The organism is Collinsella sp. LCP21S3_D3 (assembly GCF_052118305.1).
Lineage (GTDB): Bacteria > Actinomycetota > Coriobacteriia > Coriobacteriales > Coriobacteriaceae > Collinsella.
Map to the genome: position 1 here is coordinate 1 of NZ_JBQKHK010000012.1, position 56277 is coordinate 56277.

54 protein-coding genes, 1 tRNA gene and 1 pseudogene (1 of these 56 only partly in view) are annotated in these 56277 nt (G+C 61.2%); 43 read left to right on the forward strand and 13 right to left on the reverse strand.

All coding sequences use genetic code 11. The annotated features are described in order from the left end of the window. The 3 genes and pseudogenes from ACTQ1S_RS06555 to hisE form a co-directional block, all read left to right on the forward strand. A pseudogene (locus ACTQ1S_RS06555) lies at positions 1-183 on the forward strand (SIS domain-containing protein); the annotation flags it as partial. Between the two features lie 262 nt (positions 184-445). Further along, positions 446-1318: an ATP phosphoribosyltransferase regulatory subunit gene (locus tag ACTQ1S_RS06560; protein WP_441547329.1), complete on the forward strand. Its 873-nt coding sequence runs from the start codon at positions 446-448 to the stop codon at positions 1316-1318. Positions 1319-1321: 3 nt separating this feature from the next. Further along, complete coding sequence (gene hisE / locus ACTQ1S_RS06565) at positions 1322-1639, forward strand: phosphoribosyl-ATP diphosphatase (RefSeq protein WP_006235893.1); 318 nt, start codon at positions 1322-1324, stop codon at positions 1637-1639. A gap of 110 nt (positions 1640-1749) precedes the next feature. Here hisE and ACTQ1S_RS06570 read toward each other — a convergent pair whose 3' ends face one another. Next, complete coding sequence (locus ACTQ1S_RS06570) at positions 1750-2661, reverse strand: PHP domain-containing protein (RefSeq protein WP_441547330.1); 912 nt, start codon at positions 2659-2661, stop codon at positions 1750-1752. A 338-nt stretch (positions 2662-2999) separates the two neighbouring features. On the opposite strand from ACTQ1S_RS06570, the gene larC reads away from it, so the two are divergent. From larC to ACTQ1S_RS06595, 5 genes are all read left to right on the forward strand, one after another. Then, complete coding sequence (gene larC, locus ACTQ1S_RS06575; RefSeq protein ID WP_441547331.1) at positions 3000-3485, forward strand: nickel insertion protein; 486 nt, start codon at positions 3000-3002, stop codon at positions 3483-3485. A gap of 59 nt (positions 3486-3544) precedes the next feature. Further along, on the forward strand, positions 3545-4093 hold the full coding sequence (gene yfcE, locus ACTQ1S_RS06580) for a phosphodiesterase (protein ID WP_441547332.1): 549 nt from the start codon (positions 3545-3547) through the stop codon (positions 4091-4093). A 2-nt stretch (positions 4094-4095) separates the two neighbouring features. Beyond that, positions 4096-4956, forward strand: coding sequence for a nucleoside triphosphate pyrophosphohydrolase (gene mazG / locus ACTQ1S_RS06585; RefSeq protein WP_441547333.1), 861 nt, complete (start codon positions 4096-4098; stop codon positions 4954-4956). 168 nt (positions 4957-5124) lie between these two features. Then, positions 5125-5886 carry a hypothetical protein gene (locus tag ACTQ1S_RS06590; RefSeq protein ID WP_441545384.1) on the forward strand — a complete coding sequence of 254 codons (762 nt, stop codon included), beginning with the start codon at positions 5125-5127 and terminating at the stop codon, positions 5884-5886. Positions 5887-5905: 19 nt separating this feature from the next. Next, positions 5906-6907 (forward strand): Ppx/GppA phosphatase family protein, encoded by a 1002-nt coding sequence (locus tag ACTQ1S_RS06595; protein ID WP_441547334.1) that lies wholly within the window; start codon positions 5906-5908, stop codon positions 6905-6907. Positions 6908-7056: 149 nt separating this feature from the next. On the opposite strand, the gene ACTQ1S_RS06600 is transcribed toward ACTQ1S_RS06595, so the two are convergent. Then, positions 7057-7141 (reverse strand) — tRNA-Leu (locus ACTQ1S_RS06600). Between the two features lie 31 nt (positions 7142-7172). Beyond that, on the reverse strand, positions 7173-7796 hold the full coding sequence (locus ACTQ1S_RS06605; protein WP_441547335.1) for a hypothetical protein: 624 nt from the start codon (positions 7794-7796) through the stop codon (positions 7173-7175). A gap of 163 nt (positions 7797-7959) precedes the next feature. Between ACTQ1S_RS06605 and ACTQ1S_RS06610 the strand changes: the two genes are divergently transcribed. Together ACTQ1S_RS06610 and ACTQ1S_RS06615 are read left to right on the forward strand one after the other, a co-directional pair. Next, complete coding sequence (locus tag ACTQ1S_RS06610; RefSeq protein WP_055252380.1) at positions 7960-8247, forward strand: PTS sugar transporter subunit IIB; 288 nt, start codon at positions 7960-7962, stop codon at positions 8245-8247. Between the two features lie 11 nt (positions 8248-8258). Then, positions 8259-8633, forward strand: a complete 375-nt coding sequence (locus ACTQ1S_RS06615; RefSeq protein WP_427718886.1) for a VOC family protein — start codon at positions 8259-8261, stop codon at positions 8631-8633. Between the two features lie 294 nt (positions 8634-8927). Here ACTQ1S_RS06615 and ACTQ1S_RS06620 read toward each other — a convergent pair whose 3' ends face one another. The 3 genes from ACTQ1S_RS06620 to ACTQ1S_RS06630 are packed head-to-tail and all read right to left on the reverse strand — an operon-like array spanning position 8928 to position 11553. After that, positions 8928-10223 (reverse strand): sensor histidine kinase, encoded by a 1296-nt coding sequence (locus ACTQ1S_RS06620; RefSeq protein ID WP_441547336.1) that lies wholly within the window; start codon positions 10221-10223, stop codon positions 8928-8930. Continuing rightward, positions 10207-10992, reverse strand: a complete 786-nt coding sequence (locus tag ACTQ1S_RS06625) for a response regulator transcription factor (RefSeq protein ID WP_441547337.1) — start codon at positions 10990-10992, stop codon at positions 10207-10209. Before ACTQ1S_RS06625 ends, ACTQ1S_RS06620 begins: the two co-directional genes overlap by 17 nt. 18 nt (positions 10993-11010) lie before the next feature. Next, entirely contained in the window at positions 11011-11553 is a 543-nt protein-coding gene (locus ACTQ1S_RS06630) for a DUF4342 domain-containing protein (protein WP_441547338.1), read from the reverse strand. A 554-nt stretch (positions 11554-12107) separates the two neighbouring features. Between ACTQ1S_RS06630 and ACTQ1S_RS06635 the strand changes: the two genes are divergently transcribed. Both ACTQ1S_RS06635 and ACTQ1S_RS06640 read left to right on the forward strand, forming a co-directional pair. Then, on the forward strand, positions 12108-12347 hold the full coding sequence (locus ACTQ1S_RS06635) for a hypothetical protein (RefSeq protein WP_441547339.1): 240 nt from the start codon (positions 12108-12110) through the stop codon (positions 12345-12347). Positions 12348-12432: 85 nt separating this feature from the next. Further along, positions 12433-13158: a metallophosphoesterase gene (locus ACTQ1S_RS06640; RefSeq protein WP_154515068.1), complete on the forward strand. Its 726-nt coding sequence runs from the start codon at positions 12433-12435 to the stop codon at positions 13156-13158. Positions 13159-13173: 15 nt separating this feature from the next. Here ACTQ1S_RS06640 and gluQRS read toward each other — a convergent pair whose 3' ends face one another. Then, the gene (gene gluQRS / locus ACTQ1S_RS06645; protein WP_441547340.1) at positions 13174-14184 is read right to left on the reverse strand and encodes a tRNA glutamyl-Q(34) synthetase GluQRS; all 1011 of its coding nucleotides are present in this window, start codon (positions 14182-14184) and stop codon (positions 13174-13176) included. A 525-nt stretch (positions 14185-14709) separates the two neighbouring features. Between gluQRS and ACTQ1S_RS06650 the strand changes: the two genes are divergently transcribed. Continuing rightward, positions 14710-16653 (forward strand): DUF2207 family protein, encoded by a 1944-nt coding sequence (locus ACTQ1S_RS06650; RefSeq protein WP_441547341.1) that lies wholly within the window; start codon positions 14710-14712, stop codon positions 16651-16653. Between the two features lie 273 nt (positions 16654-16926). Here the strand turns inward: ACTQ1S_RS06650 and ACTQ1S_RS06655 are convergent, their stop codons facing one another. Beyond that, positions 16927-17568 carry a GNAT family N-acetyltransferase gene (locus ACTQ1S_RS06655; RefSeq protein ID WP_427728515.1) on the reverse strand — a complete coding sequence of 214 codons (642 nt, stop codon included), beginning with the start codon at positions 17566-17568 and terminating at the stop codon, positions 16927-16929. A 277-nt stretch (positions 17569-17845) separates the two neighbouring features. Between ACTQ1S_RS06655 and purH the strand changes: the two genes are divergently transcribed. The 4 genes from purH to ACTQ1S_RS06675 all read left to right on the forward strand — a co-directional run bounded on the left by purH (position 17846) and on the right by ACTQ1S_RS06675 (position 22341). After that, complete coding sequence (purH, locus tag ACTQ1S_RS06660; RefSeq protein ID WP_441547342.1) at positions 17846-19453, forward strand: bifunctional phosphoribosylaminoimidazolecarboxamide formyltransferase/IMP cyclohydrolase; 1608 nt, start codon at positions 17846-17848, stop codon at positions 19451-19453. Positions 19454-19731: 278 nt separating this feature from the next. Further along, positions 19732-20439 (forward strand): hypothetical protein, encoded by a 708-nt coding sequence (locus tag ACTQ1S_RS06665; RefSeq protein ID WP_441547343.1) that lies wholly within the window; start codon positions 19732-19734, stop codon positions 20437-20439. A gap of 177 nt (positions 20440-20616) precedes the next feature. After that, on the forward strand, positions 20617-21288 hold the full coding sequence (locus ACTQ1S_RS06670; RefSeq protein ID WP_427728526.1) for a response regulator transcription factor: 672 nt from the start codon (positions 20617-20619) through the stop codon (positions 21286-21288). A gap of 9 nt (positions 21289-21297) precedes the next feature. Then, a complete protein-coding gene (locus tag ACTQ1S_RS06675; protein WP_441547344.1) occupies positions 21298-22341 on the forward strand; it encodes a sensor histidine kinase in 1044 nt (347 codons plus the stop codon). 253 nt (positions 22342-22594) lie between these two features. Here ACTQ1S_RS06675 and ACTQ1S_RS06680 read toward each other — a convergent pair whose 3' ends face one another. Continuing rightward, positions 22595-23032, reverse strand: coding sequence for a universal stress protein (locus ACTQ1S_RS06680; RefSeq protein WP_154515052.1), 438 nt, complete (start codon positions 23030-23032; stop codon positions 22595-22597). Positions 23033-23274: 242 nt separating this feature from the next. Between ACTQ1S_RS06680 and ACTQ1S_RS06685 the strand changes: the two genes are divergently transcribed. From ACTQ1S_RS06685 to ACTQ1S_RS06700, 4 genes are all read left to right on the forward strand, one after another. Further along, positions 23275-24255, forward strand: coding sequence for an undecaprenyl-diphosphate phosphatase (locus ACTQ1S_RS06685; protein ID WP_441547345.1), 981 nt, complete (start codon positions 23275-23277; stop codon positions 24253-24255). Positions 24256-24401: 146 nt separating this feature from the next. Beyond that, positions 24402-27302: an ATP-dependent helicase gene (locus ACTQ1S_RS06690; RefSeq protein ID WP_441547346.1), complete on the forward strand. Its 2901-nt coding sequence runs from the start codon at positions 24402-24404 to the stop codon at positions 27300-27302. A 367-nt stretch (positions 27303-27669) separates the two neighbouring features. Beyond that, complete coding sequence (locus ACTQ1S_RS06695) at positions 27670-28692, forward strand: hypothetical protein (protein ID WP_441547347.1); 1023 nt, start codon at positions 27670-27672, stop codon at positions 28690-28692. After that, entirely contained in the window at positions 28680-29447 is a 768-nt protein-coding gene (locus tag ACTQ1S_RS06700) for a hypothetical protein (RefSeq protein ID WP_441083292.1), read from the forward strand. The genes ACTQ1S_RS06695 and ACTQ1S_RS06700 overlap by 13 nt, the downstream gene beginning before the upstream one ends. A 206-nt stretch (positions 29448-29653) precedes the next feature. Here ACTQ1S_RS06700 and ACTQ1S_RS06705 read toward each other — a convergent pair whose 3' ends face one another. Continuing rightward, complete coding sequence (locus ACTQ1S_RS06705) at positions 29654-30586, reverse strand: type I phosphomannose isomerase catalytic subunit (RefSeq protein ID WP_441547348.1); 933 nt, start codon at positions 30584-30586, stop codon at positions 29654-29656. A gap of 72 nt (positions 30587-30658) precedes the next feature. Further along, complete coding sequence (locus ACTQ1S_RS06710; protein ID WP_441547349.1) at positions 30659-31378, reverse strand: GntR family transcriptional regulator; 720 nt, start codon at positions 31376-31378, stop codon at positions 30659-30661. Between the two features lie 339 nt (positions 31379-31717). Between ACTQ1S_RS06710 and ACTQ1S_RS06715 the strand changes: the two genes are divergently transcribed. The 3 genes from ACTQ1S_RS06715 to nhaA all read left to right on the forward strand — a co-directional run bounded on the left by ACTQ1S_RS06715 (position 31718) and on the right by nhaA (position 35383). After that, positions 31718-32671 (forward strand): ROK family protein, encoded by a 954-nt coding sequence (locus tag ACTQ1S_RS06715; RefSeq protein WP_427728539.1) that lies wholly within the window; start codon positions 31718-31720, stop codon positions 32669-32671. 166 nt (positions 32672-32837) lie between these two features. Then, a complete protein-coding gene (locus tag ACTQ1S_RS06720) occupies positions 32838-33761 on the forward strand; it encodes a manganese-dependent inorganic pyrophosphatase (protein WP_154515040.1) in 924 nt (307 codons plus the stop codon). A 263-nt stretch (positions 33762-34024) separates the two neighbouring features. Next, on the forward strand, positions 34025-35383 hold the full coding sequence (gene nhaA, locus ACTQ1S_RS06725) for a Na+/H+ antiporter NhaA (protein ID WP_154515038.1): 1359 nt from the start codon (positions 34025-34027) through the stop codon (positions 35381-35383). Positions 35384-35483: 100 nt separating this feature from the next. Here nhaA and ACTQ1S_RS06730 read toward each other — a convergent pair whose 3' ends face one another. Further along, a complete protein-coding gene (locus tag ACTQ1S_RS06730) occupies positions 35484-35738 on the reverse strand; it encodes a hypothetical protein (RefSeq protein ID WP_441547350.1) in 255 nt (84 codons plus the stop codon). 158 nt (positions 35739-35896) lie between these two features. Between ACTQ1S_RS06730 and ACTQ1S_RS06735 the strand changes: the two genes are divergently transcribed. The 7 genes from ACTQ1S_RS06735 to ACTQ1S_RS06765 all read left to right on the forward strand — a co-directional run bounded on the left by ACTQ1S_RS06735 (position 35897) and on the right by ACTQ1S_RS06765 (position 42831). Beyond that, positions 35897-37201: an aminotransferase class I/II-fold pyridoxal phosphate-dependent enzyme gene (locus ACTQ1S_RS06735; protein ID WP_427718927.1), complete on the forward strand. Its 1305-nt coding sequence runs from the start codon at positions 35897-35899 to the stop codon at positions 37199-37201. Between the two features lie 66 nt (positions 37202-37267). Then, positions 37268-37582 (forward strand): STAS domain-containing protein, encoded by a 315-nt coding sequence (locus ACTQ1S_RS06740; RefSeq protein WP_441547351.1) that lies wholly within the window; start codon positions 37268-37270, stop codon positions 37580-37582. 153 nt (positions 37583-37735) lie between these two features. Further along, a complete protein-coding gene (locus tag ACTQ1S_RS06745; RefSeq protein ID WP_427718929.1) occupies positions 37736-38308 on the forward strand; it encodes a twin-arginine translocase TatA/TatE family subunit in 573 nt (190 codons plus the stop codon). Beyond that, complete coding sequence (tatC, locus tag ACTQ1S_RS06750; protein WP_193221504.1) at positions 38308-39102, forward strand: twin-arginine translocase subunit TatC; 795 nt, start codon at positions 38308-38310, stop codon at positions 39100-39102. The genes ACTQ1S_RS06745 and tatC overlap by 1 nt, the downstream gene beginning before the upstream one ends. 6 nt (positions 39103-39108) lie before the next feature. Beyond that, on the forward strand, positions 39109-39465 hold the full coding sequence (gene hypA / locus ACTQ1S_RS06755; RefSeq protein ID WP_152068469.1) for a hydrogenase maturation nickel metallochaperone HypA: 357 nt from the start codon (positions 39109-39111) through the stop codon (positions 39463-39465). Positions 39466-39519: 54 nt separating this feature from the next. Next, positions 39520-40203, forward strand: coding sequence for a hydrogenase nickel incorporation protein HypB (gene hypB / locus ACTQ1S_RS06760; protein WP_152068470.1), 684 nt, complete (start codon positions 39520-39522; stop codon positions 40201-40203). Between the two features lie 54 nt (positions 40204-40257). Then, positions 40258-42831 (forward strand): DNA topoisomerase I, encoded by a 2574-nt coding sequence (locus ACTQ1S_RS06765; protein WP_441031322.1) that lies wholly within the window; start codon positions 40258-40260, stop codon positions 42829-42831. Between the two features lie 144 nt (positions 42832-42975). Here the strand turns inward: ACTQ1S_RS06765 and ACTQ1S_RS06770 are convergent, their stop codons facing one another. Continuing rightward, a complete protein-coding gene (locus ACTQ1S_RS06770) occupies positions 42976-43962 on the reverse strand; it encodes a zinc-ribbon domain-containing protein (RefSeq protein ID WP_441547352.1) in 987 nt (328 codons plus the stop codon). A 306-nt stretch (positions 43963-44268) separates the two neighbouring features. Between ACTQ1S_RS06770 and tmk the strand changes: the two genes are divergently transcribed. The 12 genes from tmk to ACTQ1S_RS06830 form a co-directional block, all read left to right on the forward strand. Then, complete coding sequence (gene tmk / locus ACTQ1S_RS06775) at positions 44269-44952, forward strand: dTMP kinase (protein ID WP_441547353.1); 684 nt, start codon at positions 44269-44271, stop codon at positions 44950-44952. A 1-nt stretch (position 44953) separates the two neighbouring features. Then, complete coding sequence (locus ACTQ1S_RS06780; protein WP_427718943.1) at positions 44954-46081, forward strand: ATP-binding protein; 1128 nt, start codon at positions 44954-44956, stop codon at positions 46079-46081. Further along, positions 46072-47766, forward strand: coding sequence for a PSP1 domain-containing protein (locus ACTQ1S_RS06785; protein WP_441547354.1), 1695 nt, complete (start codon positions 46072-46074; stop codon positions 47764-47766). Before ACTQ1S_RS06780 ends, ACTQ1S_RS06785 begins: the two co-directional genes overlap by 10 nt. 150 nt (positions 47767-47916) lie before the next feature. Then, the gene (locus ACTQ1S_RS06790; RefSeq protein WP_441547355.1) at positions 47917-48675 is read left to right on the forward strand and encodes a ComF family protein; all 759 of its coding nucleotides are present in this window, start codon (positions 47917-47919) and stop codon (positions 48673-48675) included. A gap of 11 nt (positions 48676-48686) precedes the next feature. Further along, the gene (locus ACTQ1S_RS06795) at positions 48687-49796 is read left to right on the forward strand and encodes a hypothetical protein (protein ID WP_441036926.1); all 1110 of its coding nucleotides are present in this window, start codon (positions 48687-48689) and stop codon (positions 49794-49796) included. Positions 49797-50545: 749 nt separating this feature from the next. Further along, positions 50546-51538 (forward strand): substrate-binding periplasmic protein, encoded by a 993-nt coding sequence (locus tag ACTQ1S_RS06800; RefSeq protein WP_441547358.1) that lies wholly within the window; start codon positions 50546-50548, stop codon positions 51536-51538. A gap of 317 nt (positions 51539-51855) precedes the next feature. After that, complete coding sequence (gene hpf / locus ACTQ1S_RS06805) at positions 51856-52440, forward strand: ribosome hibernation-promoting factor, HPF/YfiA family (protein WP_055285508.1); 585 nt, start codon at positions 51856-51858, stop codon at positions 52438-52440. Between the two features lie 80 nt (positions 52441-52520). Continuing rightward, positions 52521-53474, forward strand: coding sequence for a DegV family protein (locus ACTQ1S_RS06810; protein ID WP_441547356.1), 954 nt, complete (start codon positions 52521-52523; stop codon positions 53472-53474). Between the two features lie 98 nt (positions 53475-53572). Beyond that, positions 53573-54652 carry an NAD(P)-binding domain-containing protein gene (locus ACTQ1S_RS06815; RefSeq protein ID WP_427718955.1) on the forward strand — a complete coding sequence of 360 codons (1080 nt, stop codon included), beginning with the start codon at positions 53573-53575 and terminating at the stop codon, positions 54650-54652. A gap of 5 nt (positions 54653-54657) precedes the next feature. Continuing rightward, positions 54658-55086 (forward strand): hypothetical protein, encoded by a 429-nt coding sequence (locus ACTQ1S_RS06820; protein ID WP_427728604.1) that lies wholly within the window; start codon positions 54658-54660, stop codon positions 55084-55086. A 15-nt stretch (positions 55087-55101) separates the two neighbouring features. Beyond that, positions 55102-55800 (forward strand): hypothetical protein, encoded by a 699-nt coding sequence (locus tag ACTQ1S_RS06825; protein ID WP_427718960.1) that lies wholly within the window; start codon positions 55102-55104, stop codon positions 55798-55800. A 6-nt stretch (positions 55801-55806) separates the two neighbouring features. Beyond that, positions 55807-56277: the start of an isocitrate/isopropylmalate dehydrogenase family protein gene (locus ACTQ1S_RS06830; protein ID WP_427728602.1), read on the forward strand. It continues 615 nt past the right edge of the window; only the first 471 of its 1086 coding nucleotides appear in the window; its start codon is at positions 55807-55809; its stop codon lies beyond the right edge, outside the window.

The window sequence follows — 56277 nt, forward strand, 5'->3', positions numbered from 1 at the left end:
GAGGACTACGTCATCATCGACACCGCCGAGTACGCGATCCCGGGCCTGGACGACGACTTCCGCGTCATCGTGTCGCCGTGGATCCTGTCCGTGCTGACCACCGACCGCCTCTCGCGCAACTACGAGCTGGTCACCAAGCACAACCTCAAGTACCGCCGCTACTACCACCAGTTCGACTACTAAGAGCTGGTCACGGGTCCGATATCTTGGCTGGTTGATATCTCAACCCTGCACAAGGGCGTCCGCAATTGCACGGGCGCCCTTTTTGCGTTGTAACAAGAGACCGCTGCTAATCGCTTGCCCTATGTTTCCAAATGAATACGCTGTGAGCCGAGGGCGACGGTTCTCCCCGCAAGCACTCTAGTATGCTAAAGTACCCAGAAGATCGGCGGAGCTATGCCGGTCTTTCGTTCTATATGAAACGCAGTATGAGGAGGCTCACCAGATGACGGCCACACCGTGGGGATTCCGGGACATATTGCCCGAGGAGGCTCAGGCACGCGAGGAGATCTCGTATACGGTGAAGGGCTGCTTAAGGGAGCATCATTACCTTCCGGTCGAGACGCCGCTGCTCGAGGACAAGGGTTCGCTCGAGGAGGGCGGCCGCATTGCGGACACGCCGTTTAAGCTCTTTGATGACGACGGCCGCCTGCTGGTGGTCCGTCCCGACAACACGCTGCCGATCGTGCGCCTGGTTTCGACCCGCATGCGTGCGGCCGATCTGCCCCTGCGCCTTCGCTACGAGGCGCCGGTGGTTCGCGAGTGCCAGCGCAATGCCGGTGGCTCGCGTCAGTTTACGCAGCTGGGCTTTGAGCTTATCGGTGCGGGCGATACCGCGGGCGATGTAGAGATTGTTTCGCTGGTGGCCGAGGCCGTGCGTAAGCTGGCGCTTCCCGATGCTCGTATTATCGCAGGTAGCGTGCGTCCTTTTAAGGAGCTGCTCGCGGCGTGCGAGGATCGCGAGCTGGCAGCCGAGGCCCTGCGCTGCGTGCATGCCAACGACTTTGTGGGCCTCGATGCCCGCGTGGCTGCCAGCACCGAGTCTGATGCCGTCAAGGCCGCCATTAGCGAGCTGCCGCGCCTGCACGGTGGTGCCGAGGTGCTCGACCGCGTGGACGCGCTGCTGGAGGCCGCCGGTATCGCCGCGCCGCCGACGCACGAGCTGCGTGCCCTGGTCGAGGGTTTGATAGCGACACGCTGCTGGTCAAGGTTGACTCGCCGGGTCCGGCCTGCCATACCGGCAACCGTACCTGTTTCTTTAAGAAACTCGCGTAGGGCGGGCGCTCGACCAGGCGCTTGGCCGACCAGAAAGGATTGAACCATGGGTGTGCGTACCGCAAATGTTCAGGATGGAAATATCGGCGAGACGCTAACGGGGCTGGCCGAGGTGATTCACGGTCGTCGCGATGCGTCGCCGCAGGAAAGCTATACCGCTCGACTGTTGACCGATGTGGAGGATGAGCTGCTCAAGAAGCTTGCCGAGGAGGCGAGCGAGGTGATCATGGCCTGCAAGGATAACGACCATGATCACATTCGCTACGAGGCTGGCGACCTGGTCTACCACCTGCTCGTGACGCTTGAGCGCTACGGCATTACCCTCGACGAGCTGGCCGGCGAACTCAACGCCCGCCGCCACTAGTCGTTAAAGAACGTCCCCGATGACCATAGAAGTTGCGGTGGAATAGTTCTTGTTTGACGGTCTTAGGGCTATAAATAGGAGCTATTTCACCGCAACTTATGAAGGGATGGCTAGGCGAGGGGTGTGGACTCCCATTCGCCGGTGGGGTGGGGGATGTCGAAGGTTCGATAGCCGCAGTCGTAGGCATGGGCTTGGGCCTCGCGGATATTCCAGCAAATATCACAGGCGCGGTGCGCATCCGAGCCAAAGGTAATCGGCACCTCGGCATGGGCAAAGCAGCGCAAAAGGCCGGTCGCGGGATAGTAGTCGTCGAGCCCCTTGCGCGGTGCGGCGGTCGAGACCTCAACGCGGCGGCCCGTATCGTGCGCACACTCGGCCATCTGCCGCCAAAACGGTGCGGGGTCAAAATCGGGCGCAAAGCCTTCCTTCGAAAAGCGCATGACCAGGTCGGGGTGAGCCATCACATCAAAGTTGAGCGAGCTTTCGCAGGCGCGGCACCATTCATCGACATAGCGCTCCCACACGCCGCGCACGCCCAGGTTTTCCCAAACGTGCAGGTTGGTGTCGTCGTCGATCCAGCCGCAGCGTGAGTCGGGCGTATCGGGGCGTGCGACGCCCTCTGTCCCCGTCGTGCCCGCAGCGCCTGCCATGATATTGCCCGGGTTACCAATCCAATGCACGCTGCCCAGGCGTACGACGGCGCCCCGGGACCAGCGCTCAACCAAAGGCTCGCAGCCTTCGTACCAATCGCACTCAAAGCCATAGACAAGCTCGAGCTCCGGCGCAATCTGCGCGGCAAGCTTGCGGGCATCCTCAAAAGCCAGACGATGCGCCGGCAGGTCGCCCTCGACAACCTGCACCTCGCAGGTGGCATCCATGCTGGCAGGCAGGGTAAGGTGATCGGTCGAGACCATGGTGCGGCAACCGGCCGCAGCAGCGGCGCGGACGTTGTCTTCAAACGAGGCGTGTCCGTCCGAAAACGAGGTGTGAGTATGGCAATCGACCAGCGGGCAAGCAGGCATGGCGGCTCCTTTACGTCAAGCGAATCTGCTCCATTGTAACGGCGCGGCCCCCAGTGCGATGTGCGCGCCGTGGGCCGAAATCGACTGGAAAGGACGGGCAGCGCATAAGGGCGGGCTCGCGACATCGGCCTTGCTTCGAATCATGTACCTCAGCCTCCAAAACTGACAAAAAATGACATGTTTGGAGGCTGATGTACATGTTTGGCCGAGGCGGTGGAGTGTCGGTTCTTGCAGACAAGGAAAATCGCGCTCATCGCGCGCCGCCACACTTGCGCCGCTCGCGATGTGCTAGCGTTTGGGTGAATAAAACGAGCCCGTGCGGAAAGGAGCCGGACCGTATGCAACGTGGAACTACATCTCCGCTGTCCCGCGAGACCGATGCGCCCGAAACCATCGTCAAGCTGGAGTGCGACATCGACGACGCTTCGCCCGAGGTGCTCGCCTACGCCGCCGACCGCCTGCGCGAGGCCGGCGCGCGCGAGGTGCACTGGCTGCCCCTCTATTGCAAGAAAGGCCGCCCTGGCTGGCAGTTGCAGGTAATCTGCACCCACGAGGATATCGAGCGCCTGCAGACGATCATCTTTTTGGAAACCACGACCAATGGCATCCGCCGCCAGGTTATGGAGCGCGTTTGCCTGCCGCGCTACTTTGAGCGCGTAACGACGCCGTGGGGCGAGGTGTCCGTCAAGGTGGCCACCTTGCCCGACGGCAGTGAGCGTGCGGCGCCCGAGTACGAAGACTGCGCCCGCCTTGCCCGTGAGCACAATGTGCCGCTCCAACGCGTGATGCAGTCGGCCCAGAGCGCGGCACTGCGATTTGAATAACGCGGCTGGTGGCGACATTCCGCGCTCGGCCACGTCAACCCCACCCCGAAAGGACCTCCATGAAATACCTCATCGCTTCTGACATCCACGGCTCGGCATATTGGACCGAGCGCCTCTGCGCCGCCATCGAAGCCGAGCAGCCCGACCGCATCGTCCTGCTGGGCGACCTGCTTTATCACGGTCCGCGCAACGACCTGCCGCGCGACTATGCTCCCAAGCGCGTGATTCCGTTGCTCAACGCCCTGGCCGACCGCATTATCGCGGTGCGCGGCAACTGCGACGCCGAGGTCGACCAGATGGTTCTCGACTTTCCCGTCATGGCGGACTACGCCACGCTGTTCGACGAGACCGGCCGCGAACTGTTCCTGACGCACGGCCACGTCTTTGGCGCCGGCATGCACAACAGCGTCGACCACGTGCCCGCGCTGCCCGAGGGCTCCGCGCTCGTCTACGGCCACACGCACGTCAAGGTCAACGAGGAAAGCACCGCGCACCCGGGTCTGTGGCTCTTCAATCCCGGCAGCGTGAGCATCCCCAAGGACGGCACGCACAGCTATGGTATCTACGAGGGCGGCGCGTTCCGCCATGTGATCATGGAGGAGGACTAACCATGGCCGAGCACATGGCTCAGCAAAATGCCGAAGGTTCGCGCGACCTGTCCACGCTGGTCGATGCATCGGCCGAGTTACAACATCTGGTACAGACTATCTGGCGCCTGCGTCAGCCCGACGGCTGCCCGTGGGACCGCGAGCAGACGCACCAGAGCATTGGCAAGAACATGATCGAGGAGGCCTACGAGGCGCTCGACTGCATCGAGGCGGATGACGCGGCCCATCTTCGCGAGGAGCTGGGCGATGTGCTCATGCAAGTCGTGCTGCATGCACAGATTGCGGCGGACGCCGGCGAGTTTACGCTGGCCGACGTGGCGCGCGATATCGACGCCAAGCTCATTCGCCGCCATCCGCACGTGTTTGGCGATGTGGACGCCGGCAGCTCCGACGAGGTGCTCAAGATTTGGGACGAGGTCAAACTTGCCGAGAAGGCCGCCAAGGACCAGGCCGTGGCGGCGGGCGATGCTGCGCCCGAGGGCCTGCTCGACGGCGTGCCCACGCATCTGCCGGCGCTGATGCAGGCTCAGAAGGTGTCGCGCAAGGCGGCTGCCGTGGGCTTTGAGTGGGATACGGTCCAGGATGTGTGGGACGAGGTCGCCGAGGAACGTGCCGAGTTTGAGGCCGAGGAGCCCGGAACACCCGAGCGCGAGATGGAGTTTGGCGACCTGCTCTTTGCCCTGGTCAACGTTGCGCGCAAGGAGGGCATCGACGCCGAGAGCGCCCTGCGCGCCAGCACGGCAAAGTTCCGCCGCCGTTGGGCCGCGATGGAGCAGATGGCGGCCGATGCCCATGTTGATCTTACCGAGCTTTCGACCCACGGGCTCAACGACCTGTGGGATGCCGCAAAGGCAGGGGAGTAGGACACGGTGTTGGTCGGCGGGGCGTAAGGGCGGCGCCCCGCCGACTTGTCCGTTGGCGACCACGCGCGCTCGAGTAATGGATTTGTCCTACGGCTCGTCCGGCTGGTCCGCCCGCGTGCTATAACTAAAGGACTTAGCGCAAACAAACCTCAACCGCACAAGGCGCACATGGATCAGATTTACGACAACAGGCACTATTCCGCCGGTTCGCGCGAACCGTCACCTCGCCGTGCGCATTCGGTGCAGCTTGGCGGGTCTGGTTATGCTGGCGCTGATCGCTCCAGGTATAGCTCGCCGGCGACTTCGCATCCCAATGCTCAGCCAAATAGTTCCTCGGACAGTCCGGTGCGCCCATCGCGTTCCAAGCATACGTCGCGCCCTTCGACCCAGGCGTCCGACAAGCCGCGCCGTCCCTCAAGCCGTCTTTCGGGTTCGGACTTTATGCACTACGCCAACGATAACGCGGTGGTCAAGGCAATCTATGATTTTACCCACGGTCCCCAGCGAGGGCTGTTTGTTGGCATTGTCGTCGCCCTGGCGCTCGTGAGCCTGTACTTCCCCGTGCGCGACTTGTATGTGGCAAAACGCTCGAGCGACATCTTGGCCAAGCAGGTCGAGATTCGCGAGCAATATAATGACGACCTGCAAAAAAGCGTCGACAAGCTGCTCTCGGAGGAGGGCATTAAGGACGCGGCGACCGAGGACCTGGGTCTGGTTATGCCCGGCGAGAAGAGGATTGAAGTGCAGGGCCTGGACGACGATTCCGATGCCTCGTCGAGCCAGAAGTCGTCGAACGCCAAGAAGGCCAGCGAAGTTGCCAAGGAAATCGAAGAGGTCGGCAAGGACGCGCCGTGGTACATCCAGACGCTCGACATGCTGTTTGGTTTTAACGGCGTCGAGGGCCAGACAGTCGTGTCCAATGGCGAGTAGCGCCCGGAGGGGGGCCGCAATGACGAATTGCAAACGATATAAGGTGGCGGCGATTGACCTGGGAACGGTGTCGTCGCGACTGGTGCTGGCCCAGGTCGAGGACGGGGCGATCGTGGAATCGTCCAAGCATACCGAGATTACCGACTTGGGCGAGGGCGTGGACGCAACGGGGCACTTTTGCGAGGCGGCCGTTGGGCGCGTGCTCGCTGCGTGCCGAATGTTTGTGGACGAGGCCCGTGCCTTTGGGGCCGCGTGCATCTGCACCACGTGCACGAGCGCCGCGCGCGATGCGTCCAATGCCGCGCTGCTGCTGGACGGCCTGCGCGAGCTGGGGCTCGAGCCGCAGGTGATTCCGGGCGAGGTCGAGGCGCGCCTGACGTTTTTTGGCGTGGCGCACGACTTTACCGGCGAGCGCATCATTGTTACCGATTCGGGTGGCGGATCCACGGAGCTCGCGACGGGCGTCTATGCGCCGGAGCGTGGGGTCTTTGCGCTGGAGGGAACGCGCTCGCTGGACATCGGCTGTCGCCGCGTGACGGAGCGGTTTTTCTCGGCGCTGCCGCCAACGGGCAGCGAGCTTGCCGCCGCTGGCGCGTGGGCAAACGAGCAGTTTGCAGGCTACTTTAAGAGCTTGCCGGTCGACTTTGAGCGAGCCGAGCGCCTGGTCGCGGTGGGTGGCACCGTCACCACGCTCGTTGCGCTCGTTCACGAGCTGGAGCCGTATGATTCGAGTTTTGTGCACCTGCGCGAGCTTTCGCTGGAGCAGGTTTCGGCCGCTATCGAGCGCATGTCCTCGCTGGATGTCGCGGGCATCGCCGCGTTGCCAGGCGTGCAACCCAAGCGTGCGGGCGTGATCCTGGCTGGTGCTGTGGTGATTCGCGAGCTCATGCGAGCCGGCGGCTACGACGCGCTCACTGTAAGCGAGAACAGTCTGCTCGCCGGAATGGCCGCCACCATCAACGAGGTTCTCGACGGCGCGACCCCCACCATCGCCTGGACCCCCAGCCTCAGCGTCCTTTAACTATCCCCTCATAAGTTGCGGTGAAATAGTTCCTAAATGGGCTGATAAACTGCCAAAACAGGAACTATTCCACCGCAACTTAGAGGCTTGACGGTGTCCAAAAGAAACGAGCCCGCATTCCAAAGGGACACGGGCTCGTAAACAATACGTGGTAGGGGCGGTGGGACTCGAACCCACAATCCTTGCGGCGAGAGATTTTAAGTCTCCTGCGTATGCCAATTCCGCCACGCCCCCGTAAGACTAGAAGTCTAGCACAAGCCGTTCGTTACGCGTTGACGGCCATCGAGTGTTGGCCCGACTTCTCGAGGAACTCTTGGAACTTTGCCTCGTCGCCCTTGTTTTGGTACTGCAGGGCCAGCAGGTACTCCAGTCGGCAGCGCTTGACCGGGTCGTTGCCGACATCCTCGAGCATGCGCTCCAGCTCGGGAATGTCGTTGTGGCGCTTGAGGATCATCGTGTCGTACATCAGCTGGCATTCGTGCGCGACTGCCTCGGCTTGGCCACCCTCAAAGCCCTTGATCTCGTGCAGCAGCTCCTTGGACTTTTTGCGGTCCTCCTGGCCAACGTAGTAGTTAAAGGCCTTGATCACTAGATCGACGCGCTGCATCTTGGGCAGGTTGAGCCCCAGCAGCAGGTCAAACATCTCGTCGGCGCGCTCGTGGTCCTCGCGCAGCAGATAGGAGTTCAGGCGCAGGTAGTCGCGGTTGTAGCGCGGGTACAGCATGCTGGTGAGTTTGCCGTCGAGCAAACGATCGAACTCGTCCCACTGTTTGGCGGCCATGAGCCGCTGCAGGCGGTTAAACGTGGTGCGTTTTTTGATGCTAAAGAGCAGCGACACGGCGATACAGATGACAACGACGACGGTCCAGAGTGTGCGGGAATCGGGCATATTGAGCTCCTCGGTCGCTCGTAAAACAAGCGGTATGACAAAACGTACTAGATGTATTATACGCAGCGTGCAAGCAAACTGGCACAAAAGTGCATCGAGGCCGAGCGCCATCGCTCGCTGCGGTACACTTACCTAAAGTAAACCATGAAGGGAGACATTACCTATGAAGAAGATCGTTTTGGCTTGCGGTGCTGGCGCTGCTACTTCCACGCTCGTTGCCCAGAAGGTCGCCACCATGCTCGACGCCAACGGTTACGCCGGCAAGTATGAGATCGTGCAGTGCGCCATTTCCGAGGCCAAGGACGCTTGCGACGAGGGCGCCGACCTGCTGATCGCCACCACCGTTGCCCCCGAGGGCCTCACCTGCCCGTACGTGAGCGGCGTGCCCTTTATGACCGGCATGAACCGCGTCGCTGCCGAGAAGGCCGTTCTCGACGTCATGGCTCAGTAGACGCTGCCTGTATGAACGAGCAGAACGCCAACCCGGTCGAGCTCTTTGGCATGCGCGTTGCCCATGTGGGCATTAACGCCACCGACCCGGCAGACGCCCTGGAGATCGCGGAGCTGTTCTCGACGATGATGGGCCTGCCCGTCAGCGAAACCCCGATTTCGTACTTTAACGACTCGCTGGTCGAGATCATGAAGCAGAACGGTCGTGGCGCCAAGGGCCACATAGGCTTTGCCGTCAACGACATCGATGCTGCCGAGAAGTGGTTTGCCGAGCACGGGCTCGAGGTCAACGAGGAGTCGCGCGTGCTGCTGCCCGACGGCGGCACCAAGCTTGTGTACTTTAAGCGCGAGTTCGCCGGCTTCGCCGTGCACCTGTGTCGCGAGTAGCGCGCAAGCTGCTATAACGAAAAAAGGGATAGGGCCGCATGGCCCTATCCCTTTTTTATGCCGAGGGGTCGACCTTTTGAGGGGACATGAAATCGGGGTCTAATACTTTTCCCGAGAAGTGAACGAGCAGAATTGGACCCCCGAAGCATCGACACTTTGAGGGTACCGTTTCCTGCGGTTTTGATGCTGGAATCCTGCGACTTTCCCGTCGAAAAATGTGGATGCTTCAGGGGTCCAAATACGCTCGTTCACTTCTCTGGAAAAGTATTAGACCTCGATTCACGAGGGGGCTTCCTACCGTGGCAGGCGAATCGTAAAGCGGCTACCGACGCCCTCGACCGAGGTCACGCCAATGGCGCCGCCATGGCTATCGACAATCCACTTAGCAATGGCAAGCCCCAGGCCCGAGCCCTGCGCGCCGGCATCGCGTGCGTTGTCGGCGCGGTAGAACCGTTCAAACGCGTGAGCTGCGGACTCCTGGTTCATGCCGATACCCTCGTCCTCAACACTTATGTCGATCGCGCCCGTGCCCGTATCGGGAGTTATGGCAAACGTGACGGTCGTTCCCGCGTTCGAATACTTGGCGGCGTTCTGCACGATCACGCGCAGAGCCTGCTTCACAAGCGCCACGTCGACAGGTGCGTCGCAGCGCGGATCGTTGGCAAATGCAGCGTCAAAAGCCAGCCGATACGTGTGCGCGGCGTCGATCATCTGCGATTCCTCGCACACCTCGCCGACCAGTGCGGCCAGGTTGGTATGCGCACGCCGCAGGACCGTGCGCCCGGCATCGCCGCGTGCCAAAAACAGCAGCTGCTCCACGAGCTCCTGCATATGCTCGCTTTCGGCCTTGAGGGACGCGATGGATTCCGCCAGCACGTCCGGGTCGTCTTTGCCCCAGCGGTCGAGCATGTTTACGTAGCCCTGAATCACCGCGATGGGCGTGCGCAGCTCGTGGCTTGCATCGTTGACAAAGCGCATCTGTTGCAGCTTGGCCTCTTGCATCTGGCGCAGCAGCCGGTTGAGCGCGACCTCGATGCTTGCCAGGTCGGCGTCGCCGGTGGTGACGCTCGGCGAGTCGACGCTTGCACGCTCGATGGCCTGTTCCAGCGTTTCCATTTTGCCGCCGGAGAGCTGCATGCGGCCGAGTTCGTCCACGCGCAGGGCCAAGTCGTTGAGCGGCGCCATGGTGCGACGCACGTGCCTCGCGCCGCCGAGCATGTTGAGCACGCTGATGACCTGCCAACCCACAACGACAAAGTAGAGAGGCCATAGCGCGACGAGGTCCTGCGCGAGAGGGAAAGTCTTGGTGGTACGCGCAAGCTCGACAGTATAGGTGAGCGTTGTCAGGTCCCAGCCGCGCGCGGGCGTCAGTGACATGCCTTGAACAGTGGCGCCGGGGATCCATCCTGCGGTAAACGCACCGTCGGGCAGCGTCTGGTTGTATCCATAGACGAGGATCGCCGCCGCAATCACCATCAGCAGCAGATCGAGCCAGACGTAGCTCATCAGGCGGCGCCATATATAGCTCCAGTTGATGGCGCGGGCGATGGAGGTGACACGCTTGGCCTCGGCGTTACGCACGGCAGACATAGCCCACCCCGCGCACGGTCTGGATGATGCGGGCGCCGCCGGCGTCCTCGATCTTGGCACGCAGGTGCGCGATGTGCACGTCGACGTTGTTGGTGTCGCCCACGTATTCGTAGCCCAGCGCCTCGTGCGCGATGCGCTCGCGTGTGAGCACGGTTTCGGCATGTGTCATAAGCAGGGCGAGAACGTCGAACTCGCGGGCCGTGAGCGCGATGGGCGAGCCGCCGATCGTGACTTCGCGGCGGTCGGGGTCGAGCACGACCGAGCCCACGGTGAGCGCGGCGGGGGAGGGCGCGACGGAAGCCTTGGTCGACTCACTGACCGGGGGCACCGCAGCGGCGTCGCCGCCCGCGCCGCCCGCTATGCCCGCCCCAGCGCCGGCGCCGCCAACGCCCGAAGCCGCCCGCACGGCCTCCGCGCGCTTCAGCGCAACGCGAATCCGTGCGAACAGCTCCTCAATCGCAAACGGCTTGGTCAGGTAATCGTCGGCACCGGCATCGAGCCCGGCCACCTTGTCCATCACGGCATCGCGTGCGGTGACCATAATCACCGGCACATCCTTGTGCTTGCGGACACGCCGCAAGACCTCCATGCCGTTGAGCTGCGGCAACAGCACATCGAGCAGAATCAGATCGTAGTCGCGCTCCAGCGCCAGGTCCACGGCGGTGCGGCCGTCGGCGGCGTGCTCCACCTGGTAGCCCTCGTGCTCCAGCTCGAGCGTCACAAAGCGGGCGATTTTCTCCTCGTCCTCTACGATCAGGATCCGTGCCATGCGTGCCCCCGTCTGCGATTACTTGTCGTCGTTCAGGTTTTGCTTGATGTCGTCCGCGGCGTCGGCGGCGTGATTCATAAGGTTGTTGATGCTGCCGGGCACGTCGCCGTCGCTATCGATGCGGTAGCGCATGCCAAAGAATAGGCCAATCAGCATGAGCCATATCGTGGCGCCCCAGGCAAACAGGGCGACGATGGGGATCAGGATGGGGATGTTGAGGATGATGGCGTCGCGGCGCGTGGCGATAAACTTGGTGTCCAGGCTCAGGCGGAAGAGCTTTTTGAGGTACTCCCACACGCTGTCCATCTTCTTGGAAAAGTCAGTCTTTTCGCTCGACTTCTCGTAGGCTGCCTGCGCGGCGACCATCTCGGCCGAGGGTTCATCGGCCGGCTCGGATTCGGTGGCGGCGTGCGCCGATGTGGTCTGGGTCTTGCCTTGCGACTCGAGCCAAATGATGGCGTCCAAAACGTTGCCGTCGGCGGCGTCGAGCGCGGCCTTGGCATCGGTGTAGCTCACGTTGCACTTGGTGCGGATGGTTTCAACTTTTTCGAGGTCGTCCATGACCTGTCCTTTCGTTCGATGGGCGCGACGTCGGGCGATCTGCCCGGGCGCGAGCGTTGCGTTCGCGATCTGCGTTGCGCGGCGCCGCCCCGCCCTTGGTCGAACTTTATAGTGCAGGTTATAGATTAAGCGATTCTTGAGCCAAGATTAATGTTGGATGAGTTTTTGGGTGGTGTGGGGAAGGAAGAGGTGCCCTTCTGGGTAGCTAGTAGCGAGGTCTAATACTTTTCCGAGAAGTGAACGAGCTAAAACGGACCCCCGAAACATCGACACTTTAGAGGTGCCGTTTCCTGGGGTTTCGGTGCTGGAATCCTGCGATTTTGCCGACGAAAAATGTGGATGCTTCAGGGGTCCTAAAACAGACGTTCACTTCGCGGAAAAGTATTAGACCTCGATAGCGGGGGATGGAGTGCCGGTGCAAAACGGCGTTAAGGGCTGGTCGAGCAGGCGGTTTCTCCATTGATGTCCGCACGGCATGTGACACTTACCCTGCCGCCCTGCTCTGCCGCGGCGGCATGTGCCCAAACAACGGCCCTCTAAGGAGTCCGATATTGATGAGTGATAACACCAAGCATCTCGCAAAGAAGTGCGTTAAGGACGCGGGGCCGTGCCTCGCGCTGTGCGTGGTCGGCGCAGCGGTCGCGCTGTTGGCTGTTCTGGGACCATTCGACGTGCTCCGAAGTGCCGGTTCTCTGCGCGTTTGCATGGCCCTTGCCGGCGCTATGATGACCGGCGGCGTGCTCGATCTGATTTTTTGGGTGCTTGATCCGTTTGGATGGAGGAACGAGGGGTAAGTCCTAAGGGATGGAAGGGCTGGAACGGTTGGCTTAGTGATCGTGCAGAATGTGGGCTAGCTACTTACGGGGAAGCGGTGATCCGATGACGGTCTATGTGACGGGCGATATTCACGGCGGCCTCGACATGCAAAAGCTGCGCGACTGGGATCTTGGGGATAGTCTGACGAGCGACGACCATCTGATTGTCGCGGGCGACTTTGGCTTTCCGTGGGATTTCTCCGCCGAGGAGTGCGCCGACATCGCTTGGCTGGAGTCGCGTCCCTATACCGTGCTGTTCGTCGACGGCAACCACGAGCGTTTCGATCACTGGGCGGAGCGTCCCATGGAGCTGTGGCACGGTGGGCTAACGCAACGCCTGTCGGATACCTCTCCCATACGGCGCCTGACGCGCGGCGAGGTTTTTGAGCTCGACGGCTCAACGATCTTTACCATGGGCGGCGCCACGAGCGTGGATAAGGAATACCGCATTCCCTATTCCAGCTGGTGGCCACAGGAGCTGCCGGACGAGCGCAACTTTGAGGAGGCGCGGACAAAGCTCGACAGCGTGGGCTGGAAGGTTGACTACGTGGTCACCCACACCTGCTCTACGCGCATGCTTTCGCCCACGCTCTATCCGGGGCCTGGCTGGAATTGCCCCGATGTCGACCGACTTACAGCATTTTTCGATGAGCTGGAAGACCGCTTGGATTACAAGCGTTGGTACTACGGGCATTTTCATCGGGATGCCAACCCTGCCGAGCGCCATACCGTGCTCTACGACTGCATCGTTCGCTTGGGCGACGAACTCCAGCCCTGGGACGTTGCGTAGGGGCGAGGTATTTGGCTACTCGGCCGTTACGGTGATGTTCTCGCGGTGCGCGCGGATGACATTCCAGCTAAAGTGCTCGACCAACTGCTCGGCAGAGCGCGACGTGGTGTCCGGCGCGATGCCCGTTTGCCCGGCGAGCCATCCCAGCAGTGCCTCGGGCGTGCCAAAGCGTGCGCGTAGCTCGCCCAGGTCCAGATCGCGGTCGCGCTTGGAAAGGCGGCGGCCGTCCGGCGACATGAGCAGCGGAATGTGCGCGTAATGCGGCGTGGGAAGTCCCAGCAGATGTTGCAGGTAGATTTGGCGGGGCGTGGAGCCCAGCAGGTCGCATCCGCGCACGACCTCGGTGACGCCCATGGCAGCGTCGTCGACCACCACGGCTAGCTGGTAGGCAAAAACGCCGTCGCTGCGGCGCACCAAAAAGTCGCCGCACTCGGTGGCGAGTGCCTCGCATTGGGCGCCGTACGTACGGTCCACGAATTCGATCACGTCGCCGGCGAGGTCATCGACGGTAGGCACGCGCAGACGCGTGGCCGGGGCGCGCAGAACGCTGCGGCGGGCGATCTCTTCGACAGAAAGGTTTCGACAGGCGCCGCGGTAGATGGGCGTGCCGTCGCTGGCATGCGGCGCGCTCGCGGCGTGGAGTTCGGCACGCGTACAAAAGCAGGGATAGGTGAGGTCGACGTCATTCAGCCGGCGCAAGGCGCTTTCGTACAGGTCCAGACGATCGTGCTGGTAGTAGGGGCCTTCGTCCCACTCAAGCCCTAGCCAGGCCAGATCGTCAATCAATTGAGCGGCAAGTTCCGGGCGCTTGCAGCGATCGTCCAGGTCCTCGATGCGCAACACGATGCTGCCGCCCTGGCTGCGGGCCGAAAGCCACGAGCACAGGCAGCTGAACACGTTGCCCAGGTGCATGCGGCCCGAGGGCGACGGGGCAAAACGGCCTACGACAGGTACGGGAACGGAGGCGGGCGGCGTTGTTGGCGCGTTCGCGGCGGGCGTTGCTATGTTGCGTGCGTTGATATCCATGCGGACGAGTATAGCGCGGGGCGCGATGGGGAGGCGTCACTGTGGTCCGCAAGTTGTCGAGGCCCCGCATTGCGTATGGTGGGCCGCAGGCTCGGTGCTTTGATTCCTGTCGATCAGCTCAGTACCTTAGACAACAGAAACCCCGGCAGCTCTTCGCAACTGCCGGGGTTTCCGCGGAAAAGGGGGACATGATCCTCGAGCGAACGGCAAAGGGGCAAACCAGTTTCGCTCAACTGCTTTATGCCCCTCGGCTGACGGCTCAATCAGCGCGTGCCGCGCCCACACAAAGCTGCTACACCTGTGACGGAGCTGTGAAGTGGTATCTATTGCTGGCGCGGGCCATGCCAAGGGTGTCCCTCATGACTAGTCATTTAAGAACGTCCCCAATGACTACCCAATGATTAGCTGCTGGCGGCAGGCATGACTTTCATCCCGTTTGGCGCTCCGGTCGCCTAGATGTTCGTCATGTGTACCCGCAAACGTGGGACAATGGCGCTGTTGGTTTTACAGACAAAGGATGTGCCTATGAACGCCCCCGTTGCCAATGCTTGTCGGCAGCGCTGCCCGTTTGCGCGATTTGCTTCCATTTGCGCACTCGTCGCGTGCGTGCTGCTGCTGTTGCCCGCCGTTGCACGTGCCGACGGGTATTCCATGACCCAAACCTATATCGGTGCCACGGTTGAAGCCGATGGGTCGCTGACCGTTGTCGAGGGACGCCAGTTTGATTTCGACGACGACATCAACGGCGTGTATTGGGATATCAATACGGGCACCAACCAGCAGGGTGGTACGGCGGGTGTCGACGTGCTGAGCGTCGAGGAAGATGATGCCGCGTTTAGCAGGGTTGACTATGCAAACAAAGGCGACAACGGCGTCTATACGGTTGAGCAGTCAGACGGCGGCGTAAAGATCAAGGTGTTCAGCCCCCACGAGAGCGGCGACAGCGCGATCTATTACGTGAGCTACACCATGACCGGTGCGGTTATGAACTGGTCCGATACCGCCGAGCTCTACTGGAAGTTTGTGGGCGACGGCTGGTCTGCGGACTCCGATGACGTCGAGATGGAAGTTTACTTCGCAAATGCCGCTGCCGGAACGGCGGCCGTCAAGGGCGATAACTTCCGTGCATGGGGCCACGGTCCGCTCACGGGCGACGTGTCGCTCGACGCGGACGAGCCCATGGTCACCTATACCATACCCTGCGTGCATCAGGGTGAATTCGCCGAGGCGCGCATCGCCTTCCCCAGCGATTGGGTGCCGCAGCTCGCCGCCTCGGGCAAGGAACGCATGTCGACAATTCTGAGCGAGGAGAAGGCGTGGGCCGAGGAGGCTAACGCCCGCCGCGCTCACGCCCGCATGATCGCCAATGCACTTGCCGTGGTTAGCGTTGTCGCGGCGGTGGCCTTTACCGGCACGATCGTCGTGCTCAAGTTGCGCAAGCGCAAGCCCAAACCGCTGTTCCAGGACGAATACTTCCGCGACGTGCCCTCGGCCGACCATCCCGCCGTGCTTTCGGCCCTCATGAGCTGGAACGAGGTGCCCGATCAGGCATATATCGCCACGCTCATGAAGCTCACCGACGATCGCGTGATCAAGTTAGAGGAGGCAATCGCGACCAAGGGCAAGAAGGGCCTGCTCCGTCGCGAAAAAGAGGAGCAGACGTATCGTGTGACGGTGAGCGATGCGGGCTGGAAGTCGGCCAAGGGCATTGACCGCATGGTGCTCAAGGTCTTCTTTGCCGGTGCTAAGCCCGACGAGAACGGCGATCGCTCGCGCACGTTTGACGAGCTGCAACACTATGTTAAGCAGCACGCTACGCCCGTGGGCGACAAGCTCAAGGACTATCAGAGCACCGTTAAGGGCAAACTGGCCGATAGCGAGTACGTTGCCTCGGACGGCATTGTCGCAATGGTGTTTTGCCTGGTTCTTGGTACTCTGATCGCCTTTGTTCCCGTGGGATCCATTTTCTTTACCGACGGCGCACAGGTGAACATTGTCGCCGCGGTTATCTCGGTGCCGATTGTGCTGGTGGGTATTGGCGTGGGCCTTACGTTCCGCCGCCTTACGCCGGAGGGCGCCGAGGTGGCGGCTCGCTGCAAGGCGCTCAAGCATTGGCTCGAGGACTTCACGCGTCTAAAGGAAGCCGTCCCCGGCGATCTGGTGCTGTGGAATAAACTTCTGGTGATGGGTGCGGCGCTGGGCGTTTCCAAGGAAGTTCTGCGTCAGCTTGCCGAGGCCGTGCCGCCCGAGGTGCGCGAGGCCGACGGCTTCTACGATAATTACCCCTGCTACTGGTGGTACTACCATCACTACGGAAACCAGTCTCCGCTCGATTCGTTCGATGGCGTGTATCACGAGAGCATCCGTGAGCTGGCTTCGAGTTCCGATAGCTCGAGCGGCGGCGGCGGTGGTGGCTTCTCGGGCGGCGGAGGCGGCGGCGTCGGCGGAGGCGGCGGCGGAACGTTCTAGCGGTCCTAAATTATGGGATGGGCTTTTCTCGGCAGCCGTCGGGGAAAGCCCATCCCCTTTTTATGCGCCAAAATGCGCCGATCTTTTACTTTTGCCCACCGCTATTTGCAGACTCCTCTATAGGGTGATGCCAGCGAGGGTTTCGGCGACTCTTTTGTTCAAGACTGTCCCCGGCGACTAGTCATTTAAGAACGTCCCCAACGACTGGGCGTGGTTGCTGCCAAGGAGTGTCCCGGGGTGCCGGCACAAAGGGGATGTCCCTAACTGCCGGTTTTAGGCTGTTAGGTCGAGTTCGTAGAGGAAGCTTTCGCGCGGCATGTCGTGGCGGCGCTCTTCGCGGTTGGCGCGGTGCGTGGCCGTGCGCTTAAAGCCATGCAGCTCGTAGAACTTCCACGAGCAGTTGGAGTCGGTATACAGGTGCGCTCTCGACGCTCCGCGCGAGGACAGGTGCGAGACCGCGGCATCGAGCAGAACCGAGCCAACGCCCAGGCCGTGGACATCGCGATCCACGGCAAGCAACGTGACCTCGTTGTCATGCGGCAGCGGGCTGCTCTCGAGCAGGCGGTTGTTGGTCCGAATGGTGGCGCGCACAAACGAGAGATACTCGGCACAGGCATCGGGCTCCAGCTCACGCATCTGCGACAGCAATGCGCGTTCGGTATCCATCCAATGCTCCTTAACGGTGGCGCCGCTGCTTTGCCCCGCACGTGCGAGTGCAATGCCGCGCGCCTGGCCGTCGATTACGGCGACCTGCGAAAACGTCGAGGAAGAAAGGCAATAGGCAAGATCGCACGCGGCCTCAAGGCGGTTGTACTCTTCGTTATCCGAATTGTTATGCCAAAGCTGCTGCAAGATCAGCGCGATGGCGTCGAAGTCTTCGGTATCAAACGGTCGGTAGAGAACCCGCGAGACCATAGTGCCTCTTTCTATTGCGGATGCATATCGAGCACAGTTCTACCATGCCATTGGCATCTAATTATGGTGCCCCTGTGTTCCATCAACTCACCGTGCCCAGTGGCGCTCCTGCAACCCCCGCTCGCAAGCTTTTTCTGCACATGCGCCCGTTACGGGGTGCATCGATGCGCTCGATGCGCTACATTGAATCAGTATTTTCAATGCCGCTGCGCGAGCGCTGCAGATCGACGTATCACCGACTCACAGAGCACGGCGGCGTACCAGACAGGAGGACTGCATGGGATCTGATGTGAAGATCGCACGCGCGTTGATCTCGGTTACCGATAAGACGGGCGTCGTCGATTTCGCACGGACGCTGGTTGACGACTTTGGCGTCGAGATCATCTCTACGGGCGGCACGGCTCGTGCCATCGAGGACGCGGGCGTTCCCGTAACCCCCATCGAGGAGTTCACGGGCTATCCCGAGATGATGGACGGCCGCGTCAAGACGCTGCACCCCAAGGTTCACGGCGCGCTGCTGGCTCGCCGCGATTCCGAGCAGCACATGCAGGAGGCAGCTCAGCACGGCATTAAGCTGATCAACCTGGTCGTCGTCAACCTGTACGAGTTCGAGAAGACCGTCGCCAACCCCGAGGTCACCTTCGCGGATGCCATCGAGCACATCGATATCGGTGGCCCCTCCATGCTTCGCTCTGCCGCCAAGAACGCCGCCAGCGTTACCGTCATCTCCGACCCGGCCGACTATGATGCCGTCCTGGCCGAGATGCGCGAGACCGGTGGCTGCACCACGCTTTCCACCCGTCGTCGCCTGCAGGTGAAGGTCTACCAGACCACCGCCGCCTACGACACGGCTATCTCCCGTTGGCTTGCTGCCCAGGCAAGCGACGTGGCGGACACCTCTGCCAAACTCGAGGTCTCGCTGGAGAAGGTCGACGACCTGCGCTATGGCGAGAACCCTCAGCAGAAGGCTACGGTCTACCGCTTTGCCGATGGCTGCGAGAACTCCGCGAGCTCGCAGTTCCCGCTCGTGGGCTCCGAGCAGATTCAGGGCAAGCCGCTCAGCTACAACAACTATTTGGACGCCGATGCCGCTTGGAACCTGGTTCGCGAGTTCGACGAGCCTGCCTGCGTGATCCTCAAGCATCAGAACCCCTGCGGCTCCGCCGTTGCCGAGGACATCACGGCTGCCTACGACCGCGCCTTTGCCTGCGATCCCAAGAGCGCTTTCGGCGGCATCATCGCCTGCAACCGCGAGGTTCCCTTTGAGCTGGTTGAGCACTTTGCCGATCAGAACAAGCAGTTCGTCGAGGTCATCATCGCCCCGAGCTACACCGCCGAGGCGCTCGAGCGCATGGCCAAGCGCCCCAACCTGCGCGTGCTGGCTACCGGCGGCGTGGATCACGGCGCCAAGGTGGAGCTGCGCTCCATCGACGGTGGCATGCTGGTGCAGGAGGTCGACCACGTGATCGAGGATCCCGCGACCTTTACGTTCCCCACCGACCGCAAGCCCACCGATGCCGAGATGGCCGAGCTTGAGTTTGCCTGGAAGGTCTGCAAGGGCGTCAAGTCCAACGCCATCCTGGTCTCCAAGGGTAAGGCCGGCATTGGCATGGGCCCGGGCCAGCCCAACCGCGTTGACTCCGCACTGCTTGCCTGCGAGCGCGCCGAGGACTTCTGCGAGCGCGAGGGCGTGGAGAAGGGCGGCTTTGCCTGCGCAAGCGACGCGTTCTTCCCGTTCCGCGACAACGTCGACGTGCTTGCTGAGCACGGCGTGACCTGCATCATCCAGCCCGGCGGCTCCAAGCGCGACGACGAGAGCATCCAGGCCTGCAACGAGCATGGCATCGCAATGGTCTTCACGGGCGCCCGCCACTTCCGCCACTAATGATCGTTACGCGGTTTTACCAAACCGCGTAACTGCTCGACGCTGCGCCGGCCCCAAGCACCTCATCTCGCCGCTCAAACCGTCGCTCGCGCACAGAAGTACGCGTCGCTCCTCTTTCGCGGCGACCTGAGGCACTTGGGTCCGGCTCGCTGGCTTATGCTCCACCAGCGGTATTGGCTCGCCCCGAACTAAAGCTATCTATTGCCGTCCGTGCCGGTTGGTGCGGGCGGCTTTTTTGGGTATAACGGTGCGGTGTATGTTTTTGAGAAAGGTTGGATATGGCCGTTGTGGATGATGCCGAGCTGTTTGGCAATGCCGAGGACCAGCGTGCGTACGAGGACTTTTGCGCCAATCAGGAGGCGGTCGAGAAGTTTACGCTCGACAAGCCCGCGCTTGTCTGCCGTTGGCGCATGTCCAACAAAAAGGTGCCCATGCTCAACCGTCACATTCGTGCGCTGTCCGAGCGCCTGGTGCAGGGCGAGCCGCTCACCCATAACATGCTCAGCTGGGCCAAGCAGCACGTTGAGTGGTCGCTTGCCGAGGGCGATTACACCGCGCGCGACGGCGTGCTCATGCTGGTGATCGACGTTAACGGCAATGCCGCCATGACGGTGGGGGAGTACGAGCCGCTGGCCGATACTTCGGCCAAGGCGCTGCGTGCCCGCTCCGCCGAGGCCCGCTCCGAGGCCGACGAAACCGGCGTGGCACCCGAGCTGCTCGCCGCCGTCAACAACGGCGAGCTGGCCTTTGTGGCACCGGCGGACGAGTGCCTGTGTGGCACGGCGACGCTTATCGAGCAGCTGGCCCAGACCAAGGGCATCCCGGTCACGCGCGTGGATATTCCCGCGCAGCTCAAGGGCGCGCTGTTCCTGGTGAGTGACGAGCACGGCGTGGTTCCTGCCGCCGAGACGGACGCCGTCGAGTCCGACGCCGCTACGGTTGCCTTCTTTGCCGAAGGCTACGAAAAGCTCCGTGCCTGCCGCTAAATGATTTTCCTGGGACGGGGATTTAATAATCATTTGATTCTCGCTCCCGTTGCGAGCGAGGGGCGAGCCAAACGCTTTCGTTCGCGAACAGTTCTGTCACCTTGGTGCCTCGCGAGGCACGCACCTGCGGCTCCGCGGTCATAATGGGGCAAGACAACCAAGAGGGGAGCGGAATCCATGGCGCTGATCTATGTCGTTGAGGACGATGAGCGCATTCGTCGTGAGCTTGTCGACATCCTTGCCCGCGCCGGGTTTGAAATCGAGGCCTGCGAATCGTTTGAGCATGTCTCGCGCGATATCCTTGCCGCCGCGCCCGACCTGGTGTTGCTCGACCTCACGCTTCCCGTCAAGGACGGCCAACATATCTGCCACGAGGTTCGCCGCGAATCCGAGGTTCCTATCATCGTCCTCACGTCGCGCACGACCGAGATCGACGAGGTCATGGCCATGACGCTTGGCGCGGACGACTTTGTTCCCAAGCCTTACAGCGCCCGTGTGCTCGTGGCGCACATCAATGCGTTGCTGCGCCGCACCGCGGCGGCGGGCGATCGCAGCACGCTCGTCCACAAGGGGCTGGAGCTCGACCTCGCCCGCTCCATGGTCACCAATACGGCAACCGGCGACAGTACCGAGCTCACCAAAAACGAGCTGCGTATCCTCTCGCTGCTCTTGGGCCGCGCGGGCAAGATTGTCTCGCGCTCGGCTATCATGCAGGACCTGTGGGACTCCGACGCCTTCGTGGACGACAATACGCTCACCGTCAATATCAACCGCCTGCGCACCACGCTCGAAAAAATCGGCATCAAGGGGTATTTGACGACGCATCGCGGCCAAGGCTATTCGGTCTAGGAGCCGGTTATGTCGTTTGCCAAGTTCTTTAAAGATGCACTGCTTCCCATTGCCGTGTGGACCTGCGGCGTGCTGCTGAGCTGTTTTGTACTGACGGTCGCCGGCGCCCCGGCATCCATCGTGGTCGTGGCGGTCGGTGTGTCCTTTATCTTTGGCATGCTGGGCATCGTGATCGAGTACGTGCGCCGTCGTCGTTTTCTGTGCCAGCTGGAGCGCGCGGCAGAGGAGCTGGGGAGCCCCGCTTGGGTGCAGGAGATGGTGCAATGCCCGACCTATGCCGAGGGCGAGCTCGAATATGAGGTCTTGCGCCGGGTGGGCAAAGCCGCTTGCGACGAGGTGGCGGAAGGCCGGCGCCAGACCGATGACTACCGCGACTATATCGAGAGCTGGGTCCACGAGGCCAAGCTGCCCCTGGCGGCGGCTCATCTGATTTTAGATAACCTGGACGGCAGCGAAGACGACCTGTCGCGCGTGGATGACCTGGGTCGCGAGCTGGCTCGCGTGGAGCGCTATATCGATCAGGCGCTGTACTATGCGCGCTCGGAAGTCGTAGAGCGCGACTACCTAATTCGCCGCTGGGGTCTCAAGAGCTTGGTGACGGGCGCGATTAAAGCCAACGCGCGCGAGCTCATTGCGGCGCACGTGGCTCCGGTGTGCGAGAACCTCGACTTTGAGGTGTTCACCGACGAGAAATGGCTCGAGTTTATTCTGGGGCAGCTCATTCAGAACAGCATTAAATATGCGCGTGAGGACGGCGCGAAGATTGTGTTTTCGGGTGCGTTGCTGGACGAGGGCCTGGCAAGCGAGCGCATCGAGCTTACCGTCGCGGACAACGGCTGCGGCGTGAGCGCGGCTGACCTGCCGCGCGTGTTCGAGAAGGGCTTTACCGGCGATAACGGCCGCACCACCAAGCGCGCAACGGGCATCGGCCTCTACCTGGTGGCGCGCCTGTGTTCCAAGATGGGCATCGACGTTGCCGCGGCATCCGACTCCGGCGAAGGCTTTGTCGTAACATTCGCTTTCTCGACCAACAAGTTCCAATACTTCGAGTAGTCGGGCCGTCTTGTGGTGCGGACGGCTATGTTCCCGAGCGTGAACATGGCTATGAGGCTCTAAAAAAATCACCCAAACAAAACGTGCCGCCCGACCAGGGCGGCACGCCATCTCTCTATTCAGCTAACTCGCTGAAGTACGGTGACGAAGGCGCAAGGCCGGGAGGGGTTATCTAAGCCGACATCCCGCAGCCGCGAAGCGGCGAGGACGTCGGCGTGATAACCCCGCAGGCCTTGCGCCGGCGGGAAGGAACCTACTTCACGACCAGAATGTCGCAGTCGGTGTTGCGCAGCAGGAATGTCGAAATCGAACCCAGGAGCGCATACTTGATCGAGGAAAGGCCACGAGCGCCGCAGAGCACCAGATCGGGCTTGACCACGTCGAGCATCTCGTCCTTGAGCGTCTCGCGAATACGGCCGGCGCGAATCATGACTTCGACCTCGGGAATGTTGGGATTAGCCTTGGCCTCTTCGAGCTGCTTGGCGATGGAGTTCTTAAAGGCCTCCTCCAGGCCGTTGACCAGATCGACCGGATAGGAACCGGCGCTCTCGAGCGCCGTGGAATCGATGACGTGACCGATGATCAGCTTGGCGCCATTGTTTGCGGCGACCTTGATAGCGCGTGTGAGCACAAAATCCTGCTGCTCAGTACCGTCGAGTGAAACAAATACCTTGGTATAGCCCTCGTTCATGGTTTCCTCCTTGGTCTATCGCACGGGCGCGGGGCTCGTGCATCGGACGACGTGTTGGCCGCCGGACACTTTAGCTTGTTGCAGTTATACCCAAGGATTTCGGTTTGACCGCTCGCAATTCTGTGAACGGGCGAGATTTTTGGTAAGGGTGGGCGCGGCCGCGGCCGAACGGTTGATAATGGGACATCGCCCGCAACCGTCCGCAGAACAACTATCGGCGGGTGAAAAACGAGGGGGTCCCTTTGGATATCATCGAGCTTCTAAAATCTGCCTTCATGGGCCTGGTCGAGGGCATCACCGAATGGCTGCCCGTTTCGTCGACGGGCCACATGATCTTGGTGGACGAGTTCGTCAAGATGAATGTGAGCGAGACATTCTGGAATATGTTCCTGGTCGTGATTCAGCTTGGCGCCATTTTGGCCGTTTGCGTTCTGTTCTTCTACGACTTAAATCCGTTCTCGCCCAGCAAGGGCAAGGAGGGTCGTCGCGACACCTGGGTGCTGTGGGGCAAGATTGTGCTTGGCTGTATTCCCGCCGCGGCGATCGGTCTGCCGCTCAACGACTGGATGGAGGAGCATTTCTATAACGCCCCCGTCGTGGCGCTGGCGCTCATCGTGTACGGCGTGTTGTTTATCGTGATTGAGAACTGGCGTGCGAGTAAGCGCGAGAACGCCGCTCTTGCCGATTCGTTTGGTTCGTGTGCTGTGGTGGCGGGCGGGCGTCCCGCCGGTGCACACTTCGCGGCTCCTGCGGCGGATATTACCGAAGACAATGACGATGACGAGGATTTGGACTTTGGATCCATCGCCACGCTCGAGGACCTGAGCTGGAAGACCGCATTGGGTATCGGTTGCTTCCAGGTGCTTTCGCTGATTCCGGGCACATCACGCTCCGGCTCTACCATTATCGGCGGCCTGCTGCTGGGCTGCACGCGCTCGGTGGCGTCCAAGTTCACGTTTTTCCTGGCCATTCCCGTTATGTTTGGCGCGAGCGCGCTCAAGCTGGTCAAGTACTTCGTTAAGGGCGGTACGTTTGGCACCAACGAGATTGCCATTCTGGGCGTGGGCTGCGTCGTGGCCTTTGTGGTTTCGCTTATTGCCATCAAGTGGCTCATGGGCTTCGTTCGCCGTCACGACTTTAAGTGCTTTGGCGTCTACCGCATTATTCTGGGCATCGTGGTGCTCGCGTACTTCTTTGTTCTGGAGCCTATGCTCGGTCTGTAACTTGGTTGACGCTGCGCGGCGGCCAGAGCGCGGCGCACGGAGTCGTGGTGTGATTTGCATCGGTGTCCCCGCGGCTCGGTATACTGGTACGGCTCAAACTATGGCGTCGCCCGCAGGCGCGCCGTCCGTCAGATGAGGAGTCGCCCATGACCCAGCCCTTGCCCTGGGAAAAGAACGCCGCGGTACCCGTGCCGCCCGCGCCGGAACCCGTGCCGCTCGATGCATACACCGCCCCCGCTGCGCCGGAGCCCGAGCTCGTTCCGCTCGACATCTACGACGCTCCCGCGCCGGCACCCAAGCCCGTCAAGCCGCTCGTCGACATCGACAGCCTTAATCCCGCCCAGCGCGAGGCCGTCCTGACCACCGAGGGCCCGTTGCTGGTCCTCGCCGGCGCAGGCTCGGGCAAGACCCGCGTCCTGACCTTCCGCATCGCGCATATGCTCGGCGACCTGGGTGTTAAGCCTTGGCAGGTTCTTGCCATCACGTTTACCAACAAAGCCGCGGCCGAGATGCGCGAGCGTCTGACGGCGCTCATTCCCAGCGGTACCCGCGGCATGTGGGTGTGCACCTTCCACGCCATGTGCGTGCGCATGCTGCGCGAGGACGCCGACCTGCTGGGTTACACCGGTCAGTTCACCATCTACGATGACGATGACTCAAAGCGCATGGTGCGTGACATTATGCAGGCGCTCGGCATCGAGCAAAAGCAGTTCCCCATCAACATGATTCGCAGCAAGATCAGTTCGGCCAAAAACGCCATGATCGGCCCCGAGGACATGCTCAAATCCGCCGATAGCCCCAACGACAAAAAGGCCGCGCAGGTCTACCTGGAGCTGGAGCGCCGCCTGCGCGCCGCCAACGCGATGGACTTCGACGATTTGCTCGTGCGCACACTCGAACTGCTGCGCACCCGCCCCGAGGTGCTCGACAAGTACCAGGAGCGCTTCCGCTACATTAGCGTCGACGAGTATCAGGACACCAACCACGTCCAGTACGAAATCGCCAACCTTCTGGCCGCCAAGTACCAAAACCTCATGGTTGTGGGCGACGATGACCAGTCCATTTACAGCTGGCGTGGCGCCGACATCACCAACATCTTGGACTTTGAGCAGGACTTTAAAAACTGCAAGACCGTTAAGCTCGAGCAGAACTACCGCTCTACGGGCCATATCCTAAACGCCGCCAACGCCGTGGTACGCCACAACTCGCAGCGCAAGGACAAGCGCCTGTTTACGGCCGAGGGCGATGGCGAGAAGATTCAGGCCTTCCAGGCGAGCGACGAGCGCGACGAGGGCCGCTGGATTGCCGGTGAGATCGAGAAACTGCATGCCAAAGGCACGAGCTACGACGACATCGCCGTGTTTTATCGCACCAACGCCCAGTCTCGTATTCTCGAAGATATGTTTCTGCGCGCGGGCGTGCCCTACAAGATCGTGGGCGGCACTCGATTCTTCGACCGTGCCGAGATTCGCGACGTCATGGCCTACCTCAAGATGATCGTGAACCCGGCCGACGAGATGAGCGTCAAACGCATCATCAACACACCGCGCCGCGGCATTGGCTCCACCTCAATCCAAAAGATCGAGCAGCTGGCACGCGACAACCGTTGCTCGTTCTTCCAGGCTTGCGAGATCGCGTGCGCCGAAACCGGCATGTTTAGCGCCAAGGTGCGCAACGGCCTGTCGAGCTTTGTCTCACTGGTGCGCGAGGGCCGCCGCATGGACGGCGAGCTCAAGGACGTTGTCGAGATGATCGTCGATAAGACGGGCCTGCTGCAGGCGTTTCGCGCCGAGGGCACCATGGAATCTGAGAGCCGCGCCGAGAACATCCAGGAATTTCTGGGCGTTGCGGCGGAATTTGAGGAGACGCACGAGGATATCGAGGGTACGCTCGAGAGCCTAGAAGAGCTGCGCGCAGCCGGTGTTGCCGACGTGCCTGCCGGCGCCGAGCCCGAGCCCGTCGTGGTGAGCGTGTCTGCGCCCGAACCGGGGCCATCTGTCCCGGCATCCTCGTTTGAGGCGCTCGTCGGCGCCCGTGACGCCGCGGGCTCCAATCCGCTCGATGGCTTGGCCGCTCCGGCGCTGTCTCCGCAGGATGCCCTGGCCGCCGCCATCGCAGGCAACGCGTATGCCGCGCCGACGGAGCTGCCGGCGGCTGCCGTGCATGCCGGCGAGATCGAGCGTACCTACGGTCCGCTCACCTGTAAGGCGCTGCCGGCACTCATGGAGTGGCTGGCCCTGCGCTCCGACTTGGATTCCCTGGCCGGCGAGACGCATGCCATTACCATGATGACCATCCACTCCGCCAAGGGCCTGGAGTTTCCGGCGGTGTTCGTGGCCGGCATGGAGGAGGGTATCTTTCCGCACGTGCACGACTTTGGCGGCAGCGATGATCCGGGCAAGCTCGAGGAGGAGCGTCGCCTGGCCTACGTCGCCATCACGCGTGCCCGCAAGCGCCTGTTCTTGACCTATGCGGCCACGCGTCGCACCTACGGTTCGACCTCCGCCAACCCGCGTTCGCGCTTTCTCAACGAGATTCCGTTTGAGGATATCGAGTTTAGCGGTATCGGTTCTGCCGGTTTTGAGGGCACGGGCTGGGAGAAACGCGGCGACCGTCGCGGCACCTTTGGCTCGGGCATGGGTTCGGATATGTATGGCGGCAAGGTGTTTGGTTCGCATACGCGCTCGACCGGAGGTTCCGGTTCGCGCGGCGGATCGAGCTTCGACGATTTCTTTGGCGGCAGCAGCTACGGGACCGAGCGCCATCGTGGGGTCTCGCCCGACGCCGGTCGCGTTGCCTCGACCTTTGGCTCGGGCGCACCGCGGGCCAAAAAGCCGTCGTCCAAGGTGTCCCCAACAGTGGAGCGCAAGGTCGATCGCGCCAGCGCGTCGCAGGACTTTGCCGCGGGCGATACCGTGAGTCATAAGACCTTTGGCACGGGTACCGTGATCTCGGTCGCTGGAGACATGATCGAGGTCCAATTCGAAAAGACCGGCCAGACCAAAAAGCTAATGAAAGGCTTCGCTCCGATTGTTAAGCTGTCGTAATCCCGGCGGACCTGTGCGGGCGTATGGGGAAACATCGCCTGCTCGGGCAGTCCTGCGCAAGACGGAGGCCACATTAAGTGGCCTCCTTTGCGTGCGGAACTCGCGATCGATGTTGCCCCATACGCCCGCCCAGGTCCTCGGGTAACGTTGCTGGACGAACCTCGCTCTGCTCGTTCGCTTTTTGATCTGGAGAGCCGGGTGGGCTGATAGATAGATACGAGTAGGGGCTCTTCCGTACATGGTCGGGAGAGCCCCTTATTACGTTTCGGATTGTTTCTTATGACTTTGGGGATTGAGCGTTTTATACGATTCAGTATAATTTTAGATAGATACTAAAATGTAACTGAAATGAAAATGGTGAGTGGACATGCTGCCAAATTGTCTCCCTAAAAGACTCTTCTCTTTAGAGCTCGCCATCGACCCGGAGCTAGTTGAGATACAGATTCCTCGCATGTATCTCGAGCGCTATTCGCTTCGCTTAGCACGGCTCGGCATGTCTGAGCAAGGCCGTTTTATTGTTGCGGAACCAAAAGAACCGCCCAGTGTCATTTCGGCGCGAAATCTCGCCAATGCAGTGCGCAAGATAGATGCTCGCCCGGTGGCAATTTGCTGGGACGCTATGGATTTAGGCTTTATGCACGCGCTTTCTTCGGAGGGGATCGCATATATCCGAGATGAGCGAAATGCGTTTTTGCCGTTTATCGGAGCCGTTATTTCCGGTGAGGTGCTGGGTGCTTCTCCCGCTGCTCCGCTTTCGCCCCAATCTCAACGAATCGTCCTAAATCTCATCGCGGGACGATGGGTTGACTGCTCCGCCGGCGACCTAGCGCGTCTGTGTGGCAAAAGCGCGGCAAGCGTCAGCGGCTATCTTTCGGAAATCGCCGCTATTGCTCCTGGGTTGATTATGCGGGACGGCAAAAAGCGTATATTGTGCGATGCCGGGTTGTCGACCGAGACGCTGCTGGATGGGTTTGAGGACTATCTTCGCACGCCAGTTTTAGAGCGAATCCGGCTCAAGAAGGTTATCGAGAGAACAGAGCTACGTGCCGTTGACGCGCTGCTTTCCGGTATGTCTGCCCTTAGCTATATGTCTGACCTTGCTCATGAAGGCTCTGCTCCAACCATTGCTCTCGAAAAGAATCAGCTAGAGGACCTAAAAGAGCACATGGGTGACAGATGGCTGGAGGCCCAGTGGTACGAACCGGCTGCTGTCGAGATTGAGGTCTGGTCGTATCCCGTGGACGAGCCGTCCGATGTTAGTTTTGACACGACAGGTTTGCAATGTGTCGACCCGTTCTCCTTATACGTTGCCTTCGCAAAAGAGGATTACAAAGATGACCGTCTGCTCGATGCGGTCGAACAGCTCAGGAGGACGATATGCCAAAAGTGAGGGGGATAGAGCGATTTGCCGACGCCATGAGCAGCTGCAAAGGTGGTTACGTCCTTATTGGTGGAGGGGCCTGCAGCGTTCTATTTGACAGCGAAGGTGATTCATTCAGGGCTACCGAAGATTTGGATGTCGTCGTAATTGTTGATGGGGAAGGCGTTGAATTTGCCACTGCGTTGTGGGCGTTTATCAAAGCAGCTGGATACGAGATTGGAAAGGTCGGCGATGGAAAGTGCACTTACTATCGGCTCTGCTTGCCCAAAGGATCAAAGCGGGCCCTAGACTATCCCGGTCAAATTGAGCTATTTGCCCGACATCCTGATTTTGTGCTCGAAGACGAAACGAGCGAAGTGGCACCTCTTTCCTTTGACGGGGCCGTATCAAGTCTCTCGGCAATTATCCTCGACGATGGCTACTACGAATTTATTCGCGACAACGCAACGAACGTAGAGGGCATTACGTTGCTCGATGCACTCCATATCATTCCCCTCAAGATGCGTGCGCACATTGATATCAACAGAAGTTATGAAGAGGGACGTCGTTGCAACAACATTGATCGGCGGAAGCACCGTTCGGATGTTGCTCGACTTGCTGACTTGTTGTCGCCTTCGGCGCGTTTGGAGCTAACGGGGCAAATGAGGGTTGATGCGGAGGATTTTCTTACGGACTTTGCTTCGTATGTAAATCGGCAGACCAACCGTAAGGAAAGAGTGCGGCTTCAGGACACGCTATCGTTTCTCGAAAAGGTCTACCTATAGGCACCTTGAGCCGTTATGTATAGCAGGGGCTCCTCCGTTGATGAACGGGGGAGCCCCTTGTTGCTTTTTGATTGTCGTTACTAGCCAGAGGCTCGCCGGGATGGGGCGCGGGGTTTGGTCGATCGCGAGTTCCGTGCGAGCAGGACTGTCCGAGCAGGCGACCAAACCCCGCGCCCCATCCCGGCGAGCGCTCGGGGACCGGTAACTTACAGGTGCGAGACGATCAGTTCCATCTGGCCTTCGAGGTCGATGGAGCTGACGGTGCTGGGTGCCAGCAGGTGACTTCCCTTGTGGACGGGGTCGCCGCAGACGGAGCCTTTGCCGTCGATGACTGACAGGCACATGAAGGGCCAGCGCTGCTCCAAGGTCTTGCTGCCGTCGACGCGCACGCGATCGACGGTGTAGCAGGAGTTAGACTCGAGCTCGGTTACGCCGTTCACCTCGGGTGCGGCCACCGTGCCGTCGGTCGGAGCCTGAGCATCAAAGTCGATGCAGTCGAGGCTCTGCTCAATGTGCAGCGGACGCAGTTTGCCGTCGGTGCCGGGACGGTCGTAGTCGTACAGGCGATATGTCACGTCGCTTGACTGCTGCGTCTCCAAAATGAGCGTACCGGTCTTGATGGCGTGCACGGTACCGGAATCAATCTGGAAAAAGTCGCCCTTGTGGATCGGCAGCACGTTGAGCATGTCGTCCCAACGGCCCCCCTCGATCATCTGTGCGGCCTCGGCGCGGTCATGCGCGCGCTGGCCGACGATGATCGTGGCGCCGGGCTCGCAGTCCAGCACATACCAGCACTCGGTTTTGCCCAGGCTGCCGTTCTCGTGCTTGGCAGCGTACTCGTCGTTGGGATGAATCTGGATCGAAAGGTCGTCCTTGGCGTCCAGAATCTTAATGAGCAGCGGGAACTCCTTGCCCTCGCACCTGCCAAAGAGCTCGCGGTGCTCGGCCCACAGCCACGACAGCGTGTGGCCGGCATACGGGCCCTCCGCAATCTGGCAGTCGCCGTTGGGGTGGGCCGAGATGGCCCAACACTCACCGATGGGTCCATCGGGAATGTCGTAACCAAATACGGTTTCGAGTTGACGGCCGCCCCAGATCTTCTCGTGGAAGATCGGCGTCAGTTTAATCAAATCGGACATATTCATACCCCATTGTGTTGCGCGGGCGTTGCACAAACAGCTCAAAACGAGCGCCCGCATGACTACAAAAACCTATGCCAACGTTACGTTGTGCAACTCAAAGCGGTCGCCAACGTTGCGCGAGACCGAATACTCAAAGGCCGCACCGCTGTCCAAAAAGCCAATCTGGTTGAGCTCGAGCAGGGGAGAGCCAGGTTTGGTGTCCAGGCGCTCGGCTTCTTCCTCGGTTGCTGCCACGGCGCGAATGGTACGGTGGAAGCTCGAGATCTTCAGCCCACATTGCTCGCGGACAAAGCGGTAGACCGATCCGTACAGGTCCTTCTTTTTCAGCCCCGGAATCAGCTCGAGGGGCATGTAGGTGTACTCGATAACGATGGGCTTCTCATCGGCCTGACGCACGCGCACGATGTGATAGGCAAAGTCATCCTCGGCAATTCCCAGCTGGGCTGCGATGTCCGCTGGTGGATTAACAATCGAGAAATCATAGACCACCGAGGTCACCTTCTCCCCGCGGTGCTCATACGAAAAGCCCTGGGCACGGTCGTTTTTGCCCTGGAAAAACGCTTGGCCGGGAAGTCCCGCCGTGTCCTTAACGTAGGTACCCGATCCACGACGGCTGGTAACAAGACCTTCCTCGGTGATTTGCTCGATAGCTCGTTTGACGGTGATTTTGGAAACGCTATAGAGCTCGCAGAACTCAACGACGGTGGGAAGCTTGTCGCCTGGTTTAAGAGCGCCATTCTCAATACTTCGACGAATATCTGCAGCTATCGCCTCGTATTTGGGAATCATGGAACCTCCTTTCCAACTTGATTGAGTATAAAAGAAAGTATACTCAACACCTAAGTATCCCTATTGAGTCATTGAAAAGTTCGATAGATATATTACTAAAAGTCGCTTTGCACTAAAATAAAAGCGCTCTAAATAAATATACATTCGAATAATGTCGTGTTGAGAAATCTAATCGGTCCGAGGACGGGGCCGAACCGATTTAGCACCCAGCGAACCGAATCCTGTATTCTGCATTTCCCCAGATAAAACCTACCAAAACAAACCTGTCCCTTTTTGGTAGGTTTTTGCCTTGGGAGCGGTACCATACAGACAATGTTTAAACGAGAAGGGCGGGCCCCTATGGAACCTAAGCAGTACTACATCGGCATCGACGTCGGCGGCACTTCGGTTAAGGAGGGCCTGTTCGACGGGGATGGCAACCTGCTTGCGAAGGTCAGCGTGCCCACGCCTCCCATCGTTGACGCTGCGGGCTTTGCCGCGGTGACCGAGGCTATCGACCAGGTGGTCGCCAAGGCACAGATTCCGCGCGCCTTTGTGGCGGGCATTGGCCTTGCTGTTCCGTGCCCCATTCCGGCAGCGGGCGATGCCAAGGTCAAGGCCAACATTGCCATTAACCTGCCCGAGTTGAAGATCGCCATTCAGGAGCACTGCCCCGATGCGGTCGTTAAGTACGAGAACGATGCCAACGCCGCTGCCATGGGCGAGGCTTGGCTCGGTTCTGCCAAGGACGTGCAGAATGTGGTGATGGTCACCATCGGTACCGGCGTGGGCGGCGGCGTTATCGTCAACGGCGATGTGGTGTCGGGTGTTGTGGGCGCCGGCGGCGAGATTGGCCATATGTGCCTGAATCCGGCTGAGGAGCGCACTTGCGGCTGCGGCGGCCATGGCCACCTGGAGCAGTATTCCAGCGCCACCGGCGTGGTGAGCAACTACCTTGCCGAGTGCAAGAAGGCGGGCGTCGAGCCCATCGAGCTCACCGGCCCTTCCGATTCCAAGGACGTGTTCCAAGCCTGCCGCGAGGGTGATAAGCTCGCGCTGGCCGCGGCCGATACCATGGCCGACTATCTCGGCCGCGCCCTGGCGCTTATTGCCAACGTGGTCGATCCCGAGATGTTCCTGATCGGCGGCGGCGCCTCCGCCTCGGCCGATGTCTACCTCGATAAGGTTCGCGAGTACTTCCAGCGCTACGCGCTTTCCGCCTCGCGCGAGACGCCCATTAAGGTTGCCTCGCTCGGAAACGACGCCGGCATCATCGGTTCTGCCTACGTAGCCCTGCGCGCTGCCGGTAAATAGCTGGTGCAAGGGGGCCAGGTTACTTTGCACCAACATGGTGCAAAAGGGACAGCCTTGGCCCCCATACCTGCCACAAAATATGCCGTGGCCCTTCCGTCCCCAAAGGCCAGCTGCCAGCGTGCTACCATAGCTACGTCTAAGTACACATACCAAGTGGAGGATACCCATGGCAAACGTTCTTGTCTTTGGTCACCAGAACCCCGATAACGACGCCATCATGAGCGCCGTCGTTCTGTCTCAGCTGCTCAACCAGGTTGAGTATGCCGGCAACACCTATGAGGTCTGCGCTCTTGGTCAGCTTCCGGCAGAGTCCGCCAAGCTGCTCGCAGACGCCGGCATTGCCGAGCCCCGCATGATTGAGTCCGTCGAGGCCGGCCAGCTTGTCGTTCTCACCGACCATAACGAGTCCGCCCAGTCCGTCGCCGGCCTTAAGGACGCCACGGTCTTTGGCGTCGTTGACCATCACCGCATCGGCGACTTTGAGACCGCCGGCCCGCTGCACTACATCTGCCTGCCCTGGGGTTCCAGCTGCACCATCGTCACTAAGCTCGCCGGCGTGCTCGGCGTTGAGCTTTCCGACGTTCAGGCCAAGCTGCTGCTCTCGGCCATGATGACCGACACGCTCATGCTCAAGAGCCCCACCACCACCGATGTCGACCGCGCCGTCGCCGCCAAGCTCGGCGAGCAGGTGGGTGTCGACCCGGTCAAGTTTGGCATGGAGGTCTTCCTCACCCGTCCGTCCGGCTCCTTCACCGCAGCCGAGATGGTCGGCAACGACATCAAGATGTTCGAGCCCGCCGGCAAGAAGCTGCTCATCGGCCAGTACGAGACCGTCGACAAGAGCCGTGCGCTCGGCATGATCGACGAGATCCGCGAGGCCATGCGCGCCTACGCCGCCGAGAAGGGTGCCGACGGTATCGTCCTGTGCATCACCGACATCATGGAGGAGGGCTCGCAGGTCCTGCTCGAGGGCGAGACCGAGGCCGCTCAGAAGGGCCTGGGCATTGCCGACGAGCACGACGGCGTCTGGATGCCGGGCGTCCTCTCCCGTAAGAAGCAGGTCGCTGCCCCCATCATGGCCGCCTGCTAGGTTTTGTAACCTGCTACGACCGGACCGCGGACGCCCCGCGCTCCGGTCGTTTTTTGTGCGCGGGACCGCGTCCCCTATTGGACAGGGGCGCCCGTACCGTTGGGCAAATAATGTTCAACCTGTGGTTCCGCTTTTCGGCCACGCCTGCGTGCTTGTCGTGCAGGGTAGGCTAGATGCAAGCGTAATACGTTGGAGCGCGGTGCCGCCACTTGGGCGGGCCGTGCTTTTTTAAGACGGGAGCTTTCCCGTGAAAGGAGCCGCCCATGGCAGCAACTGAGCAGCTGTTCAACGTTCGTGAGCGCAAGCGCTTTGAACGTCATGACATCTGGGAGCGCATCGCCGAGAACGGCACGATTTCCGCCGCCGTCATGGTCATCGCCGCCATCGCCGCCGTTATCTGCGCCAACACCGATGTCTACGAGGCTATCCATCACTTTTTGGAGACCCCGCTGTATGTGGGCCTGGGCAACCTTACGGCTGGCCTCACCGTCGAGCTTTTCGTCAACGACTTTCTCATGGCGATCTTCTTTTTGTTGGTGGGCATTGAGCTTAAGTACGAGATGACGGTCGGCGAGCTCAAGAATCCGCGTCAGGCCATGCTTCCCATGCTGGCAGCCGTGGGCGGCGTCGTCGTTCCCGCCTGCATCTACCTGATCTTTAACCATGCCGGCGCCCGCAACGGTTGGGCCATCCCCATGGCAACCGATATTGCCTTTGCGCTGGGCGTGCTGTCGCTTTTGGGCAATCGCGTGCCCAACGGCGTGCGCGTGTTCTTCTCGACGCTTGCCATCGCCGACGACCTCATCTCCATCGCCGCCATCGCCATTTTCTACGGCCAGAGCCCCAGTCCGTTTTGGCTGGGTGCCGCTGCAGTTGTGACCTGCGCACTTGTGTGGCTCAACAAGACTCAGCATTATCGCCTTGCCCCGTACTCGGTGCTTGGTCTGCTGCTGTGGTTTTGCATGTTTAAGAGCGGCGTGCACGCCACGCTTGCCGGTGTCATCCTGGCCTTCACCATCCCGGCCAAGTGCGGTGTTAAGCTCGATAGCCTTACCGATTGGCTAGGCGAGTACCTGCCGTTGCTCGACGACCGTTACGACGACGAGGCGCACATCCTGGGCCAGCACGACTTTACCCTTTCGACCACCAAGGTCGAGCGTGTCATGCACCGTGTGACCCCGCCGCTCATCCGCATGGAGCGCCTGATCTCCACGCCGGTCAACTTTGTGATCCTGCCGATCTTTGCGTTTGTCAACGCGCAGGTTCGCCTTGTGGGCGTGGACATGAGCGTGCTGCTTACCGACCCGGTGACCCTCGGCGTGTACTTTGGCATGCTGCTGGGTAAGCCGATCGGTATCTTTGGCGTGACGTTTGCCCTGGTCAAGCTTAAGGCTTGCGAGCTGCCTCATAACGTTAACTGGCATATGATCGCCGGCGTGGGCATTTTGGGTGGCATCGGCTTTACCATGTCGATCCTCATCAGCGGCCTCGCCTTCCCGACGGCCCAGTTCGAGGTTCTGGCCGCCAAGGCCGCCATTCTTGCCGGTTCTGTTACCGCGGCCGTGCTGGGCATGATCTACATGAGCGTGGTCTGCAAGCACCCTTCGCCCAAGGACGAGTAGGAGCGCGAAAACCGGGGCCGGACATGCCCCGGATGCCCTCGTGTGAAAAAATGCCGTTTGTGAGCACTGTCACAAACGGCATTTCATTTATTTGCCATTTTTATTCCACGGTGCCGTAGACGGCGCCCCAGCCGTGGGCGGCAAGGGCCGAGTTAAGCTGGTCGCAAAGCGATTGGCGGTCGTAGTGGCCGGGCGGCAAAAGATTCACGATTTCCATGAGATCGGGCGCCAGGTCCAAGATCTCCGCCTGAACGATTAGATCCAGGCGGTCAATGGCCTTACGGTCATAAAACAAGCCGTCGACCAGACGCTGCAGGTCTCCGAACTCCTCGGCTTGAAAAGAGCAGTATTCCATACTGCCTCCTTGGATGTGCCATGCGGCTATACGGGTCATACGGTGGATATCGTAATTCATTGCGATGGACTTAATCTATCACGGCTTCATACCGTTGCGGCGGTAGCGGTCTATACTTAGACAAACTGCAACGTCCCGCTTTGCGAAAGGTCGCACCCATGCAGACGATCTACCAGAAGATGGAAACCACCGAACTCGATGCCGCCATCGAGGCGCTCAAAGCCGAGGTTGCCGAGGTCAAGGCCAAGGGCCTGGCGCTCGACATGGCGCGCGGCAAGCCGTCGCCCTCCCAGGTGGACATCTCGCGCCCCATGCTCGATATCCTCAATGCCGACGCCGATCTGCACGACGGTAACGTCGACTGCTCCAACTACGGCTGCTTTGAGGGCATCCCCTCGGCACGCAAGCTGGCGGGGGAGTTCCTGGGTTGCCCCGCCGATCAGACGCTCGTACTGGGTTCGTCGAGCCTTTTGATCGAGCACGATATCGCCGGTATGTTCTGGCGCTGCGGCTCGTGCGGCAGCGAGCCTTGGGAGGCTTATGAGGCCGCGCACGACGGTAAGAAGGTCAAGTTCCTGTGCCCGGTTCCCGGCTACGACCGTCATTTTGGCATCACCGCCGACCTGGGTATCGAGAACGTCCCCGTCGCGATGACCGGCAGCGGCCCCGACATGGACGAGGTAGAGCGCCTGGTTGCCGCCGACGACTCCATCAAGGGCATCTGGTGCGTGCCCAAGTATTCCAACCCCACGGGCATCACCTTTAGCGAGGACACCGTGCGCCGCTTGGTCGAGATGCCCACGGCCGCGCCCGATTTTCGCATCTTTTGGGACAACGCCTACTGCGTGCACGACCTGTACGACGAGACCGACGAGCTCGCCAACATCTTCGATCTTGCCCGCGCGGCGGGTACCGAGGACCGCGTGGTGGCATTCGCCTCGACGTCCAAGATCACCTTCCCGGGCGCGGGCATCGGCTTTATCGGTGCGAGTCCCGCGGTCATCGCGGAGTTCTCCAAGCGCCTGAAGGCCGGTCTTATCAGCGCCGACAAGCTCAACCAGCTACGCCACGTGCGCTTCCTTCCCACCATCGAGGCGGTCAAGGAGCACATGAAAAAGCATGCCGAGTTCTTGCGTCCGCGCTTTGAGGCCGTCGAGCGCAAGCTCACTGAGGGCCTGGGCGATACGGGTTGCGCTACTTGGACGCATCCCCGCGGCGGCTACTTTGTGAGCTTTGATGGCCCCGAGGGCTCGGCCCAAAAGGTCGCCGCGCTTTGCGCCGACCTGGGTGTCAAGCTCACGCCGGCAGGTGCCACCTGGCCTTATGGCAAGGATCCGCGCGACACCAACATCCGCATCGCGCCGAGTTATCCCACGGTCGAGGACCTGGAGGCCGCGCTCGACGTGCTGGTGCTGGCCGTCAAGCTCGTCGCTGCCGAGCTTGCTCGTGCCGAGCGCGCCTAACGCGTAGGGCCCCGCAAATCCGCGTCCAGTACTATCCGCACTCTCGATACGCAAAGGAGCGTATACATGGATTTGGGTATTTCCACCAACCCCACGCCGGAGCTCTACACCATCAGGGTGACCGGTGAGATTGATATCTCTAACGCCGACAGCTTGCGTAACGCCATCGACTTGGCGCTCGAGCAGCCCACCGAGGCCGTTGAGCTCGACTTTGCCCAGGTGAGCTATATCGACTCGACAGGTATTGGCGTACTTGTGGGCGCCGCGCACCACGCAGCCGATCACGACAAGCGGTTTGGCTGCGTCAACGTGCAGCCCCCGGTGATGCGCGTGGTTCAGTTGCTGGGTGTCGACCAGGAGATTTCAATTACGACGGCATAAGCCCTGCCCCAAAAAGGGCGTGCCGTTTGGTATATGTTTGTGATGCGCTCGGATGTTTTGACGTCCGGGCGCTATACTTGACCGAATGAATAGACGAGTTCCGGCCGAATGGCGCGGTGCGGGCTCGACTCACATCGAGCCTTGGAGGTATGTGTGTTTGGTATTGGAGAGGGTGAGCTCGCGATCATCGTGGTCTTCGGCTTTTTGCTGTTTGGCCCGGATAAGCTCCCGCAGATGGGCCGCACGATCGGCCGTGCCATCCGTCAGTTCCGCGAGACGCAGGAAAAGATGACGGCTGTTGTTCAGTCCGAGATTATCGATCCGGTAAGCGAGGCCGCTTCGGCTCCGGTCAAGCCCAAGAAGGCTGCCGTCGATGACGATTCCGATGCGGACGAGGATGCCGTCGAGACGGCCGCGCCCGCAAAGAAGGAGACCTTTGCCGAGCGCCGTGCCCGCCTTGCCGCCGAGAAGGCCGCGAGTGAGGGTGCTGCCGAGGACGAAGGTGCTGCTGGTGAGGCTGAGGGCCCCGAGTCTGCCGCTGCCGCCGTCGAGCCCGAGCCTGCTGCAGAGCCGGAGCCCGAGCCCGAGCCGGCAGAGCCCACGACGGCTGACCTCTACGCCCGTCGTCCCCGCAAGCGCAAGGCCGTCGTCGACCAGCTCGCTCGCGAGCTCGAGGCCGAGGACGACGCCGCTGCCGCCCATGCCCCGAAGGGAGGCGATGAGTAATGCCTATCGGACCTGCGCGCATGCCGCTCTTCGATCATCTGGGTGAGCTCCGTCGCCGCCTGACCATCGTGGTCGTGTCGGTCTTTGCCGCCGCCATCGTGCTGTATTTCGCCACGCCCGTGGTGCTCGACATCCTGGAAGACCCCATCCGCTCCTTTGTGCCGGACGGTAAGTTCTACATCACCACCACGCTCGGCGGCTTTGGTCTGCGCTTTTCGCTGGCCCTCAAGATGGCCGTTGTCATGTGCACGCCTATGATCATTTGGCAGATTCTGGCGTTTTTCCTGCCGGCGCTTCGCCCCAACGAGCGCAAGTGGGTTGTGCCCACGGTGCTCGCCTCGACGGTGCTGTTCTTCCTGGGCGCAATCTTTTGCTACTTCATCATCATCCCTGCGGGCTTTGAGTGGCTCATCGGCGAAACCTCGGCCGTCGCTACGGCGCTGCCCGATCTGGAGAACTACGTCAACATGGAGCTGCTCTTTATGATCGGCTTTGGCGTGGCGTTTGAGCTGCCGCTCATCATCTTCTACCTTTCTGTCTTCCATATCGTGTCCTATGCGGCCTTCCGCGGTGCCTGGCGTTACGTATACGTTGGCCTGCTTGCGGGCTCGGCTGTGATTACGCCCGACGGCTCGCCCGTTACACTGGGTCTCATGTATGGCGCCCTGCTCTCGCTCTACGAGATTTCGCTCGCCATCGCCCGCGTGGTCATTACCGCGCGCGATGGCAAGGAAGGCTTGTTTGTGAGCCGTCTGGATCTGTTCTCGAACGACGACGAGGACGACGAGGAGTAAATCCGTATGCACGAGGTTGGCATTGTCAACGGCATACTCGATACAGTGATTCGCGCGGCGCGTGGGGCGGGGGCCTCGCGCGCTGTTTTGGTAACGCTGCGCATTGGGGATATGACCGAAGTTGTGCGTGAGGCGCTCGACTTTGCGTGGGAGACGTTTCGCGACGAGGACATGCTCACGCGCGGCTGCGAGCTTGCCGTGGAGGAAGTCCATCCACAAAGCGAGTGCCTGGACTGCCGCGAGGTCTTTGAGCACGACCGCTTCCATTGCCGCTGTCCTCAGTGTGGCGGCACCAACGTGCGCCTGCTGCACGGCCGCGAGCTCGACATCGCCAGCATCGAGATTGAAACCCCCGACAATTAACCAGCCTGCCATTTGGGGACGGGGTATAAATGGTAGAAGTAAGGAGTGCCGAGTATGGCCGAGAAAACTATTGATATCGCATCGCCAATTCTGTCGCGCAATGAGCGCCTGGCAGATCAGCTGCGCCAGCGATTCAAAGAGACAGGCACCTATGTGATCAATGTGCTGTCGAGTCCCGGCTCTGGTAAGACCACCACGATTCTGGGCACCAACGAGCGCCTGCGCGACAAAGCCGGCCTGCGCTGTGCCGTCATCGAGGGCGATATCGCCTCGGATGTCGACGCCATCACCATGAAGGAAGCCGGCATGCCCGCCATTCAGATCAACACGGGCGGTCTGTGCCACCTCGAGGGCAACATGATCATGGAGGCCGTTGACGCGTTCGACCAGGCAGTGGGCCTTCAAAACATCGATGTTATCTTTATCGAAAACGTGGGCAATCTGGTCTGTCCGGTCGACTTTGACCTGGGCGAGAACCTGTCCATCATGATTCTCTCGGTGCCCGAGGGCGACGACAAGCCCATTAAGTACCCGGGCATCTTCCAGCACGCTGGCGCACAGCTGCTCAACAAGGTCGATGTGGCCCCGGCTTTCGATTTTGACATGGATAGGTATACTAAGACACTCGATGACCTCAATCCGCAGGCGCCGCGGTTTGCCGTGAGCGCACGCAAGGGCGAGGGCATGGATGCCTGGTGCGATTGGCTCATCGGGCAGATCGAACAAACAAGGGCGTAAGTCGGCCGTCGTACGTGCGGGCGCAGCCGCAGACACACGAGATAGGAGCCTCTTTTGAAGCTCATCATCGCCGAGAAAAACGACGCCGCGCGCCAGATCGCCGAGCGGCTGTCCACGGGCAAGCCCAAAAAGGACAAGGTGTACAACACCGCCATCTACCGTTTTGAGTGGAAGGGCGAGGAGTGCGTGACAATTGGCCTTGCCGGTCACATCCTTGCGCCCGATTTTTGCGACAGCGTGCTGTTCGATAAAAAGCTGGGTTGGTATTCGGTCACCGAGGACGGCGAGATGCTGCCGGCCGATATACCCGATGGCCTGGCGCGTCCGCCCTATGACACCAAGCGCAAACCGTTCCTTGCCGACGGTATCTCCATCAAAGGCTGGAAGCTCGAGAGCCTGCCCTACCTTACCTGGGCGCCCGTTATCAAGCTGCCGGCCGAGAAAGAGCTCATTCGCTCGCTCAAGAACCTTGCCAAGAAGTCCGACAGTGTCATCATCGCCACGGACTTCGATCGCGAGGGCGAGCTGATTGGTTCGGACGCCCTCAACAAGGTGCGCGAGGTTGCGCCCGACTTGCCGGTTGCCCGCGCCCAGTATTCTTCGTTTACCAAGGCCGAGATCACGCAGGCCTTTGATAACCTCGTCTCGCTCGACCAGAACCTGGCCGATGCCGGCGAGAGTCGTCAGCACATCGACCTCATTTGGGGTGCGGTGCTCACGCGCTACCTGACGCTCGCCAAGTTTGGCGGCTTTGGCAACGTGCGTTCTGCCGGCCGCGTGCAGACCCCGACGCTCGCCTTGGTGGTCGAGCGCGAGCGCGAGCGCATGGCGTTTGTGCCCGAGGACTACTGGCAGATCCGCGGCATGGCTGCCGCGCAGGCTGCTGCCGAGGACGACCGCTTTAAGATCGCGCACAAGACGGCGCGTTTTACCGACAAGGATGCTGCTGAGACGGCGTACGGTCACGTTGACGGTGCCAAGACGGCAACCGTCGCCGCGGTGACCAAGCGCTCGCGCAAGCAGCAGCCGCCCACGCCGTTTGCGACCACCTCGCTGCAGGCTGCCGCTGCGGCCGAGGGCATCTCGCCCGCACGCACCATGCGCATCGCCGAGTCCCTCTACATGGCGGGCCTCATCAGCTACCCGCGTGTCGACAACACCGTGTACCCCGCGACGCTCGATCTGGGCGCCGTGGTGAGTGACCTGGCAAAGATCAACCCGGCGCTGGCGCCCGTATGCAAAAAGGTGCTCGCCGGTCCCATGAAGCCCACGCGCGGCAAGGTCGAGACCACCGACCACCCGCCTATCTACCCCACGGGCGAGGGCGATCCGTCCACGCTCGACGGTGGCCAGCGCAAGCTCTACGACCTCATCGCTCGCCGCTTCTTGGCGACGCTTATGGGCCCTGCCACCATCGAGAACACTAAGCTCGAGCTCGACGTGAACGGCGAGCCGTTCGTGGCTTCGGGCGATGTGCTCGTGACCCCGGGTTTCCGCGAGGCATACCCGTACGGACTCAAGCGCGACGAGCAGATGCCGCCGCTGGAGCAGGGCGACACGGTCGACGTATTCGACATTAAGCTCGAGGCCAAGCAGACCGAGCCGCCCGCACGCTACAGCCAGGGCAAGCTCGTGCAGGAGATGGAAAAGCGCGGCCTGGGCACCAAGTCCACGCGCGCGAGCATCATCGAGCGCCTGTACGCCGTGCGCTACCTCAAAAACGATCCCGTGGAGCCGAGTCAGCTGGGTATCGCCATCATCGATGCACTGTCGCAGTTTGCCCCGCGCATCACGAGCCCCGATATGACCAGCGAGCTCGACGGCGACATGACCCGCGTGGAGCGCGGCGAAGATACCGAAGAGCATGTCGTGACGCACTCGCGCGCGCTGCTGGCCGGCGTGCTCGATGAGCTGCTCAAGCATACGCAGGAGCTGGGCGACGCCATCAGCGATGCCGTCACGGCCGATGCGCGCGTGGGCGCCTGCCCCAAGTGCGGCAAGGATCTGGTCATGAAGACGAGCGCCAAGACCCGCGGCAGCTTTATCGGCTGCATGGGCTGGCCCGACTGCGACGTGACCTATCCGGTGCCGAGCGGCGTCAAGGTAAGCCCGCTCGAGGGCGAGGCGGCCGTGTGTCCCGAATGCGGCGCACCGCGCATTAAGTGCCAGCCGTTCCGCCAGAAGGCTTTCGAGATCTGCGTGAACCCCACGTGTCCCACCAATTACGAGCCCGACCTTAAGGTGGGCGAGTGCAAGGTGTGCGCCGAGGCCGGACGCCATGGCGATCTGATTGCGCACAAGAGCGAGAAGAGTGGCAAGCGCTTTATCCGCTGCACCAACTATGACGATTGCGGCGTGAGCTATCCGCTGCCGGCGCGTGGCAAACTCGAGGCGACGGGCGAGACCTGTCCCGAGTGCGGCGCTCCCATCGTGGTGGTCAACACGGCGCGCGGTCCGTGGCGCATCTGCGTCAACATGGACTGCCCGACCAAGGAGAAGAAGCCCGCCCGCGGCCGCAAGACGACGACCAAGGCGAGTACGGCGAAGAAGACCACGGCGAAAAAGACGACTGCCAAGAAGGCTGCCGCGAAAAAGACGACCACAAAGAAGGCGGCCGCCAGCAAGTAGCGGCGCAGTCGAAACATTGCCCAAAACAAAAACGGGCGAGGGTCCCATGATCCTCGCCCGTTTTTTGTTCGGCAGTTAGGGACGTTCCTTTTCTACCGGCAGTTTAGGAACGTCCCTAACTGCCAGCTCGGGAACGACAAAACGCTAGTTCACCTCGACGGGTTTAGCGCTGGGATAGCGGTCCTCAAAGTCCAAGCGATACTTGTTGCTGCTGGTTCCCGGCTCGTTGTCGCGTGCCAGCGGCGCCACGATTTCGTCCTTATGGTCCGAGGGCTTTGCGTACTTTAGGCTGATCTCCCAGGCATCGCAGATCGCGTCGATGCGGTGATCAAGGTCGTCATACAGGGCAATGATGTCTTTCCAGGAGTTGTAGTTCTTAGAGCTCATGGGGACGTTCAGGTCCTCGACGATATCGTAATACTGCTCGATGGTCTCCTCCGTGCGCTCGGCGACGTCGGCGAGATTTTGACGGGTGGTGCGATCTTCTTCCAGATAGCTACCATTGAAGGCCTGCGCGCAGGCGCGGACCTGGCTATCGAGGTCCTCGAGCAGGTCGTAGTATTCGCTCAGGCGACGGTAGAGGTTCTGCTCGGAGAGGGTTGCTTCGCCGCCAGCCTCGTCCTCGTCGTCATCGTCATCGTCGTAAAGGCTATTGGGGTCGCCGAGAGGCTTGAGGTCATCATCGTCAACATCGTGGTGCAGCTTGGTAACCTCGGCAGTCGTCTGCGTGGCGGAGTCGTCGAACGGTTTGATCACAAAGAAGATGACCAGGGCGATGATGATTGCCACCAGCGCAACGATAACGGCGATAAGCGCCCCGGTGCCGCTCTTTTTGGGAGCGGGGGTCTGTGGCGAAGCAGGCGCGTATGCGGGAGCCGGCTGCTGTTGGGGCGAGCCGCTCGCGACGGGTATGCACTGCGTGGTCTCGACGGCCGCGGGGCTTGCGGCGGGGTCGGAGCGATAAGCGAGGGGATCGTCCGCCTTGGCTTGCGGCGTATCAAGGGGCCCGGTCTGGTCAAAAGCGGGCTGGCTATCGCTCGCGGCTGTTTGCTCAACGGGTGCACCGCACGAGGTGCAGAACTTGGCATTATCTGCAAGAAGCTTGCCGCACGAGGCGCAATACCGAGACATTGCCACTCCTTTCGCCACATTTCAATGCCATACGACGATTATACCCAGCATCCAAAATTCCCCATCATAAGTTGCGGTGAAATAGGGACTGTTTGGCGGTCTTAGAGCTTCAATCAGTCCCTATTTCACCGCAACTTTGGAAAGGCACCTTTAGTCATTGGGAGTCATTGGGGACGTTCTTAAACGACCAGTCATTTAAGAACGTCCCCAATGACTAGGTTGGATTTGGGGTGCGCCTGCCCCTGGGGTATCATGATTTGGTTGATATATCTGCATTTACGCGCCTTGTAGGAAGGGACTGCGCCCATGGCTTTTGAGTCCGCTCAACATAGCTTTATCACGCTCGAGGGCGTCGATGGTGCCGGTAAGTCCACGCAGGCGCGCCTGCTGGCCCGTGCGCTCGAGCTCGCTGGCTACCAGGTCGTGACCCTGCGTGAGCCGGGTGGTACCGCCATTAGTGAAAAGATCCGTGCCCTGCTGCTCGATCCCGCCAATACGGCGATGGGGGATACCTGCGAGCTGCTGCTCTACGAGGCCGCACGCGCCCAGCTGGTGCACGAGGTCATAGCTCCCGCCCTTGCGGCCGGCAAAGTGGTCCTGTGTGACCGCTTCTATGATTCCACGACCTGCTACCAGGCGTTTGCCGACGGCCTCGATCGCCAGATGGTACGCGACGCCAACAACCTTGCTGTCGCGGGGACGCACCCGGCGCTCACGCTCGTCTATCACATCACGCCCGAGCAGGCAGCGCTTCGCATGTCCGCCCGTGGTGCGGTCGACCGCATGGAGGCCAAGGGCATGGCGTTCCAGGAGCGCGTTTACCAGGGATTTAGTGCCATTGCCGCCGAGGAGCCAGATCGCGTGAAGCTCATCGACGCCACCGCTTCCATCGAGGACGTCTTCGCGCAGACGGTCGAGCGGGTTCGCGCGTACGGTCTCGACATTTCCCAGGACGCCGTCACCGCCACGCTTGCCCAGGAGGCCGAGTAACATGGCCCCCGCTCTGGCAAGCCTGCTGGCCAAGCTCGACACCCAAGAGCGCGTACGCGATTTTTTGACCAACGCCGTCGCCAGCGGCCGCGCATCGCACGCCTACCTGTTTTTGGGCGCTCCCGGTGCCGGCAAGCTCGATGCCGCCTGGGCACTCGCCCAAGCCTTCCTGTGCGAGCAGGACGGCTGCGGCTCATGCGATAGCTGTGTGCGTGTCGCCCGCCATACGCACCCCGACGTGCACTATTACACGCCCGAGAGCGCCACGGGCTACCTCATCGCCCAGACCCGCGAGCTGCTCGACGACGTGCCGCTGGCGCCCATCCGTGCCAAGGCCAAGGTCTACATCATCGACCGTGCCGAGCAGCTGCGCGCCAACACCGCCAACGCACTGCTCAAGACGCTCGAGGAGCCGCCCGAGGGCGTTATGTTTATCTTGCTGGGCACCTCGGCAGACGTGATGTTGCCCACCATCGTGAGCCGCTGCCAGTGCGTGCCGTTTCGGCTGGTGTCGCCCGCCGTGGCCACGAAGGCCGTGAGCCGCGCGACGGGCCAGGATCTCGCACGCTGTCGCATGGCGGTCGCCGTGGCGGGGAGCCCCACGCGCGGCATCGAGTTCCTTAAGAGCGCCGAGCGCCAGGATGCTCGCCGCCAGATGATCCGCGCCATCGATTCGCTCATCGCCGCCGACGAGGCCGATGTACTCAGCCGCGCCAAGTCGCTCATCGTCGCCGTTAAGGCTCCGCTCGCCGAGGTCAAGTCCACGCAGGAAAAGGTGCTCGAGCAAAACGCCGATTATCTGTCGCGTGGAGCATTGAAGCAGCTTGAGGACCGCAACAAGCGCGAACTCAACGCGCGCGAGCGTTCGGGTATCATGGAAGCGCTGGCGAGCGCGCGGACGCTCATGCGCGACGTGCTGCTGACGCTTCAGGATGAGGCGGCAGACATTGTGAACGAGGACGTGCGCGACACGATCGGGCGGCTTGCCGCCGCGACGAATGTTGCGGGTGCCACCCGGGCGCTCGAGGCGGTCGCGACCGCCGAGCGCAACATTGCCAGAAACGTTACTCCCCAGCTGGCCATCGAGGTCATGCTGTTCGATATCAGGAAGGCACTGAAATGCCGTTAGTCGTACCCGTTAAGTTTACCTACGCCTCGCGCGACCTGTGGTTTGACCCGCAGGGTCTGGATATCCTCGAGGCCGATTATGCCATTTGCTCCACCGAGCGCGGAACCGAGATCGGCCTGGTCACGGCCGATCCCTTCGAGGTGCCGCAAGACGAGATCGGTCAGCCGCTCAAGCCCGTGCTGCGTGTGGCGAGCGATATCGACCTGCAGCTTGCCGACGACCTGGCCATCCAGGGCGATGAGGCCATGGTTGATTTCCGCCGTCTGGTCAAAGATCTCGACCTCGAGATGAAGCCGGTGGGTGTCGAATACCTGTTTGGCGGCGAGAAAGCCGTATTCTACTTTGCGGCCGAGGAACGCGTCGATTTTCGTCAGCTCGTCAAGGACCTGTCCTCGACGCTGCACATTCGCGTTGACATGCGCCAGATTGGCGTGCGTGACGAGACTCGCTTGGTGGGCGGCTATGCCCAATGCGGACAGGAGCTCTGCTGCACGCGCTTTGGCGGACAGTTTGAGCCCGTCTCGATTCGCATGGCAAAAGAGCAGGACCTGCCGCTCAATTCGTCTAAGATCAGCGGCGTGTGCGGCCGCCTGATGTGCTGCCTGCGCTATGAGTTCGAGGCGTACAAGGACTTTAAGAGCCGTGCGCCCAAAAAGAAGACGCTCATCGATACGCCGCTCGGCAAGGCGCGTATCCAGGAATATGACACGCCGCGTGAGCAGCTGGTGCTGCGCCTGGAGAACGGTAAAGTCTTTAAGGTCAACTTGGCCGATATGACGTGCTCGGAGGGCTGCAAAAAGAAGGCCGCCGAGCAGGGCTGCAGCTGCCGCCCCGACTGCGTGACGCGCGATGTGCTCGAGCGCATCGAGTCGCCCGAGATGCGCCTGGCGCTCATGGAACTCGATCGCGAGAACGGCGTCGACGTGGGCGATGGCCTGTCGAGTGCCGACCGTCTGGCCGGCACGTCGATGCCCAAGCGCCGTCGTCGCGATGCCGAATCCGATGCTTGTGCCGGTCAGGGCCAGGGCGAGGGTCGTGGCCGCGGAAAGGGCCGCGGCAAGGCCGAGGCTTCCGAGGCCGAGGAGGCGGCCGGCGGCCGTCGTCGCCGCAAGCGCGCGGCGTCCGTCGACAACGGCGAGACCGCGGGCAAGAACGCCTCTCGCGAGCGCGAGGCTCAGCAGCCCCAGCAGCAAAACCGCGGCGGCGGCATGAACCCCACGCGCCGTCGTCGCCGCCACCTGTCGAGCGAGGAGCGCGAGGACGCCTTCCGCGCCGCAGCCGCTCGCGAGGCCGGTGCCGCTCCCAAGGGCGCCTCGGCCTCCGACGCGCCTGCCGACAAGGCTGGCAGGCCACGTGGCGAGGAGGAGCGCGCGCCGCGTCCTCGCCGTCGCCATTCCTCGGGCACGCAGCAGAAACCCTCGGTTCCTTCTGTGGCCGATCAGGTTTCGGATGGTGAAGTCAAGGTCACGCGCCGTCGCCCCGGCGATGGCGGAGGAGCTGCCGCCAAGGCTTCGCGCGGCGGTGCTCGCGACGAGCGCGAACCGCGTGAGGATCGCAGTGGCGAGGGTTCGGCCGACCAGAGTCAGAAGCGCCGCCGCCGTCGCCGTTCCCGCAAGCCGCGCCAGGATGGTGGCGAAGGCTCGACCCACACCTCGTCCGCACCGCAACCGCCTGCCGGCGAATAGCGCCCGCAAGCGGATTCGACTTGTCTGACCCCAAGTGCAACGGGGTATCATGGCACTGAATCGACAACCCTCCCTTCGCCCAAGCGTAGGGAGGGTTTTGTCATAAATAACTGTCTGAATGGTTTGAGCCGCTTACGGAGTGCCGGCATCTTGCCGTTTGCGGATGAATTGCTACCGTTTGCCGAGCGCGCGGCGCATGAGGCACTCGAGGTTCTTTCGCCCACGCGATGCGCCGGTTGCGAGCGTGCCGGTGCGCTTATTTGTCAGGAGTGCCTGGCGTCGCTCACGCTTGTCGATCCGCGCCACAGCTGCACGAGGTGCGGCGCTCCGTTTGGAGACCTGCTGTGTACCGAGTGCTCGGTCGAGGGTGCGTCTTCGACGGTGGCTAAGGCCCTCGATCGCTGCCTGGTGTGCGCTGTCTATGCACATCCGTTGCCGCGCATCATCAAGGCATACAAGGATGCGGGCGAGCGCCGTCTGGCACCGTATCTGGCAGAGCTGCTCTACGACACCGCCCTGCATGCCCAGGTAGCAGCCCCCGACCGTTACGGCGGCGTGCTGTCCGGTGCCGACGCGGTGGTATTTGTGCCCGCGACTGCGGCGGCGTATCGGCGGCGTGGATTTGATCACATGGAAGCAATCGCTCGCTCGTTTTGCGATCTTTCGGGCGTGCCATTGGTGGACGCCTTGGTCAAATACGGTCATGGCGACCAGCGCGAACTCGGTCGCGCCGAGCGCCGGGAACATGCCCGGGACATGTACGAGACGGTCGAGGATGTACGTGGCTGCCGTCTGCTGCTCATCGACGATGTCATTACCACGGGCGCAACAATGGCAGCGGCCTCGGCGGAGCTTAAGCGCGCCGGCGCCAAAGCCGTCGATGGCCTCGCTATCGCACGCGTTTGGTAGGGGTGATTCGTGTGGCGGTAACAATCAGGCAGCACAATAAACCGACAAAAGAGCAGCTGGCGGCTTCCGTGATTCTGGCGGGCGCCTCGGCGTTGCGCTTGATTCGAGCCGAGCGCCGGCAGATGGGCTACATCGGCTGGAAGGACCTCAATCCCGATGAAGAGCGCCGCGTGCTGTGTACGTCATCGCCTTCGACCGAGGATGTCTATCTTCCCGACCTGGTGCGAATTGGAGCCAAAAGCGGCGAAGTGCAAGAAGATCTGTGCTTGCTGGTGGGATCTGCGGCGCAGCGCCGCCGCATGCCTGGCGTGGGCTGGTCCGTGTGCTCCAGGTTGCCTGCCGGCTCGATTCTAGAGGTGGAACCGGGGGTGTACAGCCTATCTCCCGAGGCCCTTTGTGTTGCCGTCGCCCGCGAGGTCGGCTGTACCCAGGCGTTTGCCCTGGCCCAGGAACTGTGTTCCAAGATTTCACTAAGCGATCGCGGGAAGTATCTACCTCCTTATACCTCGCCTGTTGCGAATAGACTTGCAAAGGACAAGGACCAACCGGCAGACGTGGGCTACTTTGAAGTCGAGCCGGTGCTGACGCCCGATCGCCTGGCAGATTACCTTGCGACATGCAAGGGGAGTGCGGCCAAACAACTGCGGCGGCTGTGTCCCTATCTGTCGGAAAACCTGCGCTCACCCATGGAGTGCATCATGCTTGCCATGTTTTCACTTCCGTTTTCCTATGGTGGATTTGCCTGCGGTCCTTTTAAGACCGACTACAAGATTGAGTTCGATGACCGCGCGCAGGCAATCTCGGGGATGCCGCATGCAGTTTGCGATGCGTATCAGGAAGCAGCCCGGTTTGACCTGGAATACAACGGTGAGCTGGGCCATTCCTCCCGGAGGGGACGTATCCATGATGAAAAACGCAACACGGGCTTGATTACTATGGGAATCGAGGTCGCGACGGTCAACAACGAAATGCTTTGCGACATGGAGGCAATGGAGGCACTCGCATGGCGCATCCACCAGCGTATGCGAAAGCGGTACCGGAATCGTGTCGATGCCCGCAGGAAGAAGCAAGAGGCGTTGCTTAACACGCTGCGGGCGTGTTTTGGGCTTAAACCGATATAATTCGCGTCGAAAATAGGGGGTTAATCATATGCCCTGGCCAAAAAATGGCAAATATGAGTACTGTCACTAAATCAGTAACAGCAAAATCAAAGAATTTAGGACTCGGAGGCGGCGTAAAGAAAGAAGATAATAAACAAATGTAGAATAACTAAGCATCAGATTGGCGACACTAAGCGCAAAATCTGTCCGAGAGGCCAAAATTGCCTGTTACAAAATTGGTAACAGTACTCATATTTGCCATTTTTTGGCCACGGCACCCCGAGGCGGGCACCCCGGAGCTCCCCGTAGGGGAGCTCCGGGCTTCATGGGGGCACGAATGGTCCGCTCCGACCTGCAAAATCTGTGCTCACGGTGCGAATGACGACCTAACCTTAAACTTTAGCTTGAACTTAGCTATAATGCGCTACGTTCCCGCCAGGCTGTGGTTGCGGACGGGCAATGCGCCCATCCAAGTCCAAGACAGACGCGGTCAAAGGGATCCACGTAAGCGACCGCGTGCGCGCGGCGCGATCATGGCGCGTCCTAGATGTAAGCCGCACCGTCCGTTCTACTTTCTTTGGGGCAATACCGCCTCGCGGGCGAGCGGGCCAGTCGTGAAGGTGGCTGCGGCCTCCCGAGCAAACGCCCCGGTGCGCAAGTGTGGGGTCAAATACCAGGTCAGCTGGTGGGAACAACCCGATATTCCGTGCAGGGCACGGATCGTATACGACACAGAAGGTAGGGTAGCGGACATGGTGAGGGGCAGCTTGATGCATGCAGCTCGGTTGGGTGCTGGGACCGCGGCGGTCATTGCCGTTTTGGGCCTGAGTGGATGCGCGTTCAATCCACTGTCCACGTTCACGACGCCCACGATCGACCAGATCGAGCGCGAGACCGTTACCCCCACGGTATCGGACGATGCCCTGGTCACGCCGGGAACCCTGACGGTCGCCCTCGATACTTCCGATGCCCCGCAAGCCATGCAGGATGCCGACGGAAACCTCACAGGCTATGCGGTCGATGCCGCTCGTGCCCTCGCATGCCGCATGGGTCTCAAGGTCGCCTTTGTCGATGCGTCCTCGGCCGATTCCGCGCTCAGCGATAAAAAGGCCGATATCTTCATTGGCGACGTCAGCTCTACGGACGGCGATATCAGCTCGCTTGGCACCTGTCTGTACGACGCCCCCGCCGTATTCGGCAAGAGCAGTGACGGCGAGTCGTTGAGCGTTTCCACCGAAATGCTTAACACCGCTACCCTGGGCGTTCAGACCTTCTCGGCCTCGCAGGAAGCGCTCGCCAAGCAGAGCATCACGGCCAACCAAAAGACCTTCTCCAACATCAACGAGTGCTTCGAGGCACTCGAGTCGGGCGAGGTCGATTACGTGGTCTGTGATTCCACGGCCGGTGGTTACCTCGCGCGCCTGATGAGCCAGATCTCCTGTGTCGGCACGCTCGAGACACCCTCCACGCTTGGCGTCGCAGGCCTTAGCTCTAACGATGAGCTGTGCCGTGCCGTGAGCGATACCCTCGACGACATCACGGTCGACGGCACGCTCGAGGCGGTCCACTGCGTCTGGTACGGCCAAATGCCCTATGACCTTACCGCCAAGACTGTTTCGGGGGCCAATGTGCAGGCATCCGAATCCACGTCCAACGAGACCGAGTCCTCCGATGGCGACACCTCCGATAACAACGGCGACAGCCCCTCGTCTAGCCAGGAGGGCGCCATCACCGACGATGACATCAACAAGCTCAATAGCTAGTTATTGGTAGGGGTGGCGCCTGCCATACATTGAACAAGGCGCTTCTTCACGGTTTCAACACGCATGGCCGGGTCTCCCCAATAGGGGAGCCCGGCTTTTCAATTTTGATAAAACCAGCAGCTCAAGGGCAATTTCCAGGAGAAAAACCAACTCCGCCGACGCCCTCATATAGCGCACTTTGCCGCGGAAAAGTGCGAGACTTCGGTATGCGGTATCAAGCAGTCGTTATTCGGGCCTTTGGGAATTCGGGTGATTAAATGCACGGCAATGGGTACATAGCCAGTACAGTAAGTCCCCGAGGCAGATTGGAGCCACGTATGGATATCAAGGTTTCTGGACGCAAGACGACGGTAACCGATGCTCTGCGTGCGCATGTGGACGAGAAGATCGGCGAGGCGCTCAAGGTTTTCGATATCGAGCCCATGACAGTCGACGTCGTGCTTCGTTATGAGAAGAACCCCTCGAACCCCAACCCGGCAATCGTCGAGGTCACGGTTCGTGCCCGCGGCTCTGTGATTCGCGTCGCCGAGCACGGCGCAGATATGTATGCCGCCATCGATCTCTCCGCCGATAAGGTCACCCGCCAGCTGCGCAAGTTCAAGACCAAGGTTGTGGACAACCGCCAGGGCGGTGCCAGCGCCGCGGATGTCGCACCGGTCGAGCGCGTCGAGGATCTGGCCGACCTGCTGCTGCCCGAGGAGGACGACGACCTGCTCGTCCGCGAGAAGGTCATCGATGTCACCCCGATGACTGAGGAGCAGGCGCTGGTGCAGACCGATCTGCTCGGCCACGACTTCTACGTGTTCGAGAACGCGACGACTGGCCTCATCAATGTGGTGTATCACCGTAAGAATGGTGGATATGGCATCATCAAGCCCCGCATCGAAACACTTGACGAGTAAAATACGTTAACTTGCATGAGTTAACGGTTGGCGGCCATCCCATGCGGGTGGCCGCCTTTTTTACGTAAGGAGTCGCTTTGATGGACAAGGCCGCATCCGCCGGTCATTCGGACCGTTGCCGTATCGTCGTCGATACCTGCTGCGACTTTAACCCCGAGGTCGCCGCGAACCTCGATGTCGATATCTTGGGCTTCCCTTTCATTATCGATGGCGAGGAGCGCACGGACGACATCTGGTCGAGCATGAGCCCTAAGGAGTTCTACGACCGCATGCGCGCCGGTGCCCGCGTGTCCACCTCGGCTGTGTCGCTCGGTCGCTATATCGAGTTCTTTACCGAGTGCGCCAAAGAGGGCACGCCCACGGTTTACCTGTGCTTTACCTCGGCGCTGTCGTCGAGCTACAACTCCGCGTGCCAGGCGGCAGATGCCGTGCGCGCCGAGTATCCCAACTTTGAGCTCTACGTGGTCGACAACGCTCTGCCCTGCGCGACCGGCGAGCTCCTGGCGCTTGAGGCCGTGCGCCAGCGTTCGGCGGGACTGACTGCCAAGCAGCTGGTCGATTGGGCAAACGAGGCCAAGACCTACGTGCACGGCTACTTTACGCTCGAGAGCTTCGATGCGCTGGCTGCCGGCGGCCGCATTCCGCCCGCGGCGGCGCAGCTCACGGCAAAGCTCGACGTCAAGCCCGAGCTCTCCTACGACCTTGCCGGCTCGCTGTCGCTGATCGGCGTCAACCGCGGCCGCAAGAAGGCGCTCAAGTCCATCCTCAAGTCGTTCCGCGAGAACTACGTGCCCGATCGCACCATGCCCATCGCCATCATGACGGCCGATGCCGAAAAGGACGGTGACTGGCTCGAAGCCGTCATCCGCAAGGAGGAGGGCTGCGCCGACGTCACGATCATTCGCAGCTCCGTGGGCCCCACCATCGGCTCGCACGTGGGCCCCGGCATGGTGGCCTGCGCGTTTTGGGGCAAGAACCGCACCGACAAGGCGTCGCTTTCCGACCGCATCGCCCGCCGCGTGCGCGGCCAGTAGACAAGCGCTGCGTCCGTAATCGCCCTCGACTCACAGCCCAAACGCTGGCAACGAGTATTCAACCTGGTAATAACACCCAACCCAAAAGGAAAGGTTTCATGGCAAACAAGCTCTCTGTCGCATTTATCGGCACCGGAATCATGGGTGCCCCTATCGCCGGCCACATTCTGGACGCTGGCTATCCCGTCACGGTCAACAACCGCACCAAGTCCAAGGCTGCAGCGCTTGTTGAGCGCGGTGCCGTCTGGGCCGATACGCCGGCAGATGCCGCGGCGAACGCCGATGTCGTCTTTACCATGGTGGGCTATCCCTCCGAGGTCGAGGAGCTCTACCTGGCGGGCGACGGTCTGCTCGCGTGCACTAAGCCCGGTGCGGTCCTGATCGACCTCACCACGAGCTCGCCCGAGCTGGCGCGCGACATTGCCGAGGCCGCCCAGGTTTCCGGCCGCATGGCGTTTGACTGCCCCGTCACCGGCGGCGAGTCGGGTGCTATCGCCGGCACGCTTACGGCTATCGTGGGCGCTACCGAGAACGACATTGCCCCGGTCCGCGATATCCTTTCCACCTTTGCGGCAACCATCTGCTGCTTCGATGGCGCCGGCAAGGGCCAGGCTGCCAAGCTCGCCAACCAGGTGTCGCTGGGCGCCTGCATGGTCGGCATGGCCGATGCGCTGGCGTTTGCCGAGCTGAGCGGCCTTGATATGGAGAAGACCCGTCAGATGATCCTGGGCGGCACCGGCAAGTCCGGTGCCATGGAGAGCTTGGCGCCCAAGGCGCTCGACGGCGACTACAAGCCCGGTTTTATGGTGGAGCACTTCATCAAGGACCTGCGCTTGGCGCTCGCCTATGCCGACGACCGCGAGCTTGCGCTGCCCGGCGCCGACGTGGCCTTTACGCTCTATGACATGCTCGACGCCATCGGTGGTGCCAAGCTGGGTACCCAGGCCATCAATGTCCTCTATAAGGAGGAGGCCGACGCCATTGCCGCCGGTCTGGACTGGTCGCAGTATCGTCCCGAGGAGCATGGTGCTCACGAGGAAGGCTGTGGTTGCGGCGAGCATGGCGACGACCACGAGTGCGGTTGTGGCCATCACCATGGCGAGGACCACGAGTGCTGCGGCGGCCACGGCCATGACGACGGCCACGAGTGCTGCTGCGGCCACCATCACGAGGAGTAGCGCCCATGAGCTGGACGTTCGTGGTGCTTGCACTAGTACTCTTTCTCTTTGCGATCTACATTGGCTTTTTGTGCGGCCAGTGGGCGTGCGAAAAGCGCGTCGTCACCAAGCGCGACTACTGGATTGCCAACTTTGCAGGAGCGGCGGCAGTCGTCCTGCTGACCTGGGTGTTCTCGCTGTTCCCGCTGGTGCAGTTTGCGCCGATCGGCTGGCTTGGCGGCTTTATCGCCGGCCTTAAGATGAGCTTTGGCGAGTCCGTTGGTCCGTGGCGCAAGCACGATGAGGTCTTTAACGTCAACCAGGCTCATCGCGCCGCCGCCGACGCAGGAGACGCCGAGGAGCGCCGCCGCGCGCGTCGCAATGGCGCGGCTGACCGACAGCTCATCTCGGTCACCGATGACAGCAAGGGTGCTGGCAGGCACACTAAGAAATAGTAAGAAGAGGTAACTATGGCAGAAAACAAAGACGAACAGCTCACCGACGAGGAGCTGGCACAGCTTCAGCTGGCAGAGGAGAACGAGAACACCGTCGACCGCTTGGTCCAGGAGCTCGGCTGCCCCACGCGCCGTATCCGCCAGTTTGCCGCCCGTGTGCTGCACCTGCTTGCCGAGCGCGACCCGCAGCGCGTCGTGCCCTGCGTGCCCGCGCTGATCGAGGCGCTCGACCGGCCCGAGGCTCAGACTCGCTGGGAGGCCCTCGATGCCCTGGCGGCGCTCGCCACCACCTGCCCCGACCAGCTGGGTGATGCCTTTGAGGGCGCCGAGACCGCACTGTTTGACGAGATTTCCTCCACGCTGCGCTATGCCGCCTTCCGCCTGCTGTGCGTGTGGGGTGCCACGAGCGTCGAGCGTTCGCGCGAGGCTTGGCCCATCCTGGACGAGGCCATCCAGTGCTACCACGGTGACCTCGAGTATCGCGATATGCTCGGCTGCCTGTACGAGTTTGGCAAAGGCGAGATCGATGCCGAGATCGCCGAGAAGCTTGCGCTGCGCCTTAAGTTCGATGCCGAGAACGGCAAGGGCAGCTATCTCAAGGCCCGTTCGAGCGAGATTTGCGAAATGCTTGTTAAACGTTTTGGCCTGGATCTCTCCAAAAAGAAGAAGCGTGCTAGCGTTAAAAAATCTGACGACGCCGAAGACGAGGAGTAACAGATTATGGCGCACGATGTAGTCCTGATTCCCGGTGACGGGATCGGTCCCGAGATTACGCAGGCCATGCGCCGCGTGGTCGAGGCCGCCGGTGTCCAGATCAATTGGAACGTCCAGGAGGCCGGTGCCGGCGTCATGGACGAGTTTGGCACGCCGCTGCCCCAGCATGTGCTCGATGCCGTCGCCCAGACCAAAGTTGCCATCAAGGGCCCCATCACCACGCCGGTCGGTACGGGGTTCCGCAGCGTCAACGTTGCCCTGCGTAAGTACTTCGATCTGTACGCCTGCGTGCGCCCCTGCCTGTCGCAACCGGGCGATGGCTCGCGCTTCCGCGATGTCGACCTGGTTATCGTGCGCGAGAACACCGAGGACCTCTACGCTGGTATTGAGTTCGACGAAGGCGCTGCCGAGGTCGAGGAGCTTTCACAGCTTGTCGAGCGCTCGGGTCAGAAAACCTTCGCCGCGGATTCCGCCATC

Coding starts and splice junctions, on each gene's coding strand:
- ACTQ1S_RS06740 (WP_441547351.1), top strand. CDS start 37,268: ATGGATTTGGGTATTTCCACCAACCCCACGCCGGAGCTCTACACCATC.
- ACTQ1S_RS06700 (WP_441083292.1), top strand. CDS start 28,680: ATGCCAAAAGTGAGGGGGATAGAGCGATTTGCCGACGCCATGAGCAGC.
- ACTQ1S_RS06650 (WP_441547341.1), top strand. CDS start 14,710: ATGAACGCCCCCGTTGCCAATGCTTGTCGGCAGCGCTGCCCGTTTGCG.
- ACTQ1S_RS06815 (WP_427718955.1), top strand. CDS start 53,573: ATGGCAAACAAGCTCTCTGTCGCATTTATCGGCACCGGAATCATGGGT.
- ACTQ1S_RS06690 (WP_441547346.1), top strand. CDS start 24,402: ATGACCCAGCCCTTGCCCTGGGAAAAGAACGCCGCGGTACCCGTGCCG.
- ACTQ1S_RS06800 (WP_441547358.1), top strand. CDS start 50,546: ATGCATGCAGCTCGGTTGGGTGCTGGGACCGCGGCGGTCATTGCCGTT.
- hypB (WP_152068470.1), top strand. CDS start 39,520: ATGGCCGAGAAAACTATTGATATCGCATCGCCAATTCTGTCGCGCAAT.
- ACTQ1S_RS06695 (WP_441547347.1), top strand. CDS start 27,670: ATGCTGCCAAATTGTCTCCCTAAAAGACTCTTCTCTTTAGAGCTCGCC.
- ACTQ1S_RS06780 (WP_427718943.1), top strand. CDS start 44,954: ATGGCCCCCGCTCTGGCAAGCCTGCTGGCCAAGCTCGACACCCAAGAG.
- ACTQ1S_RS06810 (WP_441547356.1), top strand. CDS start 52,521: ATGGACAAGGCCGCATCCGCCGGTCATTCGGACCGTTGCCGTATCGTC.
- ACTQ1S_RS06770 (WP_441547352.1), bottom strand. CDS start 43,962: ATGTCTCGGTATTGCGCCTCGTGCGGCAAGCTTCTTGCAGATAATGCC.
- larC (WP_441547331.1), top strand. CDS start 3,000: ATGCAACGTGGAACTACATCTCCGCTGTCCCGCGAGACCGATGCGCCC.
- gluQRS (WP_441547340.1), bottom strand. CDS start 14,184: ATGGATATCAACGCACGCAACATAGCAACGCCCGCCGCGAACGCGCCA.
- hisE (WP_006235893.1), top strand. CDS start 1,322: ATGGGTGTGCGTACCGCAAATGTTCAGGATGGAAATATCGGCGAGACG.
- ACTQ1S_RS06710 (WP_441547349.1), bottom strand. CDS start 31,378: ATGATTCCCAAATACGAGGCGATAGCTGCAGATATTCGTCGAAGTATT.
- ACTQ1S_RS06560 (WP_441547329.1), top strand. CDS start 446: ATGACGGCCACACCGTGGGGATTCCGGGACATATTGCCCGAGGAGGCT.
- hypA (WP_152068469.1), top strand. CDS start 39,109: ATGCACGAGGTTGGCATTGTCAACGGCATACTCGATACAGTGATTCGC.
- ACTQ1S_RS06625 (WP_441547337.1), bottom strand. CDS start 10,992: ATGGCACGGATCCTGATCGTAGAGGACGAGGAGAAAATCGCCCGCTTT.
- hpf (WP_055285508.1), top strand. CDS start 51,856: ATGGATATCAAGGTTTCTGGACGCAAGACGACGGTAACCGATGCTCTG.
- ACTQ1S_RS06570 (WP_441547330.1), bottom strand. CDS start 2,661: ATGCCTGCTTGCCCGCTGGTCGATTGCCATACTCACACCTCGTTTTCG.
- ACTQ1S_RS06595 (WP_441547334.1), top strand. CDS start 5,906: ATGACGAATTGCAAACGATATAAGGTGGCGGCGATTGACCTGGGAACG.
- mazG (WP_441547333.1), top strand. CDS start 4,096: ATGGCCGAGCACATGGCTCAGCAAAATGCCGAAGGTTCGCGCGACCTG.
- ACTQ1S_RS06735 (WP_427718927.1), top strand. CDS start 35,897: ATGCAGACGATCTACCAGAAGATGGAAACCACCGAACTCGATGCCGCC.
- ACTQ1S_RS06670 (WP_427728526.1), top strand. CDS start 20,617: ATGGCGCTGATCTATGTCGTTGAGGACGATGAGCGCATTCGTCGTGAG.
- tatC (WP_193221504.1), top strand. CDS start 38,308: ATGCCTATCGGACCTGCGCGCATGCCGCTCTTCGATCATCTGGGTGAG.
- ACTQ1S_RS06665 (WP_441547343.1), top strand. CDS start 19,732: ATGGCCGTTGTGGATGATGCCGAGCTGTTTGGCAATGCCGAGGACCAG.
- ACTQ1S_RS06705 (WP_441547348.1), bottom strand. CDS start 30,586: ATGTCCGATTTGATTAAACTGACGCCGATCTTCCACGAGAAGATCTGG.
- ACTQ1S_RS06820 (WP_427728604.1), top strand. CDS start 54,658: ATGAGCTGGACGTTCGTGGTGCTTGCACTAGTACTCTTTCTCTTTGCG.
- purH (WP_441547342.1), top strand. CDS start 17,846: ATGGGATCTGATGTGAAGATCGCACGCGCGTTGATCTCGGTTACCGAT.
- ACTQ1S_RS06590 (WP_441545384.1), top strand. CDS start 5,125: ATGGATCAGATTTACGACAACAGGCACTATTCCGCCGGTTCGCGCGAA.
- ACTQ1S_RS06655 (WP_427728515.1), bottom strand. CDS start 17,568: ATGGTCTCGCGGGTTCTCTACCGACCGTTTGATACCGAAGACTTCGAC.
- tmk (WP_441547353.1), top strand. CDS start 44,269: ATGGCTTTTGAGTCCGCTCAACATAGCTTTATCACGCTCGAGGGCGTC.
- ACTQ1S_RS06825 (WP_427718960.1), top strand. CDS start 55,102: ATGGCAGAAAACAAAGACGAACAGCTCACCGACGAGGAGCTGGCACAG.
- ACTQ1S_RS06635 (WP_441547339.1), top strand. CDS start 12,108: ATGAGTGATAACACCAAGCATCTCGCAAAGAAGTGCGTTAAGGACGCG.
- ACTQ1S_RS06715 (WP_427728539.1), top strand. CDS start 31,718: ATGGAACCTAAGCAGTACTACATCGGCATCGACGTCGGCGGCACTTCG.
- ACTQ1S_RS06680 (WP_154515052.1), bottom strand. CDS start 23,032: ATGAACGAGGGCTATACCAAGGTATTTGTTTCACTCGACGGTACTGAG.
- ACTQ1S_RS06620 (WP_441547336.1), bottom strand. CDS start 10,223: ATGTCTGCCGTGCGTAACGCCGAGGCCAAGCGTGTCACCTCCATCGCC.
- ACTQ1S_RS06720 (WP_154515040.1), top strand. CDS start 32,838: ATGGCAAACGTTCTTGTCTTTGGTCACCAGAACCCCGATAACGACGCC.
- ACTQ1S_RS06605 (WP_441547335.1), bottom strand. CDS start 7,796: ATGCCCGATTCCCGCACACTCTGGACCGTCGTCGTTGTCATCTGTATC.
- ACTQ1S_RS06610 (WP_055252380.1), top strand. CDS start 7,960: ATGAAGAAGATCGTTTTGGCTTGCGGTGCTGGCGCTGCTACTTCCACG.
- ACTQ1S_RS06640 (WP_154515068.1), top strand. CDS start 12,433: ATGACGGTCTATGTGACGGGCGATATTCACGGCGGCCTCGACATGCAA.
- ACTQ1S_RS06615 (WP_427718886.1), top strand. CDS start 8,259: ATGAACGAGCAGAACGCCAACCCGGTCGAGCTCTTTGGCATGCGCGTT.
- ACTQ1S_RS06675 (WP_441547344.1), top strand. CDS start 21,298: ATGTCGTTTGCCAAGTTCTTTAAAGATGCACTGCTTCCCATTGCCGTG.
- yfcE (WP_441547332.1), top strand. CDS start 3,545: ATGAAATACCTCATCGCTTCTGACATCCACGGCTCGGCATATTGGACC.
- nhaA (WP_154515038.1), top strand. CDS start 34,025: ATGGCAGCAACTGAGCAGCTGTTCAACGTTCGTGAGCGCAAGCGCTTT.
- ACTQ1S_RS06630 (WP_441547338.1), bottom strand. CDS start 11,553: ATGGACGACCTCGAAAAAGTTGAAACCATCCGCACCAAGTGCAACGTG.
- ACTQ1S_RS06785 (WP_441547354.1), top strand. CDS start 46,072: ATGCCGTTAGTCGTACCCGTTAAGTTTACCTACGCCTCGCGCGACCTG.
- ACTQ1S_RS06730 (WP_441547350.1), bottom strand. CDS start 35,738: ATGGAATACTGCTCTTTTCAAGCCGAGGAGTTCGGAGACCTGCAGCGT.